General features: G+C 65.4%; 36 protein-coding genes and 1 CRISPR repeat array (1 of these 37 running past the window's edge). Of the genes, 19 read left to right on the top strand and 17 right to left on the bottom strand.

Translation table 11 applies throughout. From position 1 onward, the window contains the following. Positions 1-295: 295 nt before the first annotated feature. The 10 genes from F624_RS0125690 to F624_RS0125640 all read right to left on the bottom strand — a co-directional run bounded on the left by F624_RS0125690 (position 296) and on the right by F624_RS0125640 (position 12,030). Positions 296-1,363 carry a Bug family tripartite tricarboxylate transporter substrate binding protein gene (locus F624_RS0125690; protein ID WP_019577253.1) on the bottom strand — a complete coding sequence of 356 codons (1,068 nt, stop codon included), beginning with the start codon at positions 1,361-1,363 and terminating at the stop codon, positions 296-298. A 72-nt stretch (positions 1,364-1,435) separates the two neighbouring features. Beyond that, positions 1,436-1,891, bottom strand: a complete 456-nt coding sequence (locus F624_RS0125685) for a MarR family winged helix-turn-helix transcriptional regulator (protein WP_019577252.1) — start codon at positions 1,889-1,891, stop codon at positions 1,436-1,438. A gap of 192 nt (positions 1,892-2,083) precedes the next feature. Next, positions 2,084-3,061, bottom strand: coding sequence for a tripartite tricarboxylate transporter substrate-binding protein (locus F624_RS0125680; RefSeq protein ID WP_019577251.1), 978 nt, complete (start codon positions 3,059-3,061; stop codon positions 2,084-2,086). Between the two features lie 177 nt (positions 3,062-3,238). Beyond that, entirely contained in the window at positions 3,239-4,492 is a 1,254-nt protein-coding gene (locus F624_RS0125675) for a phenylacetate--CoA ligase family protein (RefSeq protein WP_019577250.1), read from the bottom strand. A gap of 223 nt (positions 4,493-4,715) precedes the next feature. Continuing rightward, on the bottom strand, positions 4,716-5,525 hold the full coding sequence (locus F624_RS0125670) for an ABC transporter ATP-binding protein (RefSeq protein WP_019577249.1): 810 nt from the start codon (positions 5,523-5,525) through the stop codon (positions 4,716-4,718). 69 nt (positions 5,526-5,594) lie between these two features. Beyond that, positions 5,595-6,929: an ABC transporter substrate-binding protein gene (locus tag F624_RS0125665; RefSeq protein ID WP_019577248.1), complete on the bottom strand. Its 1,335-nt coding sequence runs from the start codon at positions 6,927-6,929 to the stop codon at positions 5,595-5,597. A gap of 174 nt (positions 6,930-7,103) precedes the next feature. Then, the gene (locus F624_RS0125660; protein WP_019577247.1) at positions 7,104-8,180 is read right to left on the bottom strand and encodes a branched-chain amino acid ABC transporter permease; all 1,077 of its coding nucleotides are present in this window, start codon (positions 8,178-8,180) and stop codon (positions 7,104-7,106) included. A 154-nt stretch (positions 8,181-8,334) separates the two neighbouring features. After that, positions 8,335-9,264 carry a branched-chain amino acid ABC transporter permease gene (locus F624_RS0125650; protein WP_019577246.1) on the bottom strand — a complete coding sequence of 310 codons (930 nt, stop codon included), beginning with the start codon at positions 9,262-9,264 and terminating at the stop codon, positions 8,335-8,337. A 16-nt stretch (positions 9,265-9,280) separates the two neighbouring features. After that, positions 9,281-10,066, bottom strand: a complete 786-nt coding sequence (locus F624_RS0125645) for an ABC transporter ATP-binding protein (protein ID WP_019577245.1) — start codon at positions 10,064-10,066, stop codon at positions 9,281-9,283. Positions 10,067-10,083: 17 nt separating this feature from the next. Further along, entirely contained in the window at positions 10,084-12,030 is a 1,947-nt protein-coding gene (locus F624_RS0125640) for an AMP-dependent synthetase/ligase (RefSeq protein ID WP_019577244.1), read from the bottom strand. A 159-nt stretch (positions 12,031-12,189) separates the two neighbouring features. Between F624_RS0125640 and F624_RS0125635 the strand changes: the two genes are divergently transcribed. The 8 genes from F624_RS0125635 to htpG all read left to right on the top strand — a co-directional run bounded on the left by F624_RS0125635 (position 12,190) and on the right by htpG (position 21,773). Continuing rightward, entirely contained in the window at positions 12,190-12,906 is a 717-nt protein-coding gene (locus tag F624_RS0125635) for a Crp/Fnr family transcriptional regulator (protein WP_019577243.1), read from the top strand. Between the two features lie 156 nt (positions 12,907-13,062). Then, positions 13,063-13,671 (top strand): methylamine utilization protein, encoded by a 609-nt coding sequence (locus F624_RS0125630; protein ID WP_031256287.1) that lies wholly within the window; start codon positions 13,063-13,065, stop codon positions 13,669-13,671. Next, a complete protein-coding gene (locus F624_RS36050; protein WP_245573736.1) occupies positions 13,668-14,978 on the top strand; it encodes a diguanylate cyclase domain-containing protein in 1,311 nt (436 codons plus the stop codon). The genes F624_RS0125630 and F624_RS36050 overlap by 4 nt, the downstream gene beginning before the upstream one ends. Further along, the gene (locus F624_RS36045; protein WP_245573735.1) at positions 14,881-16,026 is read left to right on the top strand and encodes a putative bifunctional diguanylate cyclase/phosphodiesterase; all 1,146 of its coding nucleotides are present in this window, start codon (positions 14,881-14,883) and stop codon (positions 16,024-16,026) included. Before F624_RS36050 ends, F624_RS36045 begins: the two co-directional genes overlap by 98 nt. A gap of 67 nt (positions 16,027-16,093) precedes the next feature. Then, positions 16,094-17,479: a pseudouridine synthase gene (locus F624_RS0125620; RefSeq protein WP_019577241.1), complete on the top strand. Its 1,386-nt coding sequence runs from the start codon at positions 16,094-16,096 to the stop codon at positions 17,477-17,479. Positions 17,480-17,608: 129 nt separating this feature from the next. Further along, complete coding sequence (locus F624_RS0125615; RefSeq protein WP_019577240.1) at positions 17,609-18,541, top strand: exopolyphosphatase; 933 nt, start codon at positions 17,609-17,611, stop codon at positions 18,539-18,541. Positions 18,542-18,627: 86 nt separating this feature from the next. Then, positions 18,628-19,611: a 1-phosphofructokinase family hexose kinase gene (locus F624_RS0125610; protein ID WP_019577239.1), complete on the top strand. Its 984-nt coding sequence runs from the start codon at positions 18,628-18,630 to the stop codon at positions 19,609-19,611. Between the two features lie 215 nt (positions 19,612-19,826). After that, complete coding sequence (htpG, locus tag F624_RS0125605) at positions 19,827-21,773, top strand: molecular chaperone HtpG (RefSeq protein ID WP_019577238.1); 1,947 nt, start codon at positions 19,827-19,829, stop codon at positions 21,771-21,773. Between the two features lie 597 nt (positions 21,774-22,370). Here the strand turns inward: htpG and F624_RS0125600 are convergent. Beyond that, the gene (locus F624_RS0125600; protein WP_019577237.1) at positions 22,371-23,531 is read right to left on the bottom strand and encodes a Fic family protein; all 1,161 of its coding nucleotides are present in this window, start codon (positions 23,529-23,531) and stop codon (positions 22,371-22,373) included. A gap of 389 nt (positions 23,532-23,920) precedes the next feature. Between F624_RS0125600 and F624_RS0125595 the strand changes: the two genes are divergently transcribed. Together F624_RS0125595 and F624_RS35100 are read left to right on the top strand one after the other, a co-directional pair. After that, positions 23,921-24,877: a sterol desaturase family protein gene (locus tag F624_RS0125595; protein WP_051107518.1), complete on the top strand. Its 957-nt coding sequence runs from the start codon at positions 23,921-23,923 to the stop codon at positions 24,875-24,877. A gap of 119 nt (positions 24,878-24,996) precedes the next feature. Further along, positions 24,997-25,671, top strand: coding sequence for an aspartate/glutamate racemase family protein (locus F624_RS35100; protein WP_019577235.1), 675 nt, complete (start codon positions 24,997-24,999; stop codon positions 25,669-25,671). Between the two features lie 247 nt (positions 25,672-25,918). Here the strand turns inward: F624_RS35100 and F624_RS0125585 are convergent, their stop codons facing one another. Together F624_RS0125585 and F624_RS0125580 are read right to left on the bottom strand one after the other, a co-directional pair. Next, on the bottom strand, positions 25,919-26,308 hold the full coding sequence (locus F624_RS0125585; protein ID WP_019577234.1) for a type II toxin-antitoxin system RelE/ParE family toxin: 390 nt from the start codon (positions 26,306-26,308) through the stop codon (positions 25,919-25,921). A gap of 15 nt (positions 26,309-26,323) precedes the next feature. Continuing rightward, complete coding sequence (locus F624_RS0125580) at positions 26,324-26,626, bottom strand: type II toxin-antitoxin system Phd/YefM family antitoxin (RefSeq protein WP_019577233.1); 303 nt, start codon at positions 26,624-26,626, stop codon at positions 26,324-26,326. A gap of 437 nt (positions 26,627-27,063) precedes the next feature. On the opposite strand from F624_RS0125580, the gene F624_RS0125575 reads away from it, so the two are divergent. The 8 genes from F624_RS0125575 to cas2e all read left to right on the top strand — a co-directional run bounded on the left by F624_RS0125575 (position 27,064) and on the right by cas2e (position 36,160). Continuing rightward, a complete protein-coding gene (locus F624_RS0125575; protein ID WP_031256281.1) occupies positions 27,064-29,829 on the top strand; it encodes a CRISPR-associated helicase/endonuclease Cas3 in 2,766 nt (921 codons plus the stop codon). Between the two features lie 284 nt (positions 29,830-30,113). After that, positions 30,114-31,697: a type I-E CRISPR-associated protein Cse1/CasA gene (gene casA, locus F624_RS0125570; protein WP_084679671.1), complete on the top strand. Its 1,584-nt coding sequence runs from the start codon at positions 30,114-30,116 to the stop codon at positions 31,695-31,697. Further along, positions 31,694-32,350, top strand: a complete 657-nt coding sequence (gene casB / locus F624_RS0125565) for a type I-E CRISPR-associated protein Cse2/CasB (RefSeq protein WP_051107517.1) — start codon at positions 31,694-31,696, stop codon at positions 32,348-32,350. Before casA ends, casB begins: the two co-directional genes overlap by 4 nt. Positions 32,351-32,415: 65 nt before the next feature. Then, complete coding sequence (gene cas7e / locus F624_RS0125560; RefSeq protein ID WP_019577229.1) at positions 32,416-33,450, top strand: type I-E CRISPR-associated protein Cas7/Cse4/CasC; 1,035 nt, start codon at positions 32,416-32,418, stop codon at positions 33,448-33,450. A gap of 6 nt (positions 33,451-33,456) precedes the next feature. Continuing rightward, positions 33,457-34,233 (top strand): type I-E CRISPR-associated protein Cas5/CasD, encoded by a 777-nt coding sequence (gene cas5e / locus F624_RS0125555; protein ID WP_019577228.1) that lies wholly within the window; start codon positions 33,457-33,459, stop codon positions 34,231-34,233. Then, a complete protein-coding gene (gene cas6e / locus F624_RS0125550; protein ID WP_084679669.1) occupies positions 34,230-34,913 on the top strand; it encodes a type I-E CRISPR-associated protein Cas6/Cse3/CasE in 684 nt (227 codons plus the stop codon). The genes cas5e and cas6e overlap by 4 nt, the downstream gene beginning before the upstream one ends. Before the next feature lie 48 nt (positions 34,914-34,961). Next, entirely contained in the window at positions 34,962-35,852 is an 891-nt protein-coding gene (gene cas1e, locus F624_RS0125545) for a type I-E CRISPR-associated endonuclease Cas1e (RefSeq protein ID WP_019577226.1), read from the top strand. Between the two features lie 8 nt (positions 35,853-35,860). Continuing rightward, complete coding sequence (gene cas2e / locus F624_RS0125540; RefSeq protein ID WP_019577225.1) at positions 35,861-36,160, top strand: type I-E CRISPR-associated endoribonuclease Cas2e; 300 nt, start codon at positions 35,861-35,863, stop codon at positions 36,158-36,160. A gap of 64 nt (positions 36,161-36,224) precedes the next feature. Next, positions 36,225-38,694: direct repeats of the CRISPR family, unit length 29 nt; unit sequence GTGTTCCCCACGGGCGTGGGGATGAACCG. 1,156 nt (positions 38,695-39,850) lie between these two features. On the opposite strand, the gene F624_RS0125530 is transcribed toward cas2e, so the two are convergent. Continuing rightward, entirely contained in the window at positions 39,851-41,806 is a 1,956-nt protein-coding gene (locus tag F624_RS0125530; RefSeq protein WP_019577223.1) for a gamma-glutamyltransferase family protein, read from the bottom strand. Between the two features lie 82 nt (positions 41,807-41,888). Beyond that, on the bottom strand, positions 41,889-42,140 hold the full coding sequence (locus tag F624_RS0125525; protein WP_157443640.1) for a hypothetical protein: 252 nt from the start codon (positions 42,138-42,140) through the stop codon (positions 41,889-41,891). Between the two features lie 224 nt (positions 42,141-42,364). Here F624_RS0125525 and F624_RS33680 point away from each other — a divergent pair, with 224 nt between their 5' ends. Next, positions 42,365-43,489 carry a helix-turn-helix domain-containing protein gene (locus F624_RS33680; protein ID WP_157443639.1) on the top strand — a complete coding sequence of 375 codons (1,125 nt, stop codon included), beginning with the start codon at positions 42,365-42,367 and terminating at the stop codon, positions 43,487-43,489. A gap of 8 nt (positions 43,490-43,497) precedes the next feature. Here the strand turns inward: F624_RS33680 and F624_RS0125515 are convergent, their stop codons facing one another. Together F624_RS0125515 and F624_RS0125510 are read right to left on the bottom strand one after the other, a co-directional pair. After that, a complete protein-coding gene (locus F624_RS0125515) occupies positions 43,498-44,028 on the bottom strand; it encodes a YybH family protein (protein WP_019577220.1) in 531 nt (176 codons plus the stop codon). A 27-nt stretch (positions 44,029-44,055) separates the two neighbouring features. After that, positions 44,056-45,175 carry the 3' portion of an NAD(P)-binding protein gene (locus tag F624_RS0125510; RefSeq protein WP_043426728.1) on the bottom strand. The gene runs 800 nt beyond the window's last position, so only the last 1,120 of its 1,920 coding nucleotides appear in the window; the start codon falls outside the window, past its right edge; it ends in the stop codon at positions 44,056-44,058.

The raw sequence follows: 45,175 nt of genomic DNA, 5'->3' as shown, positions 1-45,175 counted from the left end.
CCTCCCGTCGGGCACGGCGAGCAGCGCAGACTTGGGCGGATAAAGGGCTCGCGTCTGTTTGAGCGCAGCGAGTTTAGCGAGACCCCGCCCAAGTTGAGCAGCGCAGCGGACCCTGCGCAGCAGGGCGTGCACGTCGGGTCGCCTTTCTTTGCTTACTTTCTTTGGCGAGACAAAGAAAGTGAGGCGCCCGCCGGGGCGCAATCCCGGCCTCCGCCCTCAAACGAAGAGCAGAACCACCAGAGCGCAGCGGAGACGCAAACTCGCGTACCAAGTGCCCGCAGCGGGCGCCCGCCCTTTAATCCACCTTCGCCCCAGAAGCCTTCACCACCTGAGCCCACTTCCGGTGCTCACTGTCGATCAACTTCGCAAACTCAGCCGGTGTGATACCACTCGGTATCGCCCCCTGCGCCTGCAGCTTTTCCTTGAAGGCCGGGGCCGCCAGCGCCTTGGCCACCTCCTGCTGGATGCGGTTCACGATCTCGGGCGGCGTGCCGGCCGGGGCCAGCAGGCCGAACCACGAGCTGGCTTCGAAGCCCTTCAGGCTGGGGCCGCCGGCCTGCTCCACGGTGGGCACGTCGGGCAGGGCGGGTGAGCGCTGTGCGCTGGTCACCGCCAGGGCCTTGAGCTTGCCGGCCTTGATCTGCTGCATGGCCGAGGGCAGGTTGTCGAACATCACGTCCATGTTGCCGCCCACCAGGTCCATCAGGGCCGGGCCCGAGCCCCGGTAGGGGAAGTGGATCATGTAGGTGCCCGTCATGCTCTTGAACAACTCGCCCGCCAGGTGGATCGAGGTGCCGTTGCCGCTCGACGCCATGTTCAGCTTGCCCGGGCTGGCCTTGGCCACGCGGATGAAATCCTGCACGTTGTTGATGTTCATCTCGCGCGCCTTCTCGGCGTTCACCACCATCACATTGGGCACCGCCGCCACCAGCGTGATGGGCGCAAAGTCCTTGATCGGGTCGTAGGGCATCTTTTCGTACAGCGCACGGTTGATGCCATGCGTGCCCACCGTGCCCATCAGCAGGGTGTAGCCATCGGCGGGCGACTTGGCCACGATGTCGGCGCCCACGTTGCCACCGGCGCCGGTGCGGTTGTCGATCACAAACGCCTGGCCAAAGGCCTTTTGCAACTCGGGGGCCATGGCGCGGGCCAGCAGGTCGGTGGTGCCGCCCGGGGCAAAGGGCACCACGATGCGCACGGGCTTGCTGGGCCAGGTGCTCTGGGCCAGGGCCTGACGGGCACCCAGGGGGCCCAGCAGCAGGGTCAGGCCCAGCAGGCCCAGGGGCAGGTGGCTCAGCCAGCTGCGGCGGCGCGGGGCCGTGGTGTGGTCGGTGGTGGGAGCCGTGTGGCGGGGGTGGGTCATGTTTGTCTCCGTGCGGTGGGCGGCAACACAGGCCGCCCGGTCATGATGGGCTGGGGCGATCCAGGGGCTGGGTCAGTGGGGGCGCCCGCGCAGTGCCTGTTCTTGCGACAGCACTTCGATCAGGTCGTCCAGGCTTTTTTCGAGCCGCATGCGGCGTGCCGGGTTCAGGCCCCTGAACAGTTCTGCCTCGCGCTCATTGGCCAGGGGCTGGATCTGCTGGTGCAGGGCCAGCCCTTGCGGGCTCAATTGCAGGCACTGGCGGCGTTGGTCCTGCGGGTCGGGGCTGCGCAGCAGCCGGTCCTGCGCCGTCAGGCCGGCCAGCGCGCGGCTGATCGACATCTTGTCCAGGCCCGTCAACTCGGACAGCCGCGCGGCCGACAGGCCGGGCTGCACGGCCAGCAAGGCCATCACACGCCATTCATTGAGGGTCAGCTGGTGTTGGCGCCCGACCTGGTCATGAAAGGGGCGCACCGTGAGGTTCATCAAGCGCACCAGCTTGGAAAACAGCGGGGCATCGGGTGAATTCATGGGGGTGAGCGGTGTAGGTCGTATGACCGGAGGGTGTTTCAAGCGATGGTAACGATCGTTACCAAGCCGACCCCCCCGGGCTTTCCCTGGCTTCCAGACAAGAAAAACCGCCTGGCTCGCGGACGAGGCAGGCGGTTTGGGGGCGGCAAAAAAGCGGGCGTCTTCAGCGGAAGGCGCCCTGCACAGCGCGCATCAGTCGGCGTACACGCCGGCGGCCTTGATGATGGGCGTCCACTTGGCGATCTCGGCTTGCACGAACTTCTTGTGTTCGGCCGGCTCGACGCGGCGGTCGGTGGCCACCACGGCGCCCAGGCCTTCCTGCTTCTTGATGAACTCAGGGTCTTTGAGGGCGGCCTTCAGCGCGGTGTTGATCTTGACCTGGATGTCGGCCGGCGTGCCCTTGGGGGCGTACAGGCCGTGCCAGATGGTGATCTGGAAGTCCTTCACGCCCGACTCGGCCAGGGTGGGCAGGTCTTTCAGCAAGGGGGTGTTCAGGCGCTTGGCCGTGGTCACGGCGTAGGCCTTGACCTTCTTGCCTTCGATCTGGCTGGTGGTGTTGGTGGTCTGGTCGCACAGCAGATCGATCTGGCCGCCGATCAGGTCGGTGATGGCCGGGGCGGTGCCCTTGTAGGGCACGGTGGTCATGTCGGTCTCGATGGCGTTCTGGTACAGCAGCCCACACAGGTGCGAGGCCGAGCCCACGCCCGCGTTGCCCAGGTTGATCTTGCCCTTGTTCTGGGCGATCCAGGTGGCCAGCTCCTTGTAGTTGTTGGCCGGCAGGCTGGGCTTGGCGATCAGGGTCATGGGCACGTCGTTGATGATGCCCAGGTACTCGAAGTCGGACTCGACCTTGAACGGCAGGTTGCGCACCAGGGCCGGCATGGTGGCCATGGCAATGTGGTTCACCAGCAGGGTGTGGCCGTCGGGTGTGGCGCGGGCCACCTTGGCGGCACCGATGGAGCTGCCGGCACCAGCTGCGTTCTCGATCACCACCGAGGTGCCGAGTTGCTTGCGCAGTGCTTCGGACAGGTCGCGGGCCACGCGGTCAGTGGGGCCGCCGGCCGAGAAGGGCACCACCAGGGTGATCGGCTTGTCCTTGAGGGGGAAGTCGGCGGCCAGGGCGCTGAACGATGCAGCGATCAGGGCCACCAGGGGCAGCAGCTTGGTCATGAGAGTCTCCTTCTTGATGGTGCGAAGGATGATAGCCACTGCACGCTCCGGTCGGCATCCCGGGAACTACGTACCCGACCGGCAGAAAACCCTTTGCCATCAAGGGCTTAGAGGTTCGGATGTCGATTGGGCGTCAGCCCCGTGTCAGGCGGCAGGCCGCACCGCGGCCTGCAGGGTTCACTGGTAGCTGCGCGCGTCCTCGATCACCTTGCCGTCGTTGGGCAGGCTGCCGGGGTTGACCAGTTCGACCTCGCCGCGCAGCTTGGTCACCTCGCGGATGGCCTCGGCGATGGCGCCGGCCAGGCCCTCGGCCATCTCGGTGGTTTCGACCTTGAGCAGCATCTGGTCATTGGCCATCTCGCCGCTCACCACCAGGCGCGCCTTGCGCACCTGCGGAAAGCGCCGCGCCACCTCGGCCACCTGGCCCGGGTGCACAAACATGCCGCGCACCTTGGTGGTCTGGTCGGCCCGGCCCATCCAGCCCCTGATGCGGGTGTTGGTGCGGCCCGTGGGGCAGGGGCCTGGCAGCACGGCCGACAGGTCGCCGGTGCCAAAGCGGATCAGCGGGTAGTCAGGGTTCAGCGTGGTCACCACCAGCTCGCCCACCTCGCCCTCGGGCACCGGGTCGCCGGTGCCCGGGCGCACGATCTCGACGATCACGCCCTCGTCCAGCACCAGGCCCTCGCGGGCCGAGGTTTCGTAGGCGATCAGGCCCAGGTCGGCCGTGGCATAGCACTGGTAGCCATCCACGCCACGCGCCAGCAGCCAGTCGCGCAGCGAGGGCGGAAAGGCCTCACCGCTGACCAGGGCCTTGCGCAGGCTGGGCAGGGGCAGGCCCAGCTCAGCGGCCTTCTCGACCAGGATCTTCAGAAAGCTGGGCGTGCCGATGTAGCCCGCCGGCTGCAGCTCGGCCATGGCCTGCACCTGCTGCTCGGTCTGGCCGGTGCCGCCGGGGAACACGGTGCAGCCCAGCGCATGGGCGCCGCTTTCCATCATCGAGCCGGCCGGCACAAAGTGGTAGCTGAAGCTGTTGTGGATCAGCTCGCCGGGCCGAAAGCCCGCGGCATGGATGGCGCGCGCCATGCGCCAATAGTCGCGGCGCGTGCCCTCGGGCTCGTACAGCGTGCCCGGGCTGGCAAACACGCGTGGCATGGCCGCGCCAAAAGCCAGCGCACTGAAGCCGCCGAACACATTGCCGCCGGCGGCGCGGGCCGCCTGCTGGCGTTCCAGCAGCTCGTGCTTGCGCGTCACCGGCAACTGGGCCAGGGCGGCGCGGCTGTCGATGCGCGCTGCCTCCACCCCGGCCAGCACCTCGCCAAAGGCGGCGGTGCGGGCCTGGGCATGGGCCACTTGCGTGGGCAGGGCGGCCATCAGCGCCGCTTCGCGATCGGCCGGCGTGCGCGTTTCCAGCGCGTCGTAGCTTGAGGTCATGGTGAATTCCTGTGAGGGGTGGACTCGGGCAGGGCTTGGGGCCATTCGGGGGCCACCAGGTGGGTTGCGGCCCCGTTCGCAGCCCAGGTCGCGGCAGGCCGGTCGGCTGATTCGGACCAGGCGCTGGCCGCCTGCAAGGGGCGACTCGCGCCTGGCCAGACACTGGGCAGGCCCTCGGGCCGTGCCCAGGCGCAGGGGGTGTTCAGACGCAGAAAAGAAGGTGTCATGCCAGCCAGCGCTTGCGGCGCTTGTAACTTTTCACGTCTTTGAAGCTCTTGCGTTCGCCGCCGCCCACGCCCAGGTAGAACTCTTTCACGTCTTCGTTGCTGGCCAGGTCGCTGGCGGCGCCATCCATCACCACGCGGCCGCTTTCCATGATGTAGCCGTAGTCGGCGTACTTCAGGGCCATGTTGGTGTTCTGCTCGGCCAGCAAGAAGGTGACCTTCTCCTTGGTGTTGAGGTCTTTCACGATGTTGAACACCTCTTCGACGATCTGCGGCGCCAGGCCCATCGAGGGCTCGTCGAGCAGCACCATGCTGGGGTTGGCCATCAGGGCGCGGCCGATGGCGCACATCTGCTGTTCGCCGCCCGAGGTGTAGGCCGCCTGCGAGGTGCGACGTGTCTTGAGGCGCGGAAAGTAGTTGTAGACCTTCTCGAGGTTGGCCGCCACCTCGCCCTTGTCGGCGCGGGTGTACGAGCCGGTCATCAGGTTCTCTTCGATCGTGAGGTGGGCAAAGCAGTGCCGGCCCTCCATCACCTGCACCACGCCGCGCTTGACCAGGTCGGCCGGCGACAGGTTCTCGATGCGCTCGCCCCGCAGCTCGATCGAGCCCTTGGTGACTTCGCCGCGTTCGCCCTTGAGCAGGTTGGAGATGGCGCGCAGCGTGGTCGTCTTGCCGGCGCCGTTGCCACCCAGGATGGCCACGATGCCGCCTTCGGGCACCTGCAAAGAGACGCCCTTGAGCACGAGGATCACATGGTTGTAGATCACCTCGATGCCGTTGACGTTGAGAACGATGTTGGGTTTGTCCATGGCACTTCTTTGTGGAGAGGTCGGGGCGTGCCGGGCGCTGGCCCGGCACGGAACCATTGCGTCAAGCCATCAAGACTGGCAATCCGCCGGGGTGCGCGGGGTCAGCTTCTTCTCGGCGGCATACTTGGCGGCCGCCGCCTTGACCATGGGCTTGATGATCTGCTCGTCACCCTGCATCCAGTCGCTGGTGATCTTCCAGGCCTTGCCGTCCCAGCTGTGCATGCGGGCCCAGTAGGCACCCATGTGGTCCTGGCACGAGGTGCTGATGGGGCGCAGCACGCCACCAAAGCCCAGCGCATCGAGCTTGGCCTGGGTCAGGTTCAGGTTTTCGAGGCCCCAGCGCACCTGATCGCCGTTCATGACCTTGCCCTTGCCATAGCGCTCCTGGGCGGCGCGGATGCCTTCCACGGTCAGCATCGCGCTCATGGCGCCACGCAGCCACAGCACCTGGCCCACTTCCTCCTTGGGGCCCGTGCCCTGGCCCTTGGCGTGCAGCGTGGCCAGGGCTTCCTTGACCAGCTTGGCGTCGAAGTCGGAGCTGTTTTGCAGCGCCACGGCGTTGTAGCCCTTGGCGCCGTCGCCCACGTCACGCACATCGGGTTCGGCACCCGACCACCACACGCCGTACATCTTCTCGCGCGGGTAGCCGGTGGCCTGGGCTTCCTTCAGGGCGGTGGAGTTCATCACGCCGAAGCCCCACAGAATCGTGTAGTCGGGGCGCGACTGGCGGATCTGCAGCCAGGTGGCCTTCTGCTCCACGCCCGGGGCCGTCACCGGCAGCAGCTGCAGCTCGAAGCCGTGCGCCTTGGCGCGCTCCTGGATGATGGGCAGGGCCTCTTTGCCGAAGGGGCTGTCGTGGTAGACCAGGGCGATCTTCTTGCCCTTGAGCTTGTCCAGCCCGCCTTCTTTCTTGCCGATGGCCTGCACGAGCACATCGCCCGCCACCCAGTAGTTGCCGGCCAAGGGGAAGTTCCACTTGAACACCGTGCCGTCAGCGCTCTCGCTGCGGCCATAGCCCAGCGTCACCAGCGGGATCTTGTCGGTGGGGGCCTTTTCGGTGATGGCAAAGGTGGCGCCGGTGGACCAGGGCTGGATCACGGCCGCACCGCCATGGTTGCCCTTGAGGCGCTCATAGCACTCCACGCTGCGCGCGGTGTCGTAGCCGGTCTCGCATTCTTCGATCAGCAGCTTCACGCCATTGATGCCGCCACGCGCGTTGACGAGCTTGTAGTAGTCGACGATGCCGTTGGCAATCGGCGTGCCGTTGGGCGCGTAGGGGCCCGTGCGGTACGACAGCACCGGCATGTACTGCTCCTTCGCCTGAGCGAAGGCCGACGTGCTGACGAGGGAGGAAACGCCTGCGGCAAGCAGGGTGGCGGCGAGGGCCAGTTGGCGAATCTTCATGGTTGTCTCCGTTGTTGAGGTTGGAAAAGCACGGTCAGGAAAAAATGGGCAGCGAGCACACGAAGTGAGGGAGCGTGGGGGTCAGCCAGCCGGCGCCGGGCCGCCCCAAGGCGGCTGGGGCCCCCTTGGGGGGCAGCGAGCACACGAAGTGAGGGAGCGTGGGGGTCATGTTCTTCAGTGGGGGAAGGGCCAGAGGCGCAGCTTTTGTTTTGCTGTGGACCACAGCTTGGCCAGGCCATGCGGCTCGACGATCAGGAACCACACGATCAGGCCGCCAAAGATCATCAGCTCGGCGTGCGAGGCCGCGGTGGTGCTGATGTCGCGCCCGATCAGCCCGGCCAGGAAGGGCAGGAACTGGTTCAGCGCGATCGGCAGCACGACGATGAAGGCGGCGCCGAAGAAGCTGCCCATGATCGAACCCAGCCCGCCGATGATCACCATGAACAGCAGCTTGAACGACAGGTCCACCGAGAAGGCGCCCGGCTCCCAGGCGCCCAGGTAGAAGAAGGCCCACAGCGCACCGGCCACGCCGATGATGAACGAGCTGACCGCGAACGCGCTGAGCTTGGCGTACATGGGGCGGATGCCGATCACGGCGGCGGCCACGTCCATGTCGCGGATGGCCATCCACTCGCGTCCGATGGCGCCGCGCACCAGGTTCTTGGCCCCCAGCGCGATCACCGCCAGGGCGCACAGGCAGAACAGGTACTTGCTCACGTCGCTCTCCAGCGCAAAGCCGAACACCTGCAGGTTGGACACCGCCACCGAGCCCGAGGAGTTGTCCAGCGTGAACCACTTGATGCGCAGGAACATCCAGTCGGCAAAGAACTGCGCCGCCAGCGTGGCCACGGCCAGGTACAGCCCCTTCACCCGCAGGCTGGGCAGCCCGAACAGAATGCCGAAGGCCGTGGCGCACAGGCCGCCGAGGATCAGCGTGGGGATCAGCGGCATGCCGGGGATGCGGGCAAAGAAGTTGTAGGCCCCGTAGGCACCCACCGCCATGAAGGCGCCCGAGCCCAGCGAGATCTGGCCGCAGTAGCCCACCAGGATGTTCACCCCCAGCGCGGCCAGCGACATGATCACAAAGGGGATCAGGATGGCGCGGAACAGGTAGTCGCTGGCCGTCAGCGGCACCACCACAAAGGCCAGGGCCAGCAGGGCGAAGATGAAGAAGCGGTCCTGCGTGATCGGGAAGATCTGCTGGTCGGCGCGGTAGGTGGTCTTGAACTGACCGTTCTCACGGTAGAGCATGGTGTGTCTCCTGGTGTTCTTGTTGTGGCTTAGACGGGATCAATGATCTTTTGGCTTCGGCCCGCTGCGCTTGACTTGCGGTGCAAGTCAGCCTGCACCGAAAGCTCATCGCTGGCCGTTGCCGGCCCGGAATCTTTCAGATTCATCGCGTACTTCATACGCGATCGATGATCTTTTCGCCGAACAGGCCTTGAGGTCTGAACAGCAGGAACACAAGGGCCAGGACGTAGGCGAACCAGATCTCGATGCCGCCGCCCACGAAGGGGCCGAGGTAGACCTCGGAGAGTTTTTCGCCCACGCCGATGATCAGGCCGCCGATGATGGCGCCGGGCACCGAGGTCAGGCCGCCCAGGATCACCACCGGCAGGGCGCGCAGGGCCACGGTGGCGAGCGAGAACTGCACGCCCAGCTTGCTGCCCCAGATCATCCCGGCCACCAGGGCCACCACACCGGCCACGCACCACACGATCACCCAGATGCGGTTGAGCGGGATGCCGATCGACTGCGCGGCCTGGTGGTCGTCGGCCACGGCGCGCAAGGCCCGGCCGGTGGCGGTCTTCTGGAAGAACACGCTCAGCGCAGCCACCAGGGCTGCGGCGATGGCGGCGGCGATCACGTCTTCCTTGTTGATCAGGATGCCGCCCTGGAACAGCGACTCCAGCGCGAACATCGGGTCTTTGGGCATGCCCACGTCGATTTTGTAGACGTCGCTGCCGAACAGCGACTGGCCCAGGCCTTCCATGAAGTAGGTGATGCCCAGCGTGGCCATCAGCAGGGTGGCGCCCTCCTGGTTGACCAGGTGGCGCAGCACCAGAAACTCGATGGCCCAGGCCACCGCGAACATCACCACGCCCGCCACCACGAAGGCCAGCAGATTGGCCACGATGGCGTTGTCAAGGCCCGTCCAGGCCGGAATCCACTCGGCAAAGCGCGCCATCGCCAGGGCCGCGAACAGCACCATCGCGCCCTGCGCAAAGTTGAACACGCCCGAGGCCTTGTAGATCAGCACAAAGCCCAGCGCGACCAGGGAGTACAGCATGCCGGCCATGAGGCCGCCAATCAGGGTTTCGAGAAAAAATGCCATGTTCTGTCCCTCGTGATCAGTGGCCAGCGCCGAGGTAGGCGCGGATCACGTCTTCGTTGTTGCGAACTTCGTCGGGCGCGCCGTCGCCGATCTTCTTGCCGTAGTCCAGCACCACCACGCGGTCCGAGATGTCCATCACCACGCCCATGTCGTGCTCGATCAGCACGATGGTGGTGCCGAACTCGTCGTTCACGTCGAGGATGAAGCGGCACATGTCCTGCTTCTCTTCCACGTTCATGCCGGCCATGGGCTCGTCCAGCAGCAGCACCTGCGGCTCCATGGCCAGGGCACGGCCCAGGTCGACCCGCTTTTGCAGGCCGTAGGGCAGCTGGCCCACGGGCGTCTTGCGGAAGGCCTGGATCTCCAGGAAGTCGATGATGCGTTCCACGAACTCGCGGTGCCGGATCTCCTCGCGCTCGGCCGGGCCGATGCGCAGCGCCTGCAGCAGCAGGTTGCTTTTGATCTTCAGGTTGCGGCCCGACATGATGTTGTCGAGCACGCTCATGCCCTTGAACAGCGCCAGGTTCTGGAAGGTGCGTGCCACGCCCATCTCGGCCACCTGACGCGAGTTCATGTGGTCAAAGGTCTTGCCGCGGAAGGTGATCGACCCCTCAGACGGGGTGTACACCCCGTTGATGCAGTTGAGCATCGAACTCTTGCCGGCGCCGTTGGGGCCGATGATCGAGCGGATCTCGTGCTCGCGCACATTGAACGAGATGTCGGTCAGGGCCTTCACGCCGCCGAACCGCAGGCTGATGTTCTTGACGTCGAGGATGACGTCGCCAATCTTTTTGGTGCTCATGGTGGTGCGGTGTGGGGTCAGGCTGCGGTCTTCACCGGGGCAAAGGTCTTGGCGTCCGACAGCTTCAGCGTGGCGCTCACGCTGCCGGTGCGGCCGTCTTCGAACTTGACCTGGGTCTCGATGTACTGCTCGGTGGCGCCGCCATACAGCGCTTCGACCAGCACCGCGTACTTCTCGCCGATGTAGCCGCGGCGGACCTTGTTGGTGCGGGTCAGCTCGCCATCGTCGGCGTCCAGCTCTTTGTGCAGCACCAGGAAGCGGCTGATCTGCGAGCCCGCCAGCAGGGCGTCGGCGGCCAGGTCGGCGTTGACCTTTTCCACGCATTCGAGCATCAGCTGGTAGACCTGGGGCTTTTGCGCCAGGTCGGTGTAGCCGGCATAGGGCAGGTTGCGCCGCTCGGCCCAGTTGCCCACCGCGTCGAAGTCGATGTTCAGCATCACGCACACCCGGTCGCGCCCGTCGCCCAGGGCCACGGCCTCCTTGATGTGCGGGAAGAACTTGAGCTTGTTCTCCACGTACTTCGGCGCAAACATGGCGCCGTCGTTGGCCCCGCCCTTGAGGCGGCCCACATCCTTCACGCGGTCGATGATCTTCAGGTGGCCATGGGCGTCGATGAAGCCCGCATCGCTGGTGTGGTACCAGCCGTCTGCGCTGAGCACCTCGGCCGTGGCCTTGGGGTTCTTGTAGTACTCCTTGAGCAGGCCGGGCGACTTGACCAGGATCTCGCCGTTGTCGGCGACCTTGATCTCCACTCCCTGGCAGGGCACGCCCACGGTGTCGGCGCGGGCCTCGTGGTCGGGCTGCAGGCACACGAACACGGCGGTTTCGGTGGAGCCGTACAGCTGCTTGAGGTTGATGCCGATCGAGCGGTAGAAGGTGAACAGGTCCGGCCCGATGGCCTCGCCCGCGGTGTAGGCCACCCGCACCCGCGACAGGCCCAGCGTGTTGCGCAGCGGGCCGTAGATCAACAGGTTGCCCAGGCCGTACTGCAGCGCACCGAGCGCGCCAATCGGCTTGCCGTCCATGCGGTCGGGGCCGAAGCGCTTGGCAATCGCCATGCACTTGTGGAACAGCGTGCGCTTGAGCCAGCCCGCGTCTTCCATGCGGATCATCACGCTGGTCAGCAGCCCTTCGAACACGCGCGGCGGGGCAAAGTAATAGGTGGGGCCCACTTCGCGCAGGTCGATGGCCACGGTGGCGCCCGACTCGGGGCAGTTGACCACGTAGCCGCAGCTCAGCCACTGCGAGTAGCTGAAGATGTTCTGCCCGATCCAGGCCGGCGGCAGGTAGGCCAGCACCTCTTCGGCCGAGTTCAGCTTGTCAAAGCTGGCGCCGGCCTCGGCGCGGTCGATCAGCGCACGGTGGGTGTGCACCACGCCCTTGGGGTTGCCCGTGGTGCCGGATGTGAAGAACATGGCCGCCACATCGTCGGGCTGGGCCTTGTCGACCTCTTCGCGCCAGAAGTCGGGGTGGTTCTGGGCAAACACCTGGCCGCTGGCCACCAGCTCGTCGAGTGCGCCCAGGCCCGGGTCGGTGTAGTTGCGCAGGCCGCGCGGGTCGTCGTAATAGATGTGGCTCAGGGCGGGGTACTGCTCGCGCACCTCCAGCATCTTGTCTACCTGCTCCTGGTCTTCCACCAGGCAGTAGCGCACCTCGGCGTTGTTGAGCGGAAACACGCACTCGGCGGCCGCCGCATCCTGGTACAGCGGGATCGGGATCGCGCCCAGCGACTGCGCCGCCAGCATGGTGGCGTACAGGCGCGGTCGGTTGGCCCCGATCACCACCATGTGCTCGCCGCGCACCAGGCCGGCCTGGCGCAGGCCGCAGGCAATGTGCTCGACCAGGTGGGCCAGGTCAGACCAGCTGCGGGTCTGCCAGATGCCGTATTCCTTTTCTCGGATCGCTGGCGCCTGGGGGCGCTCGCTCGCATGCTTTTGCAGCAGGCGGGGAAACGTGGTGTGCATGACGGTTCCTTGTCTCCAGTTGGATGGGGCGGACTCTGCGGTCGCCGCCGGTATGCAACGAATCGTATGCAGGGGTTTGACGTCGTGTTGTCGTTGCAATGACAATTTGCGGGTTGTCCCTTGTTCGGACTTTCCCCAGTTCTGCCCCGGAGGTGTTGCATGGCCAGCGAGTCTGCGTTGTATCAGCGTCGTCGCCCCCCGACGGCGGATGAATTGGCCGGCATCCCCTGGCTGCACCACCTGCAGCCCAACGAGCGCCAGCGCATCGAGCCTCAGCTGGTGGTGGGCGATGCCCTGCCGGGCGACTACATCTGCCGCATGGGCCGGCCCGTGAACTACTGGTTCGGCGTGGTCGAGGGCCTGCTGAAGATGAGCGCTGACAGCGCCCAGGGCCACCCCATCACCTTCACCGGCGTGCCCCCGGGCGGCTGGTTTGGCGAGGGCACGGCCATGAAGCGCGAGCCCTACCGCTACAACATCCAGGCCCTGCGCCGCAGCGTGGTGGCGGGCCTGCCGCTGGAAGAGTTCCACTGGCTGCTGGACCACTCGCTGGGTTTCAACCGCTTTGTCATGAACCAGCTCAATGAGCGCCTGGGCCAGTTCATCGCCGCGCGCGAGATCGACCGCATGAACAACCCCGACGTGCGCGTGGCGCGCAGCCTGGCCGCGCTGTTCAACCCCGTGCTCTACCCCGGTGTGGGCGAGGTGCTGCGCATCACCCAGCAAGAGCTGGCCTACCTGGTGGGCCTGTCGCGCCAGCGTGTGAACGAGGCGCTGCGCAACCTGGAGCGCCAGCAGATCATCCGCGTGGAGTACGGCGGCCTGCGGGTGCTGTCGGCCGAGGGGTTGCGCTCCACCCTGCAATCGCTGCCCTGAGCCCGGCTGCCGGGGCTTGGGCCGGGTAGGTTGGGGTTTTGGGGCTTTGGGGCCGGTGTCACCGGCAATCGGCTGGTTGCTTGTACGATGCCTGCTGGTAACAAATGTTTGCGTGTGTGCTGGCGCCACGCTCACAAGGTCGGCTGGAGATAGGCAATGAAGAGCGTTTGGATCAGTCTTGGGGCTTTCGTGGCCGCTTCGGTGGGCACCGGCTGCCTGGCAGCCAGCGTGCAGTTCGACGTGCGCGACGAGGCCGGCAAACCCCTGTCTGACGCCGTGGTGTTTCTCGAGTCGCCCGAGGCGGCCAAGGCCGTCAAGCCCCTGCAGGGCGCCGAGATGGCCCAGCAGGGCAAGGAATTCGTGCCCCGGGTGCTGGTGGTGACCAAGGGCACCGAGCTGGCCTTTCCCAACCGCGACAAGGTGCGCCACCACGTCTATTCCTTTTCGCCGGCCAAGAAGTTCGAACTCAAGCTGTATGCGGGCACCCCGGCCAACCCGGTGCTGTTCGACCAGCCCGGCGTGGTGCTGCTGGGCTGCAACATCCACGACTCGATGGTGGGCTGGGTGCTGGTGGTCAACACCCCGTACCACGGGCTGAGCCAGGCCGGCCGCCTGACCCTCGACAACGTGCCGGCCGGCAACTACCGCCTGCGCAGCTGGCACCCCGGCCTGCCGGTGGGCGCCGCCGCGCTCGACCAGGCCCTGGTGGTGCCGGCCAGTGGCCCTGTCACGGCCAGCGTGCGCATGACGGGGCTGGCACCGTGATCCCTCGCCTCAAACGCGGCGCCGCCAGCCTGATCACGCGGCTGGTGGGCTTGTCGCTGTTGCTCTTGCTGGTGGTGCAGATCGCCGGCTTTGGCGTGGTGCGCCAGAGCATCGAGGCCAACGCCCGCCGCCAGGTGGCCCGCGAGCTCGACATTGCCGAACACGTGTGGGAGCGCATGCTGGCGCAAAAGGTCGAGCAGCTGCGCGACAGCGCCACCCTGCTGGCGGCCGACTACGGCTTTCGCTCGGCCATCAACTCGGGCGATGTCGAAACCGTGCAGTCGGTGCTGGAGAACCACGGCAGCCGCATCGGCTCCACGGTCACGGCCTTTCTTGACCCGCAGTTCAAGGTCACCGCCTCCAGCCTGGCCGACGAGCACATGGGGCTGGACCAGCGCCTCATCGCCGACTTGCCCGCCTACCTGAGCCGCAACCCCACCGGCGCCCCGCTGATCGTCATCCAGGGCGTGCCCCACCAGTTCGTGATGGTGCCCATGCGCGCTCCGCTGATCATCGGCTGGGTGTTGATGGGCTTCCCCGTGTCGCAAGACCTGGGCAAGGAAATGGGCCTGCTGCTGCAGGTGGATGTGGTGCTGGTCACCCAGTCTGAAGGGCAGCGCCGGCTAGCCTTCTCCACCACCACGCCCGAGGTCACCCAACGCGCCCTGACCCATGCTGACGGGGCCGAACTCAGCGGCGGCAGCGAGCTGGTGCTGGCCCGCCATGTGCCCATGAAAAGCCGCAACGGCGAGGTCGAGACGATTTTGCTGCGCTCGGCCGAAGAGGTGCTGGCCCCGTACCGGCGCCTGCAGTGGCTGCTGGCGCTGATCAGTGGCGGCGGCCTGCTGCTGGTGGCCCTGGGCAGCTCGCTGGTGGCGCGGCGCATCACCACCCCGCTGCGCGACCTGCTGCTGGCCACCCAGCGCCTGGCGGTGGGCGAGTACCAGGCCCCCATCGCCCACCTGGAACGGCGCGACGAGATCGGCAACCTGGCGCGCGCCTTCGACCACATGCGCGTCGACATCGATCAACAGCAAAGCGAGATCCGCCACCTGGCTTACTGGGACCGGCTGACCGGCCTGCCCAACCGCGAGCGCTTTCGCGAGGCGCTGGAGCAGGCCATCCGCGACAACACCCCCCTGGCCCGCCCGCTGGCCGTGGTGTCGCTGGACCTGGACCGCTTCAAGCACGTCAACGATGTGCTGGGCTATGCCTTTGGCGACCGCCTGCTGCAGGCTGTGGCGGGGGCGGCTGCAAAACCTGGTCACCCAGCCCGGCGACCTGGTGGCCCGCCGCGGCGGCAATGAATTTGCCGTGCTGCTGCAAGGCTGCGACGCCCAGGCGGCGCTGGAGTTCACCCAGCGCATCGCCCGCGCCTTTGAAGTGCCCCTGGCCTTTGACGACCAGACCATCGACCTGAGCGCCGGCATGGGCGTGGCCTGCTGGCCGGCCGATGCCGACAACGCCGACCTGCTGCTCAGCCGCTCCGAGATCGCCATGTACACCGCCAAGCGCAAGCTCAGCGGGGCCTTGCTGTACGACGCCGCCTTCGACTCGGCCAGCGGCCAGATGCTGTCGCTGCTGACCGAGATGCGCCGCGCCGTGGAGCACAACGAGCTGCGCCTGTTCCTGCAGCCCAAGGTCAGCCTGCCCGGCGGTGAGGTGCTGGCCGCCGAGGCCCTGGTGCGCTGGCAGCACCCGCAGCGCGGCCTGGTGCCGCCCATGGAGTTCATCCCCTTTGCCGAGCAGACCGGCTTTGTGCGCCAGCTCACCCTGTGGATGTTCGAGGCCGCCACCCGCCTGATCGCCGGCCTGCCCGAGCCCCTGGCGGGGCTGCGCATCTCGATCAACCTCTCGACCCGCGATCTGCTCGACCCCGAACTCAGCACCCGCCTGGGCACGCTGCTGCAGCGCCACGGGGTGCGGCCCGAGCGCTTTTGTCTGGAGATCACCGAGAGCGCCATCATGGACGACCCGCAGCGGGCCGAAACCATGCTCAACCGCCTCTCCGAGCAGGGCTTCAAGCTCTCGATCGATGATTTTGGCACCGGGTATTCGTCGCTGGCCTACCTGAAACGGCTGCCGGTGGACGAGCTCAAAATCGACAAATCCTTCGTCATGGGCATGGAAAAAGACGAAGACGACGCCAAGATCGTGCGATCGACCATCGACCTCGCGCACAATCTGGGCCTCAGCGTGGTGGCTGAAGGCGTCGAAAGCGCCGCCATCATGGAGCGGCTGGGCCAGCTCCAGTGCGACGAAGCCCAGGGCTACCACATCAGCCGGCCATTGCCGGCCGAGGCGTTCCTGACCTGGTGCACACAGCAGACGGCCGCAACCGCCACCGCCGCCTGAGTTTCCCGATTTCAACACGCAGCCGCCTGGCACGCTTTGCAGGCGCTGCGGCTTTCACCTCATCAGCATGTCCGATTCCAAACCCCGACTCACCCTGCGCGCACCGCGCCCCGAAGGCGACAAGGCCGCCAGCCCCCGCAGCGGCGGCGCGGCCCGCCCGCCCTCGGCCGGCCGCCGTGGCCCCGCCCCTGGCGGCAACCGTGATGCGGGCGACCGCCGTGGCCCGGGGGCCGGCCCCCGCAGCGGCCCGGGCGGACGCCCTGGCCCTGGCGGGCCCGGCGGCCCCGGTGGCCCCTTCGGCTCGCGCGGCCCCGGTGGCCCGGGCGGCCCCCGCACCGGCGGCGCCCCCCGTGGCGGCCCCGGTGGCCCGGGCGGCCCCCGCACCGGCGGCGCCCCCCGTGGCGGCCCGCGTGACGATCGGCGCGATGACCGACGTGACGACCGCCGCGATGACCCCCGCGGTGCCCGCCGCGACGACCGCCAGGACGGCGCCCCGCAGGACGACCAGCGCTTCAGCACCCGCACCGGCATCCGCACCTACAACGTGCCCGCCGAGCGCACCCCCATCCCGGTCAAGCGCCCGCTGCCGGCCCCCGGCGCCGAGCGCCGCCCCGACCGGGGTGCACGCCCTGACCGTGGCGAGCGCCCGGCCCGCGCCGAAGGCGCCCCGCGCACCGAGGGTGGCATCGAGACCGTGCGCCTGAACAAGCGCATGGCCGAGTTGCGCCTGTGCTCGCGCCGCGAGGCCGACGACTGGGTCGAAAAAGGCTGGGTGCGCGTGAACGGCGAGGTGGCCGAGATGGGCCAGCAGGTCAAGCACAGCGACCGCATCGAGATCGCCCCCGAGGCCCTGGGCCAGCAAGAGCAGCAGGTCACCATCCTGCTGCACAAGCCCATGGGCTACGTGAGCGGCCAGGCCGAAGACGGGCACGAGCCCGCCGTGGTGCTGGTGCAGGCGGCCAACCACTGGTATGGCGACACGGCCAACATCCGCTTCAACCACTCGCAGCTGCGCGGCCTGGCCCCGGCCGGCCGGCTCGACATCGACTCGGTCGGCCTGCTGGTGCTGACCCAGGACGGGCGCGTGGCCCGCCAGCTGATCGGTGAAGACTCCGACACCGAGAAGGAATACCTGGTGCGCGTCACCTACGCCGCTGTCACCGGCGACGTGGCCCTCAACGTGCAGGCCGCCTTCCCCCCTGAGAAGCTTGAGCTGCTGCGCCATGGCCTGAGCCTGGACGGCGAGCCCCTGCGCCCGGCCCAGGTGGACTGGCAAAACCCCGAACAGCTGCGTTTTGTGCTCAAAGAAGGCAAAAAGCGTCAGATTCGCCGCATGTGCGAGCAGGTGGGCTTGAAGGTGGTGGGCCTCAAACGCATCCGCATCGGCCGCGTGGTGCTGGGCCAGCTGCCAGTGGGGCAGTGGCGCTACCTGAGCCCCGGCGAGCAGTTCTGACGCCACGGGTACCCACCCTGCCAGGGGTGGGGCGCATTTTTTGCGCCAGCGCACGGGAATCACTAAATACAGTCTGTAACATGTGGCCCTGGCCCGAACCGGGCCCTGAACGATCTGCCGGAGATGCCGATGAGCTCGAACAAATACCGTCTTGTGACCCGCAGCGACTTTGATGGCCTGGTGTGCGCCGTGCTGCTCAATGAACTGGAGCTGATCGACGAGATCACCTTTGTTCACCCCAAGGACATGCAGGATGGCAAGGTGGCCATCAGCTCGCGTGACATCACCACCAACCTGCCCTACGTGCCCGGCGCCTACCTGGTGTTTGACCACCACGAGTCGGAAACCGTGCGCAACACCGGCGAGCGTGCCAACCACATCATCGAGGCCCATGCCCCCTCGGCCGCCCGCGTGGTGTTCAACCATTACGGTGGCAAGGCCGCCTTCCCGCGCATCACCGACGAGATGATGGCCGCCGTGGACCAGGCCGACTCGGCCCAGTACTCGCGCGAAGACATCCTCGACCCCCAAGGCTGGGTGCTGCTGAACTACCTGATGGATTCGCGCACCGGCCTGGGCCGTTTCCGCGAGTTCCGCATCAGCAACTACACGCTGATGATGGACCTGATCAAGTACTGCCGCGACCACACCATCGAGCAGATCCTGCAACTGCCCGACGTGCAAGAGCGCGTGACCCTGTACTTTGACCACGCCGCCCGCGCCAAGGAGCAGATCCTGCGCTGCGCTACCCAGATCGACAACCTGGTGGTGCTGGACCTGCGCCAGGAGGAAACCATCTGGGCGGTGAACCGCTTCATGATCTACGCGCTGTTCCCCACCGCCAACATCTCCATCCACGTGATGTGGGGCCTGCAAAAGCAGAACACCGTGCTGGCCACCGGCAAGTCGATCCTCGACCGCAGCAGCAAGACCCATGTGGGCAACCTGATGCTCGAATACGGCGGCGGCGGCCACAATGCGGCCGGCACCTGCCAGATCGCCAACGACCGCGCCGACGAGGTGCTCAAGACCCTGGTGCAACGCATCAACGCCGACGGCTGACCCCGGCCCGGGCGGGGCGCCGAAGGCGTCTTGCCCAACGCCATCCCCACCTCGATTCCAGGCCCCGGCCCCAGGCCGGCCACCGCATGCCTGACATCCTCACCCTCACCCTGAACCCTGCCCTCGATGTGCTCAGCGCCATCGACCGGGTGGAGCCCACCCACAAGCTGCGCTGCAGCGAGGCCGTGATGCACCCCGGCGGCGGCGGCATCAATGTGGCGCGGGTGCTGCACCGCCTGGGGGTCGATTGCCTGGCCCTGTACACCCAGGGCGGCGTCACCGGCCACGAACTGGCCACCCTGCTGGCCCAGGAGGGCGTGCCCGCCCAGGGCCTGCCCATTGCCGCCGAAACCCGCGAAAGCTTCTCGGTGCACGAAAACAGCACCGGCCTGGACTACCGCTTTGTGCTGCCCGGCCCCCGCCTGCAGCCCGCCGAGGTCGAGCAGGCCCTGCAGGGTGTGGCCCGCCACGGCGCCGGGGCGCGCTACTGGGTGCTCAGCGGCAGCCTGCCGCCCGGCGTGCCCGATGCGCTGTACGCGCGCCTGGCGCAGCAGGCCCGGGCCCAGGGCGCCCGCCTGGTGCTCGATTCATCAGGCCCGGCCCTGCGTGCCGCGCTCAGCGCCGGGGTGTTTTTGTTCAAGCCCAGCCTGCGCGAGCTGTCTGAGCTGGTGGGCCAGCCCCTGCCCGGCGAGGCCGAGCAACTGCACGCCGCCCGCCAGCTCATGGCCGCCGGACAGGCCCAGGCCGTGGCCCTGACCCTGGGCGAGCAGGGCGCTTTGCTGATCACCCCTGAGCAGGCCTGGCGCGCCCCGCCGCTGCCCGTGGCCGTGGCCAGCACCATCGGGGCCGGCGACAGCTTTGTGGGCGGCCTGGTGGCTGCCCTGGCGGGGCAGGCCGGCACCGGCGGCACTGGCGGCACTGGCGGCACGGCCGGCTCGGTCGACTGGCCCGGCGCCCTGGCCATGGCCATGGCCGCCAGCGCCGCGGCCCTGCTGCACCCCGGCACGGCCCTGTGCCGGCCCGACGACGTGCAGCAACTGCTGCCCCAGGTGCAGCTGCAGCCGCTTTGAGGGCGCCCACGGGCTGCGTCTGGCCGCCCTTTTTCTGACCTTTTGAGGGTGGTTTGACGGCAGTTTGGCGAGCTTGGGGCCTCTTTTGCCTGCTTTTCTGCCGTGTTTTGCCGCTGCCTCTTGAAAGCCAGCGCAACGCCCATAATTCACGCCTGCCGGGGTGGCCTGCCCACCCCCGAAGATCTTCTACTGCAACAGTCCACCCTAGAAACACCATGAGCAAACAGACCCTGTCATTCCAGGCCGAAGTGGCCCAACTGCTGCACCTTGTCACGCACTCGCTGTATTCCAACCCCGAGATCTTCCTGCGTGAGCTGATCTCCAACGCCAGCGACGCCTGCGACAAGCTGCGTTTTGAGGGCTTGAACAACGCCGCCCTGTTTGAAGACGCGCCCAACCTCGAAGTGCGCGTGGCCTTCGACAAAGCCGCCCGCACCATCACCATCACCGACAACGGCATCGGCCTGTCGCAGCAAGAAGCCATCGACAACCTGGGCACCATCGCCAAGAGCGGCACCAAAGATTTCGTGAGCAAGCTCAGCGGCGACCAAAAGGCCGACGCCCAGCTCATCGGCCAGTTTGGCGTGGGCTTCTACTCGGGCTTCATCGTGGCCGACAAGATCACCGTCGAATCGCGCCGTGCCGGCCTGCCGGCCGCAGACGGCGTGCGCTGGATCAGCGGCGGCACCGGTGACTTCGAGGTGGAAACCATCGACCGCGCCCAGCGCGGCACCAGCATCACCCTGCACCTGCGCGAAGACGCCGAGGAATACCTCAACCTCTGGAAGCTCAAGTCGGTCATCAACAAGTACTCCGACCACATCAGCCTGCCCATCCTGATGGAAAAGGAAGAGTGGAAAGAGGGCGAAAACGACCAGCCCGGCGGCATGGTGCCCACCGGCGAGTGGGAGGCCGTGAACAAGGCCAGCGCCCTGTGGACGCGCAACAAAAAAGACATCACCACTGAGCAGTACAACGAGTTCTACAAGGCCATCAGCCACGACTTTGAAGACCCGCTCACCTGGTCGCACAACCGCGTCGAAGGCAACACCGAGTACACCCAGCTGCTGTACATCCCGGCCAAGGCCCCCATGGACCTGTGGAACCGCGATAAGAAGGCCGGCGTCAAGCTGTACGTGAAGCGCGTCTTCATCATGGACGACGCCGAAGCCCTGATGCCCACCTACCTGCGCTTTGTGAAGGGCATCATCGACTCGGCCAACCTGCCCCTGAACGTGAGCCGCGAGCTGCTGCAGGAAAGCCGCGACGTGCGCGCCATCCGCGAGGGCTCGACCAAGCGCGTGCTGAGCATGCTTGAAGACCTGGCCAAGCACGACAAGCACGACGCCACCCCCGGTGCCGACGGCGTGACCGACGTGGTCGATGCCGACGACAAGGCCAAGGAAGGCAAGTACAGCAGCTTCTACGCCGAGTTTGGCGCCGTGCTGAAAGAAGGCCTGGGCGAAGACTTTGGCAACACCCAGCGCCTGGCCAAGCTGCTGCGCTACGCCAGCACCCAGAGCGACACCGTCAGCGTGAGCCTGGCCGACTACAAGGCCCGCATGAAGGAAGGCCAAGACGCCATCTACTACATCACCGCCGACAACCTGGCCGCCGCCAAGAACAGCCCGCAGCTGGAGGTGTTCAAGAAAAAGGGCATCGAAGTGCTGCTGATGACCGACCGCGTGGACGAGTGGTCGCTCAACTACCTGCATGACTTTGACGGCACCCCGCTGCAAAGCGTGGCCAAGGGCGCGGTTGACCTGGGCAAGCTGCAAGACGAAGCCGAAAAGAAGGCCGCCGAAGAGGCCGCCGAAGCCTTCAAGCCCCTGCTCGCCAAGCTCAAGGAAGCCCTGAAAGACAAGGCCGAAGACGTGCGCGTGACCACCCGCCTGGTCGACTCTCCCGCCTGCCTGGTGGTGCAAGACGGCGGCATGAGCACCCAGCTGGCCCGCATGCTCAAGCAAGCCGGCCAAAGCGCCCCCGAGGCCAAGCCCGTGCTCGAAGTCAACGCCGAACACCCCCTGGTCAAGAAGCTCGACGGCAGCGTGCACTTCAACGACCTGGCCCACATCCTGTTCGACCAGGCCCTGCTGGCCGAGGGCGGCCTGCCGGAAGACCCGGCGGCCTATGTGAAGCGGGTGAATGCGCTGCTGGCTTGATCGATCGGTCAACCGGCGCCTGAGGCGCTATTGGCCATCAGCTAAGCGCCCAAGCCAAGGGGTGCCGTGAAAAGGGAACGTGTTCGACACGTTCCCTTTTTTGTTGGCCCTCCTGCCGATATCACTCGGTTCGCGAGGGGCTGGATTTCAGGTCTGGGTTCTACGCCCCCCCCCCCGGCGAAGTCAGTACCTTGGCCGTTCATACATACCAAGCAGTGGGGCATGGCTGAAGCCGGGGGGAGGGGATGTGATGTGAGGCCCCTCGGCCGGCGCTTCCGATTCTTGGGGGCCTGGCCCCGCTTGCCTTGGCCCTTGAAGGGGAGCAGGGGGCCGTCGGTCGGGCTGCCAGGCCATGGTGATGCCGAGAGAACTTGCGTGACCCACGCGTGCAGCCGTGATGCACCCATTTGCCCATTCGCTGGGTGCTCAAGCTCAAGCTCGCACCACGACCCGATTCCGAATCTCTGCCAACCCCCCGCTCAGTTGAGCCACCTTGGCCAGTGGAAATGCCCCCAGCGGGCCGCCGTGTGGCGAAAGTCCGATTTCGCGTTTCAGAAGCGCGAAGTGACCAACTGTTCCTTTCCCTGGCTACTCTGTTTATTGGGGGTTGTTCAACGTGTTTGGAATGAAGCCCTCATTTGAGAGCGCTCTGATGACACCCCGCATCAAGAAGCTGTTGGCAAAGCCCACCGTGTATTGCCTGGCCCCTTCACGAATGGGCGCAAGCATGCCGCGTTCCACGAGCTTGCCGATTTGGTAGGTGCGCTGGCGTTCGTTCAACGCAGGCATGGCGTCTTTCAGGTCGCTGGCCTTGGCCATGCCCAGCTTGGCCGTTGCCAGCAAAATTTGCTCTTCCATCGACGTGACCAGCTCACGCTCGCGGGCGTGATGCAACGCGGGCGTGAGGATGCGTTCGGTCAGGTAGCTCATATCCGTCAGGCGGTCCACCTTGCGAAGCTCATCCAGCATGCCGCTGAGCACGTAGACGCACCAGGCTTCGCGTCCCTCCTGAGTGCCGGTGTCAGCCCGGCCCAGCATGGCGTAGTACTGGTCGCGGTCGTTGCAGAAGATGGCGGTGGGGTTGAGCACCCGGCCGCCTGCCTTCACGTTGAACCCATACTTGATGAGCAGGGTGTACGTGAGCAAGCGCACGCAACGGCCGTTGCCATTGCTGAAGGGGTGAACCCAGGCGAATCGATGGTGGGCCAGGGCCACCTTGATGAGGTCGTACTTGGCGGGATGCGGGTGATTGATGAACTGAACCAGTTCTCCCATGTACTGCGGCACAGCCACCGCCTCGGGCGGCAGGTGCTCAGACTGCGAAATTTTGACCGGCCCAGGGCGGTAGGCACCGGGGGTGTCGTCGCCTTCACGCTCCAGGCCTTGCACTGTCATCGCATGCAGTTCACGAATCAAGTGCTCCGTCACATCCTGACCTGGCGAAAAGTGGGCGTCGATGAAACCCATCGCATCTTCGATGTTGGCCATCTCGCGCAGTGGGTCGCTTAGCTTGACTGGCTGAGCCTCCAGCCGACTCTCAACATAGTCAGCCAGCGTGGTGTGGTTGCCTTCAATGCGGGCAGAGCCCAGGCTCTCCAGCATGTGAAAGATGTGTTTGAGCTGGAAGAAGACGGGCACCGGGGTGCTGCCGCCCAGTTGCAGGCGGCGCAGATACTCCAGTTCAGTCACCACATCGACCAGCGGCGAGTCGAATGCAGGGTTCAGCAGGCCCAGATCGTGGTGCAGGAAGGCAGACATCTCCAAGGCTCCCTCAAAGAACTCAAGTAATCTGACGCATTATCTGCAAACGCAGACCTGAAAATCTACAAAAAGTCGTAAGAAGTATCAATAAAAACAACAGCTTAGGTTTAACGGTGGCCATTTAAATTGTCAATACGTCCGGTTTGTCATCTACAAAACGAACGGCAAGGAAGTGCATGACTGGCATGCATGTCGTCTCTGGTGACAGGGCTGGGGCTTTGTGCTGCTGCGTGGCGCTTGTGCCGACATGAGGGGCGGTGTTCAAGGCTTCCCCCCCATGCTTTGTGACCTGGCCCGGCCAAGTGCAGGCCCGTGGCACGGGCAAGCCGCTTGCCGCCCATGGTGCAAAATCCGCGCACACCCAATGCAACCCAGCAGGAGTGGCCATGTCCGCGATGTTGATGGTTCTGAAATTTGCCGTGGTCACCGTGCTGGTGGCCTCGCTGCTCGAGGCCGTGGTCTTGTCGCTGTGGAAAGGGCGGGGCCCCTACGACTGGAAGGCCGCCGGCATCTCGCTGATCGACTTTCTGGTGCGCGAGTACTTTCTGCGCTGGGCCCTGCCGCTGAGCTTCTGGTTTGGCGCCATGCAATGGATCTGGGAGCACCGCCTTTTCACCCTGCCCATGGACCATTGGACCGGCTGGGCCGCCTGCTTCATCGGCCAGGAGTTTTGCTACTACGGGTACCACCGCGCCGCCCACCGCATACGCTGGTTCTGGTGCACCCACGCCATCCACCATTCTTCGAACCAGCTCAACCTGTCGGCAGCCTACCGCTTCGGCTGGACGGGCAAACTCACCGGCACCCTGCTGTTCTTCACGCTCGCCCCCTGGCTGGGCATGCCCCCCAGGGTGATCCTGGTGATGTTGTCCTTGAACCTGCTTTACCAGTTCTGGATACACACCACCTGGATCCCGCGCCTGGGCCCGCTGGAATGGATTTTGAACACCCCCTCGGCCCACCGCGTGCACCATGCCTCCAATCTGACCTACCTGGACGGCAACTACGGCGGCGTCCTGATCGTGTTTGACCGCCTGTTTGGCACCTACATCCCCGAGCGGCAAGACCTGCCCATCCGCTACGGCCTGGTCAAACCCAGCACGGGCTACAACCTGTTCAAGATCGAGTTTGAGCATTGGCTGGCGCTGTGGCGCGATGTGAAGGCCGCCCCCTCGGCCAGGGCCGTGCTGGGCTACCTGCTCAGGCCCCCGGGCTGGAGACCCGGCGGCGCTGGGGAGACCACTGAAGAGCTGCGGCAGGCAGCCCAGGCGCAAGGCCCGGCGGCCGAACCAGCCCTGCACACCCCGGTGCCGCAGCCCGGCAACCCATCGCCCACCGCGTGAGCCGTTCAGCGCGCAGCATTCAACAGCCCCGCTCCGCTAAGCTGCCCCCCTGAAGGCCGTGGTGGCCGTCGTGCCGCCAAAGCGCCTGCCCAGCCAACACACATGGGGTAAACCGTTTCATGAAAATCGCCTGTCTCCACACCGCCGAAAGCAATGTGGCGGTGTTTGATGCCGCCGCCATGGCGCTGGGCATCCCCACGGGGGTTCTGCGCCACGAGGTGAGGGTCGACCTGCTGGCCGCCGCCGAGCGCGCGGGCGGGCTCCGTGACGAGATCGCCCAAGCCACCCAGCAGGCCTTGCTGGCCTTGGCCCCGGGGGCTGATGCCGTGCTGCTCACCTGCTCCACCCTGGGCCCCGCTGTCGACGCCCTGGCCCACACCGCCACCCCCATCCTGAGAACAGACGCCGCATTGGCCGCGGCCGCCGCCACCGCCGCCCAGGCCGGCGGCAAGATCGTGGCCCTCTGCGCGGTCGAGACCACCCTGGGCCCCACGGCGCGCCTCTTCGAGCAGGCCGCCCAGGCCACCGGTGCCACGGTCGAGGTGCAGCTGGTGCCGGGCGCCTGGGCCTTGTTCAAGGCGGGTGATATCGAGGGCTACCTGCGCATACTCGCCGAGGCTGCAGACAGCGCCTATGCCCATGGCGCCTCGGTGGTGGCGCTGGCCCAGGCTTCGATGAGCGGGGCCGCTGCGTTGGTCACGGCAGGGGCTCGGCCGCTCAGCAGCCCGGGGGCGGGACTGGCGGCGGCGGTGAAGGCGGCTGCGCGTCAACGTGGCCCGGGGGCCGGGGCTTGATGGGCCCATCTGCTGGGGTGCAACAGCGCTTGGCCATGGGCAGTGCCATTGCTACGGAAGACGGGCCTCGTTCCATCGACCCGCTTTTCTGGTTTCAGGGGGATAGAAGTCCTTGATTCAAAAGCAATGTGCTGGCGAGTCGCCCGCTGTCTACTGCCCGTCTATTGACGATAGGGCGCTGGTTGTCCGATAGGCTGTTCATGCCGCTGCCCAGTACCGCCGTCAGCGATCATTGGGCTCTGAAGGGTCAGACGCCAGGCCAAAGTGCCTGGAAGTCGAATGAAAGTTGTCGCTGGTGGCGAATCGAGAGTAAGTAGACCGTGCCCTTGATCTGCGCATACAGCAGCAGGTAGTGCGTCATCACGTACTCGCGCAGCTCACCGTCCTTGGCGAGGGAGCCGAGTTGTTTTGTCAGGCGAGCAACGCCGTTGGCAACTTCGACGGAGCGAGTCGGCCTCTCCAGGAGCAAGCGCCCCATGCCGGGGAAGCGTTCCAGATTCGGGATGACGGTATCCGTCAGCTCGTCCAGCAGCGCGTCGAAGGCATGCGGAGCCCCGGCTTCGACCAAGAAGGCCTCAAGCACATCGAGGTTCCGCTCGAAGTTGGCAGTGAGTTTGACGGTGTGCTTGGCTGTCACGGAGTGAGGCCGTTCTTATCCAGCCACCTTGGTCGCGCGGCGCTGCTTGATGGCACGCAGCGTGCTGTGCGCATCCTTGGTCTTTCCTGCTGCGACGTCTGAAAGGCCTTTGCTCGCGTCGTCAATCAACAGCAGGTGGATGCGTTCGCGCTCAAGCTGGTGGTAGTAGTCCAGCCGTTGGGCGTCGATGATGGCCACATAGCTCTCACCGTTCTTGGTGATGATCTTCTCGGCCCCCGCTCTCACCTGGTCGGCCAACTCAGACAGGTTCGCCCTGGCTTGCGACAGTGGAATCACGTCACCGGCAGAAATGGCCATGGTCGGCTCCTTCAGGTGTTGTACAGAATTTTGCACATCATACGCGCCTCGTTGTGAGCGTGAAAGGCAAAAGCCGATGGCCTTTTGAAGGGCGCATCGGCTCGCTGAGTGAAGCTGCTTCGTCGGTCGGGCTCATGTTGCCATCAAGATTCACCCTGGGCCCCGCTGTGGATGACGTTGAGTGAGAAACCTGGATCAGCTCTTGCCGGGTTGGGTTCTGTGGTGGTGGTGAGTTTGGGAATCGAGGCTCGGGCTTCGCTCAAAATAAGTGCTCGTAGGCTGCATTGCGCTCGGATGTGCAAGATACAGGCAGGGAGGACGCTTGAGATGAGATGGTTTTTTGTGGGCGATCAGCATGTGAAGCTGTGCCTGGGGCTGCCAGAGGCTTCTGCATTGTGGGCTGGGCCCGAACCTCGGGCTCAAAGAAGCCGCGTCTGATGGGCGCGGACTTTTTCGCGTACTGGGGTAAAGCCTCTTCCGCTCAAGAGGGGCCAGAACGCTTCCATCTGCTGGCCTTGCACAGCCTCGATGTGGCTGCGTGTGGTCATCATTTGATGCAACTGCCTCAGTTCTCACTGGCCCCTCTGGCCGACGATCTGGCCTGGCCTTTGCCGACAGTGGAACGATTGGCGGTGTTCTTTCTGGCCTTGCATGATCTTGGAAAATTCGCCAGAGCTTTTCAGGGGCTGGTGCCCGGGCTGTCGCCAGAGCTGGTGAGCGCAGACCCGCGCAAACGCTATGAGCTGCGGCACGACACCCTGGGTTGGCTGTTGTGGACGCAGGCCTTGGCGTCTGATTTTCCGCAGCAGGCCCTGCCTTTTTCGGATGATGCCTTCTGGTCGGTCTGGGTCAAGGCCGTGTTCGGCCACCATGGCAAGCCGCCGCTGGAGAGCGAGGCTGGTGGCCTGTTGGCGCTGGAGTGGCGTCGTTTCTTTTTGCAGGAAGACTTGCGGGCCGCCCAGGCCTTTGTGCAGGCCCTGCTGCCGCTGTTGTTGCCGGCAGATCTGAGTGCCTTGTTGCGAGATGAATTCACCGACCCGCAGGAGCGGACACTGCGCCGCCACAGTTGGCGTCTGGCGGGCGTGGCGGTGCTGGCGGATTGGTTGGGCTCGAATCAGGCCCACTTCCCTTATGTCAGCGCTGCGCCAAACCTGCACTCGTATTGGAGCGAACAGGCCCTGCCCCAGGCTGAGCAGGCGGTTCAACAGGCAGGCTTGCAGGCGCAAGTGGTGCGCCACTGGGCGGCGCAGCCTCTGGCGCTCTTCCCCTACCTGAACCCGCCGACGCCCTTGCAGCGGCACGGAGCCGAGCTGCCCTTGCAGCCCGGACCGCAGATGTTTTTGCTGGAGGACGTGACCGGCGCAGGCAAAACCGAGGCTGCCCTGATCCTCACGCAGCGCCTGATGGAAGCGGGGCTGGCGCAGGGCTTGTATTTCGCCTTGCCCAGCATGGCCACCGCCAACCAGATGTACCGACGGGTAGGTGAGGTGTACCAGCGCCTGTATGCGGCCACGGCGCGGCCCTCGCTGATCCTTGCCCATGGGGCTCGACAATTGATGGCCGATTTTCGGCAAAGCCTTTTGCAAGAAGCGGAGCAAGGCCGAGACCAAGCCTACGGGCACTCGGAAAGCACGGCGTCGGTGCAATGCAATCAATGGCTGGCAGATCATCGCAAGAAAGCCTTGCTGGCTGATGTGGGCGTCGGCACCCTGGACCAATGCCTGCTGGCCGTGCTGCCCGCGCGGCACCAGTCGTTGCGCTTGCTGGGCCTGAGCGCCAAGGTGCTGCTGGTGGACGAAGTGCATGCCTATGACCCCTACATGCTGACCCTGCTCAAGCGGTTGTTGCGGGCCCATGCCCGCCAAGGTGGCAGCATGATCTTGCTGTCGGCCACCTTGCCGGCCTCGACACGCGGCGAGCTGATGAACGCCTACCGCGCCGGGCTGGGCCTGCCCGCAGAGGACTGGCCTGCCGATGCCCGTTACCCCCTGGTCACCCAGGTCGGGCGGTCTTGCTCGGTGGCGGCAGTGGCCACACGGCCTCAACTGGTGCGTCGGGTTCAGGTGGCATTTGTGCACGACGAAGCGCAGGCGGTGGCCCTGCTGGTGCAAGCGGCGCGGCAGGGGCGTTGTGTGGCCTGGATTCGCAACACCGTGGGCGATGCACGCCGTGCCTACCAGGCCTTGTGCGCCGCAGCGCCCGAGTTGAGCGTGCATTTGTTTCACAGCCGTTTTGCCATGGGTGACCGGCTCGATATTGAAGACCGGGTGTTGTCCATCTTCGGCAAAGCCGCGGAGGCCTCCAGCCGCCAAGGCCAGGTGCTGATTGGCACCCAGGTGCTGGAGCAATCCCTCGACTTTGATGTCGATGCCATGGTGACCGATCTGGCTCCGATCGACCTGGTCATCCAGCGCGCGGGGCGCTTGCAGCGCCATGCCCGCGAAGTGGACGGGCGTTTGGCCACTGATGGGCAAGAGCACCGGCCCGCTCCGGTGCTGCACCTGCTGGCGCCCGAGGACCTGGCGGAGCCGGAGGCCGACTGGTATGCGGCGCTGTTCCCCCAGGCGCGCTACGTTTACCCCGATGTGGGGCAGCTCTGGTTGGGTGCACGCGCCTTGCGGGCGGCGGGCGCCATCGTCAGCCCCGGCCAGGTGGGCGAGGCGGGGGCCGTGCGCAGCCTGGTTGAGGCGGTGTATGGCGCGGAGGATGTGGCCATTCCCTCGGCCCTGCAACGCGCCTCGCGTGAGCAGCAGGGCAAAGACCTGGCCCATCAAAGCCAGGCCCAGTTCAATGCCCTGCAGTTCGACAAAGGCTATTGCACTGACAGCAGCGCCCAATGGGATGAAGACACGCGCCTGCCCACCCGCCTGGGCGATGAAACCTTGACGGTGTACCTGGCGGTGATGGGCCAAGCCGGCGACCCCGCTGTGTTGCAGCCTTTGCGTGCTCATGAGGACCACGCCTGGGAGTCGTCAGCGCTGCGCCTGCGGGCCACCGGCCTGCAGGCCCTGGCGCCTGAATGGCTGCAGCGCTTTGAAGCAGGGCTGGCCGCTTTGCGTTCGCAAAACCGCTTGCTGGAGGGCGATGCCACCGTCTTGCCCTTGGCCCCTGGTGCCGATGGCGTGCTGGAGGGCTGGGTGCTCGATGCGCAGGGGCGTCGCAAGCTGTTGCGGTACGACCCGGTGTTGGGCTTGTGTGGTTAGCACCACGGTGTTATCGAAAACTCCAAGCCCTGAAGGCTCCGACAGGAGCCCCAAAATCCCAGCGAGCGCTGGGAACCACCGGGTTGGGCGACCCCAAGCCAGATCGCACACGGTTCATCCCCTCAACAGAGGGGGGATCACAACTCGCCGTAGGTCAGGAAGTGTGCTATTTGGCTTGGGCAGACCTATGCGATCAACAAGATCTTCAATAAGCTATGACCCACTGAAGCCTGACCTGCTCGGAAAGCGGCTTCATCATAAAACGACACTCAGGGAGTCGAATCATGAGCAACTTGGTCACAGCGCCTTGGATCGGTGCGCGCGATCGCCTTGGGGGCCTCTGCCGTATTTCACCTTGCAGGGTGGGTGATCCGGCGCTGCTGGACCTCCATGCCCCCCGCCCCGATTTCCGCAGCGCGGCCTACCAGTTTCTGATTGGCCTCCTCCAAACCTTTTATGCGCCCAGCAGCGCGCGCGAGTGGCGCACGCGCTGGAATCAGCCACCCAGCGCTGAAACCCTGGCCGCGGCGTTCGCCCCTTACCAAGACGCTTTTGCCCTTGAAAACGAAGGGCCGGCGTTTTTGCAAGACCTGGCCCTGCCTGCCGATGCCCATCAGCTGCCGGTGCTGGATCTGCTGATCGATGCGGGCTCGGACAGCAACCGGCACTTCAACAAAGCCCAGTCCCATCCAGGCCTTTGTGAAGACTGCGCCGCCCTGGCCGTGCTCACTCTGCAACTCAATGCGCCGCCGGGTGGGCGTGGCATCCGCACCTCGGTGCGGGGCGGCGGCCCGCTCACCACCTTGCTGGTGCCGGCCCAGGAGGATGCCACGCTGTGGCAAAGGCTCTGGCTCAATGTCTTGCCCAGTGACGAACTGAACTACCCCGAGCCCCGCCAATGGGGCGAGGTGCTGCCCTGGTTGCTGCCCACCCGCACCAGCGATGCCCAGGGCGTGGGCGACACCACGCCCGAAAAGGCCCACCCCTTGCAAGCCTATTGGGGCATGCCCCGGCGCCTGCGGCTGGACGCCAGCACCTGCACCCAGGGCGACTGCTCGGTGTGCGGCGCTTCAGGGGTGCGCCTGTTTCAACATTACCGAACCCGCCATGGTGGCACCAACTACACCGGCGCCTGGCAGCATCCGCTCTCGCCCTACAACCTCGACCCCAAGCACGAGAAGCCCCCCCTGGCGGTGAAAGGCCAGCGCGGCGGCATCGGCTACCGGCATTGGCTGGGGCTGGCCCTGGGGCGTGCAGACCAAATGCCTCAGGCGGCGAAGGTCGTGGCAACCACCTTCGACCGAAAGTTGAAGCTGCCGCTGCGCTTGTGGTGCCAGGGCTACGACATGGACAACATGAAGGCCCGCTGCTGGTACGACAGCCTCTTGCCCCTGCATGCGGTGCCGCCTGAGCAGCAGGCTGCACTGGTGCGCCATTTGATTCAATGTTTGGAGGTGGCCACCGAGTCGGCCAAGGCCCTCAGCGCCCAGGTCAAGGCCGCACGCTTCAAACGCCCGGCTGATGCGGCCACAGATCCGGCGGTGCAGCAAAGCTTCTGGCAGGGCACCGAGGCGGGCTTTTATGCGGTGCTGGCCGAGCTGGTGGCCGTGTTGATTTCGGCGTCGCTGGAGCCCGAGGATGTGGACCTGCGCGTTGCGCCGCTGGCGCGCCAATGGCTGTTGCTGACCCGCCGCAGCGCCTTGAATCTGTTTGATTTCTGGGTGGGCTCGGAGGATGCACTTTGCCATGAGCCCGCTGTGCAGGCGCGCACCAAGCTGCTCAAAGACCTGAAAAACGCCAAGCCCATGAAAAAACTCTGGGAGCTTGCCCGGCTGGCAGACATCCCGGTGAACCAGGAGAGGACATGAAACCCAGAACCCTGAGCCTGAACCCGGCTCAACAACAATCCGTGAAGCTGTGGTGGCAGGCATTGCAGCCTCAGAGTGCAGATCAGCCCCAACCCTTGCCGCCCGACCTGTGGGGGCTGGGGCGGGGGGCACGGGCCAGCCTGCGCCGGTGCCCAGGTGTGGATGAGCTCTTGCTGGAACCTGCGGTGCATGTGCTGGCCCACCGTCTGATCCGAGATCGTGGTGAACAGCAAGCCTGGCTGCTGCCCGATGTGCCGGCCACCTATGAGCAGATCGCGCTGGTGGCTGGTGTGTTGGCCCTGGTGAAATCAGAGCCTGCCGAGCGCCACACCCTTGCGGTGGACTTGGGCGAAAAAATCAGTCCCGATCGGCGCCGCATGAGCGCCTTGCGCTTCACCCGCCTGCAACGCAGCCAGGGGGCCGATGAACTGCTGACGCAGTGGCGACGCGCCGTCAAGTTGCTCAATGGCCAGGCCGATGTGGTGCAACTCGCCGACGACCTGCTGGCCTGGCAGCGCGAGCAGGGCGAGGCCCACCTTCGCGTGGCGCATGGGGTGCGTTTTCACTGGGCACACGACTACTTCCTGCCGGCTCGCGACCGGGCCGCGGTGGCCGACGACCTGGCCAACGACCCGAGCGATACCCAGGGCTGAGCTGGCCCACCTCATCACCTCATCCGAGTCCCATCAATTCGAATCATTTCAAGGAGGCCTTCGCCATGACCCGTTTTGTTCAACTGCACCTGCTGATCTCCTACCCCCCGGCCAACCTCAACCGAGACGACTCCGGGCAGCCCAAGACCGCACGGTTGGGCGGGGTGGAGCGTTTGCGGGTGTCTTCGCAAAGCCTGAAGCGGGCCTGGCGCACGTCCGAGATTTTTCAGCAGCAGTTGGCCGGCTCGATCGGCTCGCGCACCAAGCTGCTGGGGGTCACAGCCTATGAGCAACTGCTGGCCGCAGGTGTGGCCGACAAGCAGGCCAAAGACTGGGCGGGCCAGATCGCCAAGGTGTATGGCGCGGTCAAGAAAGACAAGCCCCTGGAGATCGAGCAACTGGTGCATGTGGCGCCTGAAGAACTCGGCTCTCTGAAGGCCCTGGTGAACACCCTGGCCCAGGAAAAGCGCGCGCCCACAGACGACGAACTGGACGCCTTGCTGCACACCCAAAGCGCGGTGGACATCGCCATGTTCGGTCGCATGCTCGCGGCCAAGACCGAGCACAACAGTGACGCCGCCGTGCAGGTGGCCCATGCCATCGGGGTGCACGCGTCTGCGATTGAGGACGACTACTTCACTGCGGTGGATGACCTCAACCTCAGCGATCCGGGGGCAGCCCACATTGGCGACAGTGGGTTTGCCGCAGCCGTGTTCTACCAGTACGTGTGCATTGACCGCGACCGGCTCAAACAGAACCTCGGCAACGACGAGGCCCTGACCCAAAAAGCCCTGCGTGCCCTGACTGAAGCCGCCCTTAAAGTGGGCCCCAGCGGCAAGCAAAACAGCTATGCCAGCCGGGCCTATGCCCACTACGCCTTGGCAGAAAAAGGCGCGCAGCAGCCCCGGGCCCTGACCCTGGCCTATGTCAAGCCGGTGCAAGGCGTCGACTATGCGCAAGAAGCCATCGGGGCCCTGCAGCGTGTGCGCGACAACATGGACAAGGTCTACGGCCCCTGCGCAGACAGCCGCAGCGAGATCGATGTGCTGCAGGGCCAAGGCCGTGTGGCCGAGCTGATCGATTTTGTGACGGCGGAGTAAGTGCCCATGACCGACTATCTGCTGATGCGCCTGTATGGCCCTCTGGCCAGCTGGGGCGAAATTGCGGTGGGCGAGTCGAGGCACTCGGCGATGCATCCCTCCAAATCGGCGCTCATTGGCTTGCTGGCGGCGGCTGTGGGCGTGGAGCGCAGCGACGAAGCGGGCCAGCAGGCCATGGCCCAGGGCTATCGCTTTGGCATCAAGCTGGTATGCGCCGGCTCGCCGCTGCGCGACTTTCACACCATGGGCGTGGGGCAGCCACTGCGCAAGGAAGTGTTTCGAACCCGGCGGCAAGAGCTGGCCAATCCCGAGCGAGAGGGCACGTTGCTGTCCAGCCGTGAATACCGCTGCGACAGCCTGGCTGTGGTGGCACTGCAAGCCCAGCCCAACGCGCCCCACAGCCTGCCCAGCTTGGCGCAGGCCTTGCGCACCCCTTCGTTCCCGCTCTACCTGGGCCGCAAGTCGTGCCCGCCTGCCTTGCCCTTGGCGCCCCAGATCGTCCAGGCCGCTTCGGTGCGCGAGGCCTTGGACCAGGCCTTGCCCCAATCGCTGTTGGCCTTGACCGACGCGCTGCAGCCCGTGCAGCCCTGGCCGAACCGCGATGACCAAAAGGCCTTCCAGCCCAAGCCCCAAGCCGCCCGCTATTACTGGGAAGACGGCATGGAGGCTGGCATGAGCGCCAGCTTTGACACCTTGCGCCACGACCAACCCCAGTCGCGCAAGCGCTGGCAGTTCGCACCCCGACGTGAGTGGGTGCATCTGGTGGGGAGTGAGGCCGCATGACGACAACAACACCGCATTACTTCTCGAAAGTACGGGTGCTTGAGCCCGTCAGCCGAAGCCCCTGGTGGCATGAAGCGCTGCAGCATGGCGATGCCTACCGTGACCACGCGCTGGTCTGGCGGCTGTTCCCGGGCGATGGCCTTCCACGCGACTTTGTGTTCCGGCGCCTGGGCGACGAACTGCGTGGGCTGTCGTTCTATGTGGTCTCGGCCCGTGCCCCCGTGGTCGATCCTGCGGTCTTCGAGGTGGCCACCAAACCCTACCAGCCCCATCTGCCCGCGGGTACCTGGCTGCAATTTGATTTGCGCGCCAACCCCACCGTCAACCGGGGCGAAGCCGGGCAAAAGTCGCGCCGGCATGATGTGCTGATGGACGTCAAGCGCCACCCCCCTGCGGACGAGCCTTTGCCGCAAGCCATGGAGAAGGCCGCCCTGGGCTGGCTGCTGCAGCGTGCCGAAAGCGCCGGGCTGCTGGTGCAGCCCGACAGCGTGAGGCAAGACAACTACCAGCCCCAGCGCTTGAACCGCAGAAAAGGGGGCGTGGCCTTTTCGTCCATCGACTACCAGGGCCTGGCCCAGGTGCAAGACCCTGATCGGCTGCAGTCGGCACTGCTCCAGGGCCTGGGGCACAGCAAGGCTTTCGGTTGCGGCCTGCTGTTGGTCAAGCCGCTGCGCGATTGAGGGTGCCGCCCTTTGGCCAATTTGCTCCCACCCCTCAAACCCCTGCCCATGAAAGACAGGGTGTCGATGATCTTCGTCCAGTACGGGCAGATCGACGTCTTGGATGGCGCGTTTGTGGTCATCGACAAAACCGGGGTGCGCACCCACATCCCGGTGGGGTCGGTGGCCTGCCTCATGCTCGAGCCCGGCACCCGGGTGTCGCACGCGGCCGTGCACCTGGCCTCGACCGTGGGCACCTTGCTGGTGTGGGTGGGTGAATCGGGCGTGCGCCTGTATGCCAGCGGCCAGCCCGGCGGTGCGCGGGCCGACCGCCTGCTGTACCAGGCCAAGCTGGCGCTGGACGACGAACTTCGCTTGAAGGTGGTCCGAAAAATGTACGCGCTGCGCTTTCAGGAAGAGCCCCCAGCCCGGCGCAGCGTGGAGCAACTGCGTGGCATCGAAGGGGCTCGCGTGCGCGAGACCTACAAGCTGCTGGCGCGGCAATACGGCGTGAGCTGGCGAGCCCGTGACTACGACCAACAGGCCTGGGACGCGGCCGACATCCCCAACCGCTGCCTGTCTGCGGCCACCTCTTGCCTGTATGGCATCACCGAGGCGGCGGTGCTGGCGGCCGGCTATGCGCCTGCCGTGGGCTTCATCCATACCGGCAAGCCCTTGTCGTTTGTGTACGACGTGGCCGACCTGTTCAAGTTCGATACCGTGGTGCCCCTGGCCTTCAAGATCGCTGCCCAGGCGCCGGAGTTTCCGGAGCGCATGGTTCGCCTGGGCTGCCGCGACCTGTTTCGCAGCAGCAAGCTGTTGGGCAAGATCATCCCCACCATTGAAGAGGTGCTGGCTGCCGGAGGTGTGGTGCCGCCCGAAGCCCCGGTGGAGTCTGTGCCCCCCGCCATCCCCAACCCCACCGGCCTGGGCGAGGCTGGCCATCGCGTTCAGGGCTGAAAAGGCGCATGGCCTTCCTGACCGTGGTCACTGAAAACGTGCCGCCTCGCTTGCGTGGCCGCTTGGCCATCTGGCTGCTGGAGGTGCGCGCCGGCGTGTACATCGGCGACGTATCGCGCCGCACCCGAGAGATGATCTGGGAACAGTTGGTGGCAGGGTATGAAGACGGCAGCGTCGTCATGGCCTGGGCCAGCCCCGCTGAGTCGGGCTATGAGTTCCAGACCTTGGGTCAAAACCGTCGACTCCCAGTCGAATTTGACGGCCTCAACCTGGTGGCTTTTCATCCGGAAAGTGGCCCTGATCTTTAACAATTGAATCGGTAGAATTTTGACGTGCCATTTTTCCTTTTGGGATCAATGGCTTAGTCGAAGTGTGTTCCCCACGGGCGTGGGGATGAACCGGATGCCGGCGGCATCGCGCGCGACCTGCAAGCGTGTTCCCCACGGGCGTGGGGATGAACCGCGAGCGTCGGCTGCGCTGGCGACTCGATCATGGTGTTCCCCACGGGCGTGGGGATGAACCGGCTGCAGCCACGGCGGAGGCCATGGCCGAGAAGTGTTCCCCACGGGCGTGGGGATGAACCGGCCGCCTGACCTACACCGTCAGCGCGGAATCTGTGTTCCCCACGGGCGTGGGGATGAACCGTATTCGGCCACGTCATCGGCGTCCATCGCCACGTGTTCCCCACGGGCGTGGGGATGAACCGGCTGGGGCCGACCGGGATGGCCAGGCCCTGATGTGTTCCCCACGGGCGTGGGGATGAACCGCCAACGTAAATGTTGGAGCTTGCGCTTCGGTTGTGTTCCCCACGGGCGTGGGGATGAACCGCGCCCAAAATGGAGCACATCGCAATTGGCGATGTGTTCCCCACGGGCGTGGGGATGAACCGATGCCCGCAAGGCCCTGAGTGATGCGCGTGATGTGTTCCCCACGGGCGTGGGGATGAACCGCGTGGCCTGGGTGGAAATCACCCCGGCACCTGGTGTTCCCCACGGGCGTGGGGATGAACCGCAATGTGAGGCCGTCCACTATACCGGCAGCGCGTGTTCCCCACGGGCGTGGGGATGAACCGACGAGCATTGAGCGCCTTCATCAGCTCAGGCCGTGTTCCCCACGGGCGTGGGGATGAACCGAACTTGTGTGGCATCGGCACAGGCGTGATGCTGTGTTCCCCACGGGCGTGGGGATGAACCGGCAGAGGCTTTGGCAGAGGGGTGGCAGCCGATGTGTTCCCCACGGGCGTGGGGATGAACCGGTGACGACCGAACAGGCCAACCAAGCCCGGCAGTGTTCCCCACGGGCGTGGGGATGAACCGCCAGCGTTCTGGATCTGCTGTATCAGATCACCGTGTTCCCCACGGGCGTGGGGATGAACCGGCGTCGACCAGGTCAGCGGTCCAGCCCAGGCGGTGTTCCCCACGGGCGTGGGGATGAACCGCCATCGTCGCCGACACCAAACGCGCTCGGGCCGTGTTCCCCACGGGCGTGGGGATGAACCGCAGCACCGCACCTGCTGGTGCGCTCGGCACGTGTGTTCCCCACGGGCGTGGGGATGAACCGCCGCCGTGAGGGCGAACAGGCGCGCCAAGATCGTGTTCCCCACGGGCGTGGGGATGAACCGCCGCTGCCGGAACTGCGCGGGGGCATCGGCTAGTGTTCCCCACGGGCGTGGGGATGAACCGGTGCTGGAACTTTTGGCACCCGACTGCTGGGTGTGTTCCCCACGGGCGTGGGGATGAACCGACGCCTCCAGCCTGCGCCGGGGGATGCTGACAGTGTTCCCCACGGGCGTGGGGATGAACCGGTTTCTGGACCGATGACGCCAGGGCAAAAATCGTGTTCCCCACGGGCGTGGGGATGAACCGCTCTTCGCCAAGAATGATTTCTGCCGTTTCGCGTGTTCCCCACGGGCGTGGGGATGAACCGCCCAATTGATTTGGCACTGGGGCGCCTATCACGTGTTCCCCACGGGCGTGGGGATGAACCGGTGATTGCCTCGGATGTCCCGCTGCACGTAGTGTGTTCCCCACGGGCGTGGGGATGAACCGTAGCAGGTGATCTGTCCCTGCACCTCGACGGGGTGTTCCCCACGGGCGTGGGGATGAACCGTGGGCCGGGTGCCAGGCGGTGCCGCCAACAGTGTGTTCCCCACGGGCGTGGGGATGAACCGGGAGGCGTCTGATGTGGACCCCTGCATGGTTTGTGTTCCCCACGGGCGTGGGGATGAACCGAGCTGGTAATTGGCGACGGCCTGGGCCGAATTGTGTTCCCCACGGGCGTGGGGATGAACCGCCGTCGCGCTCAGTCGTCTGGGAGCCCTTGTCGTGTTCCCCACGGGCGTGGGGATGAACCGCTGAATGTGTTTCCAGAAAATAACTTCTGGAGGTGTTCCCCACGGGCGTGGGGATGAACCGGGGGTAGTTATGCCTGCAATCATTGCGGCGCTGTGTTCCCCACGGGCGTGGGGATGAACCGATCCCCCGCGAGCTCTCACCCCTGGAGGTTTCGTGTTCCCCACGGGCGTGGGGATGAACCACAGCGCATCCCGAACTTGCTCACACTTCGATTGTGTTCCCCACGGGCGTGGGGATGAACCGGTGTTGAGGCCGGCGTAGCCAGCGGCATCGGTGTGTTCCCCACGGGCGTGGGGATGAACCGGCTTTTGTGTCTTTACCGGAGAATGCGATGAGGTGTTCCCCACGGGCGTGGGGATGAACCGTTGTCGATGATCAATTCGTCCGGGAAGTCCAGCGTGTTCCCCACGGGCGTGGGGATGAACCGAACTCGGGCCACATGCCCAGGCCATACCAGACGTGTTCCCCACGGGCATGGGGATGCCCCTCTGCTCAAGTACCACGACCACAGGCACCAAGTGGTCGCGTGTTCCCCACGAAGGTGGGGCTGATGGCGGAGCAGCGACACAGTTTTTGGAGGTGCTCCCCAGTGCCGGGCTGATCAGGTTTCCGTTCGGTTCCGAGTTATAGAATTGTTGCGCTCTGCACTGTATCGACCCCTGGGTAGTTGGATGCCCGGACCGTTTCGGACGTTTTGGTCGGGGGTGCAGGGCACCTGCTTGCAGTCCAACCTGAATCCCCCGAGTTCGATTCACCAGCCCTACCCCAACGGGCTGCAGATGCGCCAACCCTTCCCGCCCAAACCGCCAGACCCACCACCGGTATCCCGCTGCAGTCCCGGTGGGTTGCCCAAGGCAATTCCTACTCCCTAACCGCTGCAGCCCGAAAAGGTGGGTGCTTGAAAACACCGTCAGTTAGCGGCGCAACCTCTCCGACGCAGAGGTTTTTTCTTGTCTTGATTCCAAGGCTGGCACACCTGTGCTGGCCAGGTTTTCGGGGCGTGATGACCAGAACGGCAACGCCTGGTGCACGTCTCACTGCGTGCCTTCAACATCCCGTTCACCCTCATTGCGTGAAAACAAGTCGGGTGGTTGGCAGCCTCAGTTTGCCAACAGCCTGCGCAACCCGGCGCATGACCTGGTCGAAGCGGTGTCCGTCTTCAGGCTGTCAGCCGGTGGCCAGGGCTGCCAACGCTGGCATGCTCCAGGCCAAGGCCAAGGCCCAGACCAAGTACTTCGGCATCGGCCCTCAGCCTGAAACCGGCATCGGCCTCTGCCAGCCCGGCGAACAAGCCAGATCGCGACGACAACAGGGAACGCCTCTGAGGCGGTTGGCCCTGCATTGGCAGAGCACCACCGGGTTCGCGGGGCTGGCAGGGGCGGGGCCGTGCGCTCAGCGCGGGGGGGGGCGATTGGCGAGATTCACGTCGCTTGCCTTGCATGGCGCAGGCTTTTTTGTGCAGGTCTGTGAAGGGCTCTGAAGTGCTCTGAAGTGCTCTGAATAGGCCGAAGCCGGCGTTGAATGCCCTGAACGCCTGAACGCCTGAACGCCTGAACCCTTGGCTGCAGCCCCCTCAAAGAAAAACGGCGCACCGCCGTAGCGGTGCGCCGTTCATGCCTTGTGACTCTGCTCAAGCAGCCGTCATCACAGTGCCCCGTCACCCAGCACAATGCCCTCGCGGCGTGGGTCTACACCGCCTTGGAGCTTGATCTGGCCATTGACGTTGACGCGCATGATGGTGGAAACGCCGCTGGATTGCGCCGCATTGTTCACGGTGTGGCCCTTGGCCTTGAGGCCGCTGACCAGCCCCGTGAGGTCGAGCGATGTGTTGGCACCGTCAACGTTGGTGGTGGCGCTGTTGGCGGCGCCCAGGTTCACCAGCGAGGTGGCCTGTTGCGCATCAAGACCCCAATCCAGTGCACCGACCACGGTCTTGAGCACGTACTGGATGATGGTGCCGCCGCCGGGCGAGCCGGTGGCCATCACAAAGTCGCCGGGCGCTGTGCCCTTGAACACCAGCGTGGGCGCCATGGTGCTGCGTGGGCGCTTGCCCGGGGCCACGCGGTTGGCCACCAGCACGCCTGCGCTGTCGGTGGGCAGGGCCGAGAAGTCTGTGAGCTGGTTGGTCAGCAAAAAGCCGCCCACCATGTGGAAAGAGCCCATGCTGGATTCGACGGTCGAGGTCATGGAGACCACGTTGCCGTAGGCGTCCACGATGGAGAAGTGGGTGGTGCCGTGCTCGATGGTCTTGTCCACACCCAGCGGAATGTCGCCCAGGTTGCCCGCGCTTGCCGTGCCCATCGAGTTGCCACTGGCGTTGATCAGCGCCGCCCGCTGCTTGAGGTAGGCCTTGTCGATCATCGACGAGACGCCCTTGGCGGGCAGCGGGATGAAGTCGGTGTCGGCCACATACTTGTCGCGGTCGGCGTAGGCCAGGCGCTCGGCCTCGGACACCAGGTGCACGCCCATCACGCTCGGCACGCCGCCTTCGTTGCTGGGGTTCGTGGGGCCATATTGGGAGAGGTCGAAGTTTTCCAGAATGCCCAGCGACTGAGCGATGGCAATGCCACCCGATGAGGGGGGCGCCATGGTGCAGATGTAGTAGCTGCTGCGGTAGCTGGTGCAGACCGGGTCACGCTTCTTGGCCCGATAGGCTTTGAGGTCGGCCACCGTCATCAGGCTCGGGGTCATGGGGGTCTTGGCCGTGTCATCGCCCACCGACTGGGCCGCCTTGGCCACGATGGCCTCGGCAATGGCGCCAGAGTACAAAGCATCTGCGCCGCCTGTCGCAAGGGCTCGGAGTGACTGCGCGTAGGGCAGGTTGGTGGTCACGCTGCCACTGGTCTTGGGTGTGCCGTCGGCATTGAAAAAGGCCGCCACGGCGTTGGCGTCCAGCCGCAGGCTGGCCGCGTTGGCGGCAATCGCATCGCCCATGCGGGTGGGGATTTTGTAGCCATTGGTGGCAAGGCTGACACCTTCATCGAACAATTGGCCCCAGACCAGCTTGCCATGCTCTTTGTGGGCCAGTTCGAGCATGCGCATCACGCCCGGCACACCGATGGAACGACCGCTGCGCCGTGCGCTGGGCACGGGAGCTGGTGACGACGCGTCAGCCTGGTTCTGGCGCGCCAGGTAATAGCCTGTGGCGGCCGCTGGGGCAGCTTCGCGGCCATCGTAGGCGACGACCTGCTTGGTGGCCGCGTCGTAGTACACCATGAAGGCACTGCCCGCAATCGTGCTGGACTGCGGCTCGACCAGACCCAGCACGGCTTGCACGGCCACGGCTGCATCGACCGCTGTGCCGCCAGCTTTGAGCACATCGCACCCGGCCCGGGTGGCCAAGGGGGTGTTGGCCACCACCATGTAGTTGCTTGATGTCTTTGCCTTGTAGCCGAGCCGGTAGCCCGAGGCGGCCTCGGGTGCTGCAGGATCACCGGCCAGACCCGAGCCCACCACCACGGGTGAGCCGGTGCTGGAGGCCACAGAGCAACTCTGGGCATTGTTGTCCACGATGAGGCTCGAGTCGGAGCCTCCACACCCATGCAGCGCCAAGGCTGCAACCACGGGCGATAAGGCCCAAAGCCACACTTTTTTCTTCATTCCAGATCCCTGTGACAGCCAAAAGACATGCAGTTTTACACTGCAGGCAAAAAACTTTGCAATATCCATGCCGATGAGGCGGTCAGGAATCGAGGCCCTTGCCTTTTATGGAGCCCGGTGCCATGCGCAGTGCGGGGTTGCTGGCGGAGTTGCTGGCGGGGCCGGGCAGGCTGGGGGCAAAGCACTGGGTCACATCGGTAGGGGCCGTCCAAGGGGCTTGGCCGGTGTACAGCACCAGCGTGATCAGCGCCGGCCGTTGGCCCAGCTGCAGTTGCTTTTGCTTGATCAGGCTTGGGGCCCGCAGGCCGAGGTAGGCCATCGTGGAAGTTGCCACCCACCGATGCGGTGGCGGGCTACATTTGAATTGGGCTCACATCGTCAGCAACGAGCGCCCCGGCTCGAAAGAAAATCAGTGCGCGATCGATGACCGCATCCAACCACATCCAATGAGTGCCAACGCACCGGGTGGCCGTTGCCGTAAGCCTGGCGTTCAACCTGAGGCACGAACAATTCGCCGGCATCGAAGCGTGCCGGAGCAGCAGTTGCCGATTTGGGATCATGACCGGCCTGGTGAGTTGTCTAAGATGCCCCCAAGTACCTGCCGTGCGGCGCGAGCAATGGCGTCATCGCCACCAGCGCAAAAGTCCGCTGCGGGCGCCGCTTCAACATCCTGAATACACCGCCACGATGGAACGTCAGTTCGAAGCCGGTCCGAGCGATGCCATGGCGCCCCTGGTTCGTCGGGAGCGTGAGTTCTCTGCCGATTTTGCGGCCATGGAGAGCATTCCTGGTTGGCACATCCAATGCCTGCAGGTTTCGCGCGGGGCGTTGGCCGGGCATTCTGTCGACCTCCACCTGCCGGCAATTCAATTGCTGTTCGAGGACTATCGCAACGTTGCGACGAACCATTTCGGTTGCGGCCCAGAGGGCACGATCACTTTCGGGGTTGCGAGGGCCATGCAGGGCGTTGGCATGCTCAATGGCATCCCATGGCGTGACGGGTTCAGTGCTTTCGACACGCGACGCGAAATCGACTCGATCGTGATGCCGACCCAACTGATCTCCATCGTCGTTGATCGCTGTCTGCTTGGCGAATACCTCTGGCACACCGAGCATGCCGACATCGAGCGCTGGCTGTCGGACAGGCCTGCCGTTGCCAACGATGCGTCGCTTGCAGCCAGCCTGTCACAGCGGCTGCACCTGCTGCTCGACCGTGCTGACGCCCGATCCGACGCGGCGAACGCGCAGGCCTTGAGGCATCACCTGCAGCAAGGTGTCATGGAGCTTCTCGGGCCCAGCATCGTCGATCATCTGTACGCCGCGCGGTCTGACCGAAGCGAGGCGCCGCACATCGATGTGGTGCGCCGAGCCCGCGACTACTTGAGAGAGCATCAAGACGATCCCCCCTCGATTGGGCAGTTGTGCCTGGCATTGGGCGTGTCCCGTCGGTGGTTGCAGTGGAGCTTCAATGAAGTGCTTCAGATCAGTCCGCATGCCTATCTGCGTGCGATGCGGCTGGGCGGGGCACGTCGAATGCTGGCAATGGGCTCGCCTGGCGTGCAGGTGAAGGACGCCGTCGAGGCCTTCGGCTTCTGGCACCTCAGCCGATTCAGCCACGACTACCGCAGCCTCTTCGGCGAGCTTCCGTCCGAGACACTGCGGCGCGCGCGGCTGCGCGCCTGAGCTGCCTCCTACTTCTGGCCGGCGGCCTTGTTGAAGGTGCCGAGAAGAACGACGTCCCCCGAGCAAAGCCACTGGCCGTTGATCTTCTCCCACACGAACAGGATGCGCACTGGCGAAGGCGGGTAGTCCTTCACCTTCTCCGGCTTCACGTCGGCGTAGAAGTTGGTCCAGTCCCAGCCCATGTTGCCGTTCACGTAGGTGTGGACCGACTCGATGCGGACCTTCGTCGTGTCGGCGACGAAGGTCTTGTAGAGCTCCAGGAACTGCGGGCGTCCCATGGCAAAGAACGTCGGTTCCCCCTCTGCGGCAGAGAACGCATGGGGTGAGTAGAAGCCTTTGACCAGCCCGTCAGCGTCCTGGGCGGCCCAGGCTCGCTCCTTCAGGTCGTACTTGGCCCGGATGGCCTTCTTGAAGGCCTGCAGTGCTGGCGACGACGTTGCCTGATCGGCTGGTGTTTTGTCAGCCGCAGGCATCGCAGACACGCAGGGTACGGCACAGGCAACGAGCACGGTCAGGATGATTTTTTTGAGGTGATTCATAGGGTGCATTGGATTGGATGAGAAAGCTCAGATCACGCTGAGAAGCTGGGTTGCGGCACGTTGCCCTTCGTCTGCGGCGGTCTCCCACATCTGCGTGCCGGTCAGCTCGGAGTGAGAGAACGCGATGCGATGGAAGGGCTTGCGCAGGATCTCGCGCGGGGCCGGTTTGCCGTTTTTGCCGAAGAAGAAGCCAGGAGGATCGACCACATAGGCGTGGCCCCACCGGTTGGTTGTGATCCCCGCGATGTCGCGTTTCGCATCGAACCCAGCCGACGAGAACATCTTGGTGAACTGGGCGCGAACCGAGCCTTCGATCTGGGCGTAGCTCATGCCGAACAGCTGCATGCGCGCCGAGGTGCACTGTTGAGCATGTGGCAGCCCCGGCAACAGGAAGGGGTTGTATTGCGTCAGCACGACGGGCTTGTTCGGGTCCAGCGGCATCGTCTCCTTGCCGTCGATGAGGACATTGCGGCGCAATCCGGTCCACCACCCGAAGCCTTCAAACCAGCGGGCGCAGCTGATGCCCAGCTTGTCCAGAAAGCGCCAGTTTCGCAGTGCCACATTGATCGTCAGCATCGGCGCATGGTGGAAGCCCTGCATCGACTCCCGGTGCTCACCGCTGACGTCTCGACAGATGTGACGATTGACGTGTTGCTGGCCGGCCATCACCACGCCCTTGGCCTGGACTTTGTGGAGGCGGCCACCGCGTTCGTACCAGACGATCACCCGCTTTGCCTTCTCGGGATCGCCATCGTGCTTGACCGCCACGACAGTGCTCGACAGTCGAATGCGCACGGTGTTCGCTGCCTGGTCCAGCACGCCGAAGTTGATCCGGTCGAGAAGCAGGTCGCTCAGTCCCTTGCCTTTGAACGCCCCCGGAATCATCTTCTGCACCAGGCGCCGGGCGATGCTGGCGTTGCCACCCGGCAGCGTGACGAGGTAGACCTGGTCTGCCGGGTCGGCCAGCCCCTTGTTCAGGTCGCGGCCCTGCGAGACCGCACCTGGCGCCATGAAATTGAAGGCCGAATAGGCGGAGATCACGTCGGCACCCAGGCCGCAGCCCATGGCCGCGTTGACGGGGCTGATGTACTTCTCGAAGGCCGGGGAGTTGATGCCGACCTCCTTGCGCAGGTACTCTGAGTACGTC

The organism is Curvibacter lanceolatus ATCC 14669 (genome assembly GCF_000381265.1).
GTDB lineage: Bacteria > Pseudomonadota > Gammaproteobacteria > Burkholderiales > Burkholderiaceae_C > Curvibacter > Curvibacter lanceolatus.
This window is presented reverse-complemented; position numbering and strand designations above follow the sequence as displayed.

Coding starts and splice junctions, on each gene's coding strand:
- F624_RS36045 (WP_245573735.1), top strand. CDS start 14,881: ATGCCTTTGGCGACCGCCTGCTGCAGGCTGTGGCGGGGGCGGCTGCAA.
- casA (WP_084679671.1), top strand. CDS start 30,114: ATGAGCAACTTGGTCACAGCGCCTTGGATCGGTGCGCGCGATCGCCTT.
- F624_RS0125575 (WP_031256281.1), top strand. CDS start 27,064: ATGGGCGCGGACTTTTTCGCGTACTGGGGTAAAGCCTCTTCCGCTCAA.
- htpG (WP_019577238.1), top strand. CDS start 19,827: ATGAGCAAACAGACCCTGTCATTCCAGGCCGAAGTGGCCCAACTGCTG.
- F624_RS0125690 (WP_019577253.1), bottom strand. CDS start 1,363: ATGACCCACCCCCGCCACACGGCTCCCACCACCGACCACACCACGGCC.
- F624_RS0125595 (WP_051107518.1), top strand. CDS start 23,921: ATGTCCGCGATGTTGATGGTTCTGAAATTTGCCGTGGTCACCGTGCTG.
- F624_RS0125600 (WP_019577237.1), bottom strand. CDS start 23,531: ATGTCTGCCTTCCTGCACCACGATCTGGGCCTGCTGAACCCTGCATTC.
- F624_RS0125615 (WP_019577240.1), top strand. CDS start 17,609: ATGAGCTCGAACAAATACCGTCTTGTGACCCGCAGCGACTTTGATGGC.
- cas2e (WP_019577225.1), top strand. CDS start 35,861: ATGGCCTTCCTGACCGTGGTCACTGAAAACGTGCCGCCTCGCTTGCGT.
- cas7e (WP_019577229.1), top strand. CDS start 32,416: ATGACCCGTTTTGTTCAACTGCACCTGCTGATCTCCTACCCCCCGGCC.
- casB (WP_051107517.1), top strand. CDS start 31,694: ATGAAACCCAGAACCCTGAGCCTGAACCCGGCTCAACAACAATCCGTG.
- F624_RS33680 (WP_157443639.1), top strand. CDS start 42,365: ATGACCGGCCTGGTGAGTTGTCTAAGATGCCCCCAAGTACCTGCCGTG.
- F624_RS0125610 (WP_019577239.1), top strand. CDS start 18,628: ATGCCTGACATCCTCACCCTCACCCTGAACCCTGCCCTCGATGTGCTC.
- cas5e (WP_019577228.1), top strand. CDS start 33,457: ATGACCGACTATCTGCTGATGCGCCTGTATGGCCCTCTGGCCAGCTGG.
- F624_RS0125675 (WP_019577250.1), bottom strand. CDS start 4,492: ATGACCTCAAGCTACGACGCGCTGGAAACGCGCACGCCGGCCGATCGC.
- F624_RS0125640 (WP_019577244.1), bottom strand. CDS start 12,030: ATGCACACCACGTTTCCCCGCCTGCTGCAAAAGCATGCGAGCGAGCGC.
- F624_RS35100 (WP_019577235.1), top strand. CDS start 24,997: ATGAAAATCGCCTGTCTCCACACCGCCGAAAGCAATGTGGCGGTGTTT.
- F624_RS0125685 (WP_019577252.1), bottom strand. CDS start 1,891: ATGAATTCACCCGATGCCCCGCTGTTTTCCAAGCTGGTGCGCTTGATG.
- F624_RS0125670 (WP_019577249.1), bottom strand. CDS start 5,525: ATGGACAAACCCAACATCGTTCTCAACGTCAACGGCATCGAGGTGATC.
- cas1e (WP_019577226.1), top strand. CDS start 34,962: ATGAAAGACAGGGTGTCGATGATCTTCGTCCAGTACGGGCAGATCGAC.
- F624_RS0125665 (WP_019577248.1), bottom strand. CDS start 6,929: ATGAAGATTCGCCAACTGGCCCTCGCCGCCACCCTGCTTGCCGCAGGC.
- F624_RS0125635 (WP_019577243.1), top strand. CDS start 12,190: ATGGCCAGCGAGTCTGCGTTGTATCAGCGTCGTCGCCCCCCGACGGCG.
- F624_RS0125515 (WP_019577220.1), bottom strand. CDS start 44,028: ATGAATCACCTCAAAAAAATCATCCTGACCGTGCTCGTTGCCTGTGCC.
- F624_RS0125620 (WP_019577241.1), top strand. CDS start 16,094: ATGTCCGATTCCAAACCCCGACTCACCCTGCGCGCACCGCGCCCCGAA.
- cas6e (WP_084679669.1), top strand. CDS start 34,230: ATGACGACAACAACACCGCATTACTTCTCGAAAGTACGGGTGCTTGAG.
- F624_RS0125630 (WP_031256287.1), top strand. CDS start 13,063: ATGAAGAGCGTTTGGATCAGTCTTGGGGCTTTCGTGGCCGCTTCGGTG.
- F624_RS0125680 (WP_019577251.1), bottom strand. CDS start 3,061: ATGACCAAGCTGCTGCCCCTGGTGGCCCTGATCGCTGCATCGTTCAGC.
- F624_RS0125580 (WP_019577233.1), bottom strand. CDS start 26,626: ATGGCCATTTCTGCCGGTGACGTGATTCCACTGTCGCAAGCCAGGGCG.
- F624_RS0125530 (WP_019577223.1), bottom strand. CDS start 41,806: ATGAAGAAAAAAGTGTGGCTTTGGGCCTTATCGCCCGTGGTTGCAGCC.
- F624_RS0125645 (WP_019577245.1), bottom strand. CDS start 10,066: ATGAGCACCAAAAAGATTGGCGACGTCATCCTCGACGTCAAGAACATC.
- F624_RS0125650 (WP_019577246.1), bottom strand. CDS start 9,264: ATGGCATTTTTTCTCGAAACCCTGATTGGCGGCCTCATGGCCGGCATG.
- F624_RS0125660 (WP_019577247.1), bottom strand. CDS start 8,180: ATGCTCTACCGTGAGAACGGTCAGTTCAAGACCACCTACCGCGCCGAC.